We start from the raw sequence: 57,671 nt of genomic DNA on the forward strand, positions 1-57,671 counted from the left end.
GGCAGGGAGTCTGATGAAGAAATTACCTTCTTTAAATCAGTTGGAGTAGCATATTTTGATTTAGCTGTAGCCGCTGCTGCTTATGAAAAAGCAGTCAAGGCAGGAATCGGAACGGAAGTAGAGGTCTAAATATGAAAAAGGCTAGGGCTTGGACCCTTGCCTTTTTTGATTAGGGATATTTTGTTAGTGCTTTTAGCTTTTTGAAGGCTCTGTAAAACCTTTGATGATATGGGTATGACCGCCATTTTCCGTTGTACGGATTTCCGCGTAATGAGTATGGAAGCCGTTTGGAAGCTGAATAGGCGGACTTGTGTAGGCCTCATAAGAATGGATATGTCCATCATCGAAGGTGGTATACCCGTAAATTTTGTGTACATGGCCATTTTCTGTCTGGATGGGGGTGCCCGTTACGCCAGGATGTAGATGAGTATGTCCATCCACACATGTGGTTGCCCCGCCATGCCCATGTGTGTGCCCCATTTCCTGCTGATGCCCCATTGGAACGGATTGGTCAGTTCTTTTTAATGGATATATGCCATTCTTCTCCTGCCCTTGAATCGGGTAGCCCGTTTGATTGGCAGGCAGTTGAGCTTGCCCGAAATATTGATAATAAGGGTGCCTAAATTGCATGATTACATCTCCTTTTACAATCTTCCATACTAGGGTATGTGACACTCGCCTTTATGGGTGCGTAGGCTAAAGTCTTATTTACTTTTTTGCAGAAAGGATGTTAAATTAACCGCTTAGTTGATTGGAACGGAAGGCACGTAGACTCCTGGAGGCTCACAAAACGCTCCCCGGTAAGCGAAGTGCCTCTCGCTGCAATCAACGGCCAAATATAATAGAGCCCATAGAAAAAAGACAGGGCTTGTATACCCTGTCTTAGTGAATTCCCTTCATAAAACCTTGAATTTTCGGCGCTAAAACAAAAAGGATGATGGACAGAACGATGGAAGCTCCGCCGATAACGCCAAAGTAGGTCATTTCCGTTGCCGGTGAATAGAACTTAACAAGCTGTGCGTTAATCGCTTGTGCAGCTGCATTGGATAAAAACCATAAGCTCATTGTCTGTGCTGCGAAAGCCTCAGGGGCTAATTTTGTTGTTGCGGAAAGTCCGACAGGTGATAGACATAACTCACCAAGCACGACAATTAAATAGCTTAGAACAAGCCATAAAGGATTAACTAATGAATCTGCTCCGCCAAAATAAGCCGGCAGAAGAATAACAAGAAAAGACAGTCCAGCAAAAAGCAATCCTAAAGAGAACTTCTGCGGAATAGTTGGCTGTCGCTTGCCAAGTTTAACCCAAAGCCATGCGAAAACAGGTGCTAAAATGATAATGAATAATGGATTTAATGACTGGAACCAAGCCGGTGAGATTTCAAAACCGGCAAAATTCAATTGCGTCCGCTTATCTGCATAGTTAGCCAGGATTGTTGACCCTTGCTCCTGAATCGACCAGAACATCACGGCAGCAATAAACAGCGGGATGTAAGCGATAAGACGGGAACGCTCCACTTCATTCGTTTTCGGGCTTCTGTACATGACAACAAAATAAACAGTAGGAATTAAAAGTCCAAGAATACCAATTAGTGCTATAAAGCTGTCAAAAGTTAATAAGCCAGCAGGAATAGCAATCGCAACAATTACCGCAAGCACGATGGCAACAACGGCAAAAATGGTAAATGTTTTTTTCTTTTCCTCAGATGACAGCGGATTGTGGACAATGGTACCTGCTAAACCAAGATTCTTTTTCTTTGTCACCATAAATAAAACTAATCCAAAGAACATTCCGACAGCGGCGATTCCAAATCCTAAATGGAAGCTGGTATCCATAACGGAACCCACAATGATTGGCGCTAAAAATCCGCCAAGGTTAATTCCCATATAGAAAATACTGAAACCTGCATCACGGCGGTCATCATCCTCGCTATAGATTTCCCCGACGACACTAGACACGTTCGGCTTTAGTAAGCCTGTACCAAGAACGATTAGAACCATGGATACAAAAAATAGGGCAACGTTTCCTGGGATGGCTAAGGCGATATGGCCAAACATGATTAATATACCGCCATAAAATACTGCTTTAGAAGTACCGAATACGCGGTCAGCCAGCCAGCCTCCAATAATCCCTGACATATAAACAAGTGAACCATATATCGACATGATTGAAAGCGCTAACGTTTCATCTAACCCTAAACCTCCCTTGGTTACTTCGTAATACATATAGTAAACAAGGATGGCACGCATTCCATAGTAGGAGAACCGCTCCCAAAATTCGGTGAAGAAAAGTGTGAATAACCCTTTTGGATGTCCAAAAAAGCCCTTTTGAGGTACACTATTCACAATTTTCTGCTTGTCTATATTAGACATAAAACAACCTCCTTTGTTATACTATAATACTTTTGATGGTTTTTAATTGTCAAAACTGTTTTTTAAGGAAGGATTGCGAGATAATTCTAAAACCTTGATTTAATAGGGTTTAATGGTTTTTTCTAAATAAAAGTAAATTATTTGAGAATAATAATATAATTATGATTAGAGTAAAATTTCCATTAATAAGGAGTTTTTAAGTCTCCATTTAACATTCCATCCAAAAGCCAAAAATATCCTTAAAAAATTTTGTTGATAAAGGGATAAAAATCATGTACTCTTTAACATGCTGTGACAAAAAAATAATTGAATCTTCTTATCAAGAGAGATGGAGGGACTGGCCCTATGAGATCTCGGCAGCGGAACTTAGTGATTAAGTGCTGTGCCAAATCCAGCAAGCAAACGGCTTGATAGATAAGGGAGTGTTTTATAGATATAAGGCCTCTTCTTGTTTATTCAAGATGAGGTCTTTTTTGTGGCAATTTAGGGACAAGAGATTGTCCGTTTAGTTTTTATGGAGGTGGAATGATGAATAAAGGGAATCCATGGGCGCTGATCCCATTTGTTGTTTTTTTAATTCTATTTATTGGTTCTGGGGTCATTACGGGTGACTTTTACTCATTTCCTGTGATTGTCGCGATTGCAATATCTGGTGCGGTCGCCCTGGCGATGAATCGAAAGGAATCGTTTGGTCGAAAGGTTGATATTTTTTGCCAAGGGGCAGGAAATTTAAATGTTATGCTGATGGTTGTTATTTTCCTCCTGGCAGGAGCTTTTTCAGAGACAGCAAAGGGCATGGGGGCAGTGGACTCTACCGTAAACTTCGCTTTATCGGTTGTTCCAGCAAACCTGCTTGTCGTTGGTCTGTTTATCATTGGGTGCTTTATTTCTCTGTCGATGGGGACATCGATGGGAACGATTGTAGCCTTAGCACCGGTTGGGGTCGGCATAAGTGAGCAGACTGATCTTTCCATGGCCTTGGTAATGGCGGCCATTATTGGCGGCGCGATGTTTGGCGATAATCTATCGTTTATTTCTGACACGACCATTACTGCCGTGCGTTCACAGGGTGCACAAATGAAGGATAAGTTTAAGGTTAATTTTTGGATTGTTTTGCCGGCAGCAGTTGTAACAGGGATTATTTTGGGTGCTATTACCATGGGAGAATCGGCGGATGTAGCACATTTATCTTATAATTGGATAAAAATTATCCCTTATGTATTAGTTATTATTTTTGCGCTGGCGGGAATGAATGTCTTCCTTGTTCTAGCCTTAGGCATTGTTCTGGCAGGAGCCGTTGGACTAGCTGACGGAAGCTATAGTTTAATGGAACTTTTGCAGAAGACTGGCGAAGGCATGGCTGGTATGTACGAAATTGCCTTCCTGGCGATCTTAATTGCCGGAATGGTGGAGGTCATTAAGTTTAATGGAGGGATTGACTTTCTGCTCCATCTTGCGACACGCAGGATGAAGACAAAAAAAGGCGCGGAATTTGGTATTGCCGGACTAGTTGGCTTAACGGATTTATCAACAGCCAACAATACAATCGCAATCTTAATTGCCGGACCGCTTGCGAAAAATATTGCCGATCAGTATGGAATTGAACCGCGCAAGGCCGCAAGCATCTTAGACATCTTTTCCTGTACCATCCAAGGCCTCCTGCCATACGGAGCACAGCTTCTGGCAGCGGCCAGCGTTGCGGGCATCTCGCCAGTAAGCATCCTGCAATACTCCTACTATCCTATCCTCATAGGAATCTGCGGAATCATCGCTATCCTAATCGGATACCCAGCAAAAAAAGGGGCCTGAACTTCATCGCTGTAAAGCGATGGGGGTCAGGCCCCCAGTTGTTTAAAGTGATAAAGCGTCAGGGATGAAAACGCTTACCCATACGTTAGGTTTTGATGTTATAATATTTAGAAAAAGGGGGATGAGCGGTTGGAAGAGAGAGTTGATTTAGCGGTTCAGGATTTTTATAAGGATGAGGGTGCATGGTGCTATGGATGCGGGCGTTTAAATACGAAGGGGCATCAATTTCGGACAGGCTGGTATGATAATGGGGAGCAAACATTGACGATCTATAAGCCGCTTGAAGAACATACGGCAGCACCCGGGTTTGTTTACGGAGGCTTGATTGCTTCATTAATTGATTGCCACGGGACAGGGTCAGCTTCGTTAGCCGTTCATCGGAAAAATGGCCATGAACTTGGTGATGGGGCAGAGCTGCCACGGTTTGTTACAGCATCTATAAAGGTTGATTTTAAAAAGCCGACTCCCCATGGCGCAACATTAAAGGCTGTCGGAACGATTGAGGAGATCCATCCGAAAAAATGGAAGGTATCCGTAGATGTATATGCCGATGAAGTCGTTTGTGTACAAGGGGAAGTTATCGCGGTGGCCATGCCGAGCACTTTTACGAGGGGCAATTAACGATATAAGCGCAGAAAAGGTCTGACTTAAGGTTTTATCCTAAGTCAGACCTTATTTAGTTTTCAGGGATTTTCTTAAAAAGGCAAGATGATTTCTATGCTTGTGCCCTTAGGGGAACTGTCAATGGTTAAAGATCCGTTATGCTCTTCAATAATTTTCTTGCAAATCATTAAACCTAAGCCTGTTCCTTCTTCTTTCGTAGTGAAAAAGGGTTCGCTTATGCGCTGAAGCAGATGCTCGGGAATCCCTGAGCCCTGGTCGGCTATGGAAATCACAATGGAATCTGAATTTTGCTGCTGAGCTGATATATGAATGGTCCCGCCTTTTGGCATAGCCTCGATAGAATTTTTAAGGATGTTAATAAAGACCTGCTTTAGTTGGTTTTCATCACAGTTTATCAGCGGCAAATCTGGCTGTATCTCCTTGAAAATGATGATGCCGTTTAAATTAGTCAGCGTTTCCAGCAGTGTTATCACGTGATTTAAGATTTGTTCAAGGCTATTTCGTTCAAATTTTGCCTGCTGCGGCTTTGCAAGAAGCAGCAGTTCATTGAGAATCGTTTCGATTCGGTTAATTTCAGAGCCGATCACATTAAAATAAACCTCGTAGTCATTTATTTCCTTTTCCATCATCTGAAAAAAGCCCTTTATGGCTGTCAGCGGATTTCGTACCTCGTGGGCAATCCCTGCAGCCAGCTGGCCGGCAATAGAAAGCTTCTCAGAATTGATAATCAGTTCCTGCGCCTTTTTTCTATCGCTAATATCTCTAACTATCATGTGGACGGCAGGCTCATCCTGATAGATGGTTGGAATTGTTTTCAGTTCAACATTAATAATTTTTCCATTCATTTGTAAAAATCTTTTTTCAAATGGTCCGGAAGACTCCCTTGAGATATCGCGCTTTTTAAATTTCTTATGATCCATTATATGTATAAAATCATAGATGGGTCTGCCAACAATATCATCCTTATCCTTAAACCCTAATAAGGCAACACCTGTATCATTAATAAAAAGGCACTTTTCTTCCTTAAGGATAATAACTCCATCAGGTGATTCCTCGACTAGTCTATGATATCTTTGTTCCCCTTCACGAAGCTTTTCCACGGATCTCTTTCGGTCAGTGATGTCCTGGATTTGGCTAATGTAATACAAAGGTTTTCCAGAGTCGTCCCTGACTAAAGAAACGCTCATGATTGCCCAAATCTCCCGTCCATCCTTATGCAGGTAGCGCCGTTCTATATGATAAGAATCTCTTTTGCCTTCTTTTAATAATTTAATAATATGGGCATCCATTTGAGCATCATCTGGGGGAAGCAGGTCTCTAATGGTCAGGTTTAGTAGTTCCTGTTCATCATAGCCAAGGCTTTTACAAAGAGATTGATTAACCTTTATCAGATTACCGCCAACAGCTATGAGGGCCATACCAATGGCGGCGTGTTCAAAGGCATAAATAAACAATTGCGGATTTTCCAGATTGATCTTATCCATCACTCGCGTTTACCCCTCGTTTATTTGAAGTAATCCCTATGTGTTTAATAGGAAAAATATTTTTAAGAAACAAAAAGGTTATACTATTTAGATATATAATAACACTTTTCTAACAATAGAGGATTATAATTTTAAATTTTTGTTTCGATATTTAATGGCATAAAAATGTTCGGAAACGGGTATATGGAATTGAATACCTATCACAGAAAAAGGTGAAACGTACATGAGAAGGACATGGTGGAAAGAAGCGGTTTGCTATCAAATATACCCGCGCAGTTTTCAGGACTCCAACGGGGATGGGATTGGCGATATTCAGGGCATTATTCAACGGCTTGATTACCTGAAGGATTTAGGCATCGATGTCATATGGGTTTGTCCGATGTTTCAATCGCCGAATGCAGATAATGGCTATGATATATCAGACTATCAGGAGATTATGGAGGACTTTGGAAACATGGCTGACTTTGATCAGCTTTTAAAAGAGGTGCATAGACGAGGAATGAAAATCATCATTGACCTCGTTTTAAATCATACAAGTGATGAACATCCATGGTTTATTGAGTCGCGTTCCTCCAAAAAGAATTCAAAACGGGCATGGTACATTTGGCGGGAAGGAAGAAGGGGAAAAGAGCCTAATAATTGGGAAAGCATTTTTGGCGGGTCTGCTTGGGCGTTTGATGGAAAAACCAAAGAGTATTATCTTCACCTTTTTTCCATCAAACAGCCTGATCTCAATTGGGAGAATCAAAAGGTGCGCAAGGCCTTATATGAGATGGTAAATTGGTGGCTTGAAAAGGGTGTTGATGGATTTAGAATCGATGCCATCAGCCATGTAAAAAAACGCCCTGGGCTCCCGGATATGCCTAACCCGGAAAGGAAAAAATATGTTTCTTCTTTTCCAATGCACACCAATCAGGAGGGGATCCACACCTACTTGAGCGAGCTGAAAGAGCAAACCTATGGGAAATACGATGTGATGACCGTAGGAGAGGCAAATGGTGTCGATGTTGAGGGAGCAAAGCTGTGGGTTGGCCCAAAGGATGGAAAGATGGATATGATTTTTCAATTCGAACATCTTGGGCTGTGGGATTATAGTCATCCTGCGCTTGATATTGTTCAATTAAAGAAGGTTTTGACCAGGTGGCAAAAGGGCTTGGAGAATCAGGGATGGAATGCTTTATTTATAGAAAATCATGATAAGGCAAGGGTGGTTTCTACTTGGGGAAATGACCGGGAGCTTTGGCGTGAAAGTGCGACTGCATTTGCCGGGGTGTATTTTTTAATGCAAGGCACTCCATTCATTTATCAGGGCCAGGAAATCGGCATGACAAATGTAAAATTCCCTTCGATTGATGATTACAATGACATCGCTGCAAAAAATCTTTACCAGGAAAAGAAGAATGAGGGGATGGAGCACGAGGAAATTATGGAAATCATCTGGGCTTCCTCAAGGGATAACAGCCGAACGCCCATGCAATGGTCTAATCAGAAACATGCAGGTTTTACAGCAGGGACCCCGTGGATGAAGGTGAATCCTAATTATCAGTCGGTTAATGTAGAAACGCAGCTTGCCCAAAGGAATTCAATCCTATCATTTTACAAAAGTCTCATTCGTTTGCGGAAAGAGAATGCAATTTTCACCTATGGCCAGTATGATTTGCTCCTTGAGGAGGATCAGCAGCTGTTTGTGTACACACGTACTTTGGAAAAAGAGCAGGTAATGGTGATGGCTAATTTATCAGCTGAAGAGGCAGCTTTTTCATGCGAAAGTTTTACTTTTGGCTCCCTGCTATTAAGCAATTATTCTGCTGATGCCCCTTTGCCAGCTAAGAGCCTTGTTTTAAAGCCCTATGAAATTCGTGTTTATCGAATGGGAAAAGACTAAAGGAAATGGCTCATGCTAAAATAAAAGGAAAAAGCTGTTAGTGAGGAGTTTGAACATGGCTCAGGGAAAAACAAATGCAATGCGTATTCTTGATGCAAAAAAGGTGGAATACGAGATCATCACCTATGATAGTCTTGATGGAAAAATTGATGGGATATCTGTAGCAGGGAAAATAAACAAGGATCCAGAGATGGTTTATAAGACATTGGTCGCACAGGGAAACAGCAAGCAGATTTATGTATTTATCATCCCTGTAGCCGAGGAGCTTGACTTGAAAAAGGCAGCAAAGGCCGCTGGAGAAAAGAAAATAGACATGGTGCCGGTAAAAGATATTCAAAAGCTGACGGGATATATCCGCGGTGGTTGCTCGCCTGTAGGCATGAAAAAGCAATACCCAACCTTTCTTGATGAGAGAGCCTCTGAACTTGAAACCCTCATCGTCAGCGGCGGAAAAATCGGCATGCAGCTGGAAATTAGCACAGGTACCCTGCAAACTATCATCGGTGCAAAGCTCGCTGAAATATGCAAGTAAACCTGCTTTACCACTTTAAACCGGTGGGGGCCTGACCCCCAATGCAGTGATGCGTTAAAGCACTGGGGGCCTGACCCCCATTGCTGTAATGCGGTAAAGCGGCTGTATCCCTAAAGTTCTGTTTACGCATTAGGCAATCACCTATTGTTTCCTTTTTGCATATGGTAGAGATGAACACAAGATTGCATTGAACGGAAAGGGTGTGTAACAGTGGCCGGAAAAATTTTAAATTACTATGGTGGCGGAAATACAGCTCGTGGTTTTTATAGTTTGTTTGATTCGAATTTACAGGGACTTGATCGGCTATTCATTCTTAAAGGGGGCCCTGGCACAGGTAAATCCTCATTGATGAAGGCCATTGGCGCTGAATGGTCAGATAAAGGCTATGATCTTGAATATATTCACTGCTCATCTGACAATGATTCGATTGATGGTGTGATTATCCCAGCACTTAAAGTGGGAATTGTTGACGGAACAAATCCGCATGTCATAGAACCTCAGGCTCCAGGAGCTTTAGATGAATACGTAAATCTTGGTATTGCCTGGGATTCACAGGCGCTGGCAAAGAGGAAAAAGGAAATTCTGCAGCTGAATAAGCTCATCAGCGGCTCATTCTCAAAAGCTTACAGCACTTTCGCCGAGGCATTGAAAGTTCATGATCGGTGGGAAAAGATTTATATCGACAATATGGATTTCACAAAAGCTGACCGGGTGGCAGAAAAGTTGATGCAGCAATTCTTTGGCAACATGAAACTAAACAAACCATCCGAAATTAAGCATCGTTTTTTGGGTGCTGCCACACCGAAGGGGGCAGTCGACTTTGTGCCGAATCTTACAGAAGATATCCAAAAACGATATTTTGTGAAAGGCCGTGCTGGAACCGGAAAATCCTCTATGCTGAAAAAAATCGCAGCTGAAGGGGAAAAGCGCGGACTTGATATCGAAGTTTATCATTGCGGCTTTGATCCGCATAGCCTGGATATGGTTATATTCCGTGAGCTTGGCATTGCTATTTTCGACAGTACCGCTCCGCATGAGTATTTTCCTGACAGGGCTGGGGACGAAATCATAGATATGTATGATTTAGCTGTCTCACCAGGAACAGATGAAATCTTTGCTGAGCAAATCAAGGAGATTAGCCAGCAGTATAAGGGGAAAATGAAGGAAGCGGTCTCGTATCTTGCTCAGGCTAAGGTTCTAAGAGATCAATTAGAGGCCATTTATATTGAAGCAATGGATTTCAGTACAGTCGATCGCTTAAAAAATGAAATCAGAGAGGAAATTTCACAGATGGCCAGCAAAATGGAAAAAGTACTGGAATAATTGAAAAGAAGGCAAACACCTAATGGGGACCTATGAATACATTAAAGGGAATAGATTTTGAAAGGGGCTATCAGTTTAATGGCTTTTATGAATTTTCCAAATCTAAATCCCTTTGATTATGACAATGGGCAAATGCATGACAATAATGAATACTTTGGAGGGGACGATCGCGTTAGTCCGCCAGGGTTTCCATCAGGCGGAGGCCCATCCGGACCGCCATTCTCCGGCCAGCAAGGGTTTCCTCCAGGTCTAGGAGGCTTTCCTGGATTCCCAGGCCAGCAACCGGGATTCCCAGGCCAGCAGCCAGGATTCCCAGGCCAGCAGCCAGGATTCCCAGGGCAACAGCCAGGATTCCCAGGGCAACAGCCGGGATTCCCAGGGCAACAGCCGGGATTTCCACCAGGGCAACAGCCAGGAGGATTTCCTTCGGGAGGGGGACAGCAGGAAGGACCGCCAAGCTCGCCTCCTCCTAGCTTTACACCGCAAATGCAGCAGCAACAGGGAGGAGTTACGGCCTTTGCTGTTGATCCGGGAGCCATTAGAGGCTGCTTGCACCGCTTTACTTACATCTGGCTTACTAATGGGCGAGGCTTCTGGTTCTACCCAACCTTTGTAGGCAGAAACTCTGTTGCCGGCTGGCGGTGGAGAAACTTCCGCTGGACATATTACGGAACAGATCTGCGCAGAATCCGCTCCTTCCGGTGTGTGTAAAAAAAGACGGACCGCTTTTTCGGTCCGTCTTTTCTATTAAAAAATAATATGTGCAATCAATACAATAATCGGCAAGGTAATTAAGGTTCTTTCTAGGAAGATAATAAATAATTCTTTTAAGGAAACAGGGATTTTTGAACCAAGCAAAAGTCCGCCTACCTCAGACATATAAATTAATTGTGTAACAGATACACAGGCAACGATGAAGCGGGTCATGCTGCTTTCAATTGATGCGCCGATGACAGAAGGGAGGAACATATCCGCAAATCCGACAATCAGTGTCTCCGAAGCGGCCTTCGCTTCAGGAACCTGCATTAATTCAAGCAATGGAATAAATGGCAGACCCAAGAATTTAAAAATCGGTGTATACTCAGCAATAATTAAGGCAAGTGTTCCAAGCGCCATGACAATGGGGGCAACGCCCATCCACATATCAAGAATATTTTTTGCACCGCTCTCAAAGAATTTCTTCACACTTCTATTCGTCTGTGCCTTTTCTACGGCTTGGACATACCCCCAGCTCAACGATGTATGGCCTTTTGGAATGGATTCATCCAGTTCCTGTGTTTGTTCAAGGAAGTAAGTGTTCGGCTTTCTTGAAAGCGGCGGGATTCTTGGGCAAATAATCGCTGCAACAAGTCCGGAAAAAGTAACGGTTGCATAAAAAGGGACAAACATGCTTCCAAGGTTGACTTGTGAAATGACCACTAAACAAAAAGTAATAGAAACGACAGAGAAGGTTGTCCCAATAATTGCAGCTTCTCTTTTTGTATAGTAGCCGTCTTCATACTGCTTGCTTGTCAGCAGCACCCCGATGGTTCCATCTCCAAGCCATGAAGCGACACAGTCAATAGAGGAGCGGCCAGGCAGCTTAAAAATTGGACGCATGATTTTTGTAAACATCGTACCGAAGAATTCAAGCAAGCCAAAATCTAAAAGCAGCGGCAGGAACAATCCGGCAAATAAAAATACTGAAAATAGGACAGGCAGAAGATCATGTAATAAGAGCCCTCCTGTGTTTTCAGACCAGATGGCTTCTGGGCCAATTTCAAAAAGGGTACAAATAGCAAAGATTCCGCCAAGAACTCTGGCTGCTGTCCAAACGCCTGAGACATTAAATAGATTATTAAAAAATGGGCTATTCATAATAGCCTTTGGCTGAAATATCTTTGTTATGAGAGTGCCTATCAGTGTGATTAAGATAATAAATGCCATAATGCCTGGAAGATAGGCTCCCAGCAGGTCCTGTATCCAGTTGGATAGGATCGCAATTGGTATGGTAAATTCCCCATTGACCTTAATGGGAACCATGAAAAGGGCAATTCCAATCAGGGAGGGGATAATAAATTTAACGATGTCTAATGGAGCAAATTTTCCTGTTGCGTCGTTCAAAGTAATCACCTTTACTATTTATATTTATAAGCCAAAGGTTATTTTAATGCACATTTACAGAAAAGCCAATGGGTTTATCCGATTTAAAAAAAGTGACAAATTTCTAACTACGGATAATTTCAGCTTATACTATTTCTTAGCTTCCACAGACTTTCGTTGAAATAAACGTATTTTTTAACCAGTTCCTTTCCTTTTAAATTCAATCCTTAGAGTGTGCACCACCCTTGATTTATCAGAGAGTAGGCAGATTAGTCCCGAAAAAGTGTGCTGTGGTGGATTTCAGGCACAAAAACAGCAAGTTAGTTCCCGAAAAGGTGTGCTGGGTAAAATTTCGGGCACAAAAACAGCAGGTTAGTTCCCGGAAAAGTATGCTGGATAAAATTTCGGGCACTAAGACAGTATCTTAGTGCCCGAAAGCTACTCCCGGTCAAATTTGCGTCACTAACATCGAATCTTAGTTCCCGTTTGAACTAACACTATGATTTTTCGGGAACTAATTAATTAGGCTCATAGGCAATTTTCACCGCAGATTAAAAGAATACCAGTCCAATAGAGATGATAACCCCAGTTACCACAAGGGTTAGGACGCAAAAGCCCATAATATCCCTTGCTTTCAGACCAGCGATGGCAAGTGCCGGCAGGGCCCAGAATGGCTGGATGAGATTCGTCCAGGCATCTCCCCACGCCACAGCCATGGCTGTTTTTGGAATAGACGCATTGAGAGCCTCGGCTGCTTCAAGCATAACCGGCCCCTGAACGGCCCATTGCCCGCCGCCTGATGGAACAAAGAAGTTTACAACCCCTGCGCTGATAAAGGTGAAAAATGGGAAAGTAAAATCATTGGAAATCGACACGAAAGCATTAGACATGACAACAGCCAGCCCTGAGGCAGTCATCATTCCCATAATCCCGGCATAAAACGGGAATTGTACAATAATGCCGCTCGCTCCTTTTACGGCATTAAGAACCGCCTCAAGGAACCGTTTAGGTGTTCCATGAAAAAGAATCCCAAGGATTAAAAATAGGAAATTAACAATATCAAGATTTAGCTTAAATCCATTCGAGGCAAAGTAATAGAATAAGAACACAAGACCGAAAATGCCAATGATCAAAGAGATAACCTTACTATTCTCAAGCCGTTCAGCAGGTGTCATGGCTGATTTTTCTTTTGATTCTTCCATGCTTTCCTCGAGAATGGCTGGATCAACGGTGACGGTGTCTTTTTGAGCTGGCATTAATAGGCGATTAACAATAGGTAAAATTAATACCATGGCGATGATAATGATGATATTGAAAGAAGCAAAGATAGTTTGATCAGTTGAGATAATGCCAATGATGTCCTGGGCAAAATGGCCTTCAGTAGCAATTGTTAAAGGTATGGATCCTGATATTCCTCCGTGCCAGACTACAAATCCAGAGTAAGCGCTTGCAATTAACAGCCGGTAATCCACACCTTGTACCTTTTTCGCCAGTTCTTTGGCAAACAGTGCTCCAATGACAAGGCCAAATCCCCAGTTAATTAAACTGGCTGCCAGTGAAACTAAGGTAACAATAATAATTGCCTGACCTGGTGATTTTGCCGTGCTCGCGAGCGCACCTAACCCTCTTTTAAAAATCTGGCTGCTCGCCAGGACATGCCCTGTAACCAGCACCAGCACCATTTGCATGGAGAAGGTCAGCAATCCCCAGAAGCCTGTGCCCCAATGCTGAATCATTTGGTAGGGGCCGCTGTCGGTGAAAATTAATCCTAATCCAAAGACAACAAAAGTAAGAATGATGACAAACAAAAACGGATCAGGCAAATACCGCTGCATAATGCGGTTAAAAAAAGAAACTAACACTTTCATTCTTATTACCTCCTTTATTGCAATATATTCCATGTGCGAGGAAAATATTTTTAATATTCCGAAGGATGGACGCCTTCTTAGCTTTTGCTGCTATCCGTAAAATGGTAAAATGAAGGAGAGGAGTGAAATAGATGAATCTAATGTGGTTTCTCCTTATTATTTGTGTGGGCTTAATTGGGCTTGGGGTTTTCATCGACTGGCGGAACAAAAGGAATGGCCTTGAACATTCAGACCCAGAGGAAAATCAAAAGCATGTTTCAGAATCAGAAAGAGCGTATGTAGAGTCATATATGCATAATATGAAAAATGACCATAATAATGGGCCGTTTTAAATAAAGGGGCATTACTGCTTAGCCGGTAATGCTCTTTTTTCATAATGGTGCAGGATAAAAAGATAAATTTGCGGAAACAAAAGTACTAGAATAAGCTCGTTGAAAAAAGGAGGTTTGAAATGAGATTTCTGTTCAGCATATTGCTGGTGACTGTAATCATTATGGGGGGATGTTCGACCACCCCTGAAAAAAAGGAATATGAGGATCAGGAAGCAAATCTGCAGCTTACAGAGCCAGAAATTGTTGCATCTAATCTGCAAATTCCTTGGTCAATTGATCAAATAGACGATACGTTTTACCTATCGGAAAGGCCAGGGCATATAGTCAAGGTTGAAAATGAAAGGGCAGAACGTCAGCAGGTGCAGCTGGAAAAGCCATTGGCAACTGTGGCAGAGGCCGGACTGCTAGGTTTTGTGCTGGCACCCGACTTCTCAGCAACAAAGGAAGCGTTCGCCTATTATACATACAAGGATAGTACCGGCCAGTATAATCGGATTGTTGTTCTTCGGCTCGACGGTAATACTTGGAGGGAAGAGCGGGTTCTTCTAGATAGGCTTCCAAGCGGAAGAGTCCATCACGGAGGCAGGCTTGAGATTGGCCCGGATGGCAAGCTCTATGCAACAACAGGCGATGCTGCAGAAAACCCAAACATTGCCCAGGAGCTGGATTCATTGGGTGGAAAAATAATAAGGATGAATTTGGACGGTACTGTTCCAAACGATAATCCATTTCCTAATTCTTACGTATATAGTTACGGGCACCGCAATCCGCAAGGCTTAGCGTGGGGAAGTGATGGAACCCTGTATGAAAGTGAGCATGGCCCATCAGCAAATGACGAAATTAACCGCATACAGCCGAGGCATAACTATGGCTGGCCGGAGATAACGGGAACTGAAAAACGAGAGGGAATGGAAACGCCGCTGTTTACCTCCGGAAATGATACTACATGGGCTCCTTCTGGCATGGAATTTTATGATGACAAGCTATATGTGGCCACATTAAGAGGGAACGCTGTTAGGGAATTTGATCTGCAAACAGGGGGCAGTAAAGAGGTCATTACGGGTCTCGGGCGCATCAGAGACGTTTATATTAAAGATCATTATTTGTATTTTATCAGCAATAATACGGATGGCCGCGGGATTCCGCTTGAAGGGGACGATAAGCTTTATAGAATTCCTTTAGCCAAAATATAGGAAAGGCCTGCTCCCGTCAGGCCCTAATGGCTATTCGGGGGACAGACCTTTTATTAAAAATTGAATGGTTTGTTCAATTTCTTCCTCATCATTCCAATCCAATTCCGGAAATAGCAGATACCTTGCAAAGAAGTACCCGGCGATTGTCGTTATGGTCATGCGGATGACCCTCTGCGGGGGTATGGTGATGACCTGCCCCTTTTCCTGGTAATGCTCCGTCAGCTTTATATATCGATCAAACACTTTGCTGGCAATGTGTTCCTTAAATTGCTCCTTCAGCTCAGGGTGAAAGGGGATCTCTTGAATAAGAATTTTAAAAACCGGCAGATTGTCTTTCAGAAATGCCTTGCGGTTTTCAATCATCGCTCTTAGAAAGTCTTCGAAGTGATCGTACTTTGTGTCTAGGACTTTATATAAATCTTTGATGACAAAAGGTGCCAGCAATTTGGCCATCATGGGTGCGACAATTCCAAGGAGCAACTCCTTTTTTGTTTTATAATGCCTAAAAATCGTCCCTTCTGCGACGCCGGCCTTTTTGGCAATCTCGCTGGTGGATGTCGCAGCATAGCCCTTTTCCGAAAAGGACTCGATAGCGGCAACAAGAATCTTTTTCTGTTTCTCTGTAAGTTCCTCTTCATTAAAAATTTCGGTTATCCACGTATCGTGCTCTTCCATTTTTAACTCCTTTAATGGCTTGTGATACCTCTATTATAGTAAAAAGCAAATAGAATATAAAAATTAGATCTTGCGGTATTTTCTTAGCGCCAAAATATTCAGAAGCATGAATAAGGCAGAAAATGCGGCAAGGATCAATAAATCCTGATCAATCATATCCCAGCCATATCCTCTTATCATGACATTCCTTAATGCTTCAGTGGCATAATACAGCGGCATGAATGGGCCAATCCAGCTGAGCCAGTCTGAGATCGTATCAAGATTGAACAGTCCGGAAAAAAACAGCTGCGGAACAATAACAAGCGGGATAAACTGGATCATTTGCAGCTCATTGTTGGCATAGGCTGAGAGCAGCGTGCCTAAAGTCAATGCGGTTAATGATACGAGCAGGGTAATCAGCAGTACAAAGCCAAATGACCCTTCCATAACCATGTCGAGCACATAGATGGAATACCATGTGATGATAGCGGCCTGAATCATAATAAAGATCCCAAAGCCAATGACATATCCCATAACAATTTCCCATTTTCTTAAAGGGCTTGATAGCAGTCTTTCAAGCGTGCCTGTTGTCCGTTCCCGTAAAAATGAAACACCGGCAATGAGAAATACAAAGAAGAAGACGAAATAGCCAAGCAGAGCAGGGCCATAATAATCAAACTGTCCTAATTCATCGGAGCCGAATACATAATCGATGTCTAATTCCTGCTGCAGAGAAGATTTTTGCAGTGGCTTCATAGCCTCCTGTATCCACTTCATGACTGAAGCATTTACACTGGGATCACTGCCTTCAAGGACCACAGATGGAACCTGGTTTTCAAATAGCAAGTAGCCATCAAGCTTGCCTGCAGATAAAGCCTTCTTGGCAGCTTTTTCAGTTTCATAGTATTCGATATTGCTATTCTCTAGATCTAGCTGGCTTTGAACAGGATCGGGTACAGCAACCAGCCCAACATTGGGGATATAATCTTCACCGTCAAATACCAGGTACAGCATGGACAGAACAAGAATAGGAGCAAAAATTAATAAAGCCAATGTCCTTTTATCCCGGACAATTTGCCGAAGGATGCGGATGAATAGTGCAGTTACCCTCATGATTGGGCACCTCCATACACTAGAAAAGCTTCTTCAATGCTTTCTGAGTGTGTTTTTTTCTGTAATTCTGCAGGGGTCCCGACGGCAATAAGCTCGCCATCGCGAATCATGCCAAGGCGGTCACACTTTTCTGCTTCGTCCATGACATGGGTAGTAACAATAATGGTTGCCCCTTTTTCTTTTAGCTCGTTAAAAGCCTGCCAAATACTTCTTCTTAATACAGGATCAATTCCTACTGTCGGTTCATCGAGGATCAAAAGACTTGGCTCATGGAGCAGGGCAATCGCTAAAGAAAGCCTCCGCTTCATCCCGCCGGAATAATTGGCTACGGGCTTATTTATGTGTTCAGACAAGGAGACGGTGGCCATGACATCGCTGATGCGCTGTTTCTTTCTTGCTCCTTTAAGCCCATAAAGGGAGGAGAAAAAGTCTAGGTTCTCTCTGGCTGTGAGCTCTGTATAAAGGGCATCGGATTGAGCCATATACCCAATTCTTTCAATAATCTTCAGCTTTGGCATCTTTTCTTCAAAAATATAGCACTCACCTTCAGAGGGGGTATCCAGGCCAACAAGCTGTTTGACAAGTGTGGTTTTACCAGCGCCTGATGGCCCAAGCAAACCAAAGATTTCTCCGGCAGCAATGTCAAGACTGAGTTTCTTTAATACCGGCTGTTTTCCAAATGACTTTGAAACATTCCTAATCGAAACGATTTGCTTTTCCAAACACAGCACCTCATCTTTGTTGTGAGTAATCACTCATTTTACTCATTGTAAAACGAACACAGACTTTTGTAAAGTGAGTAATCACTCACTCCCTCCGAAAAAAATCCCCTTCAGCTAATCAGAAGGGGGCGGGGGTCACATAGGATTACAAAATTTCAATATCTAATGAATGGACCTGAGATACGAGAAGATCCTCATATTGTTTTTTCGCCAGGTAGAGCACCTCTTGTTCATTCACATCCGGATTTTCCTTTTTTACTTTGGCAATTAAGTCTGCCTGGACTTTTTGGGTCAGGATAATGAGCTCGTATTGAGCTTTTTCCTTGTTCCAAAACTTGTCTTCACCAAATTCGCTGATCATTTTTTTGGCGATCTTAAATTGATCATACTGTCCCCGGACCATGTTCAATTCCTTTTCAATTTCTTTTTTCTCCGCTTGATATCCTTTTTCTGAACCAAGCATCGCGACAGCGCGAAGGCGGATGATCTGTGTCAAAAGTGTATTTTGGTCCTGAATGGATTCTTTTTCACTCTCTAATCCTGTCAAAACATCTTCAAGCTCGTCTCCTTGATATTTCTCACCGGCTTCCTCAGCCTTTATCGCAAGGTGAAGCTCATTGATAAAACGGTAGAATTCAAGATCTTCATTTGTTATCCATTCTCCATTGATCATAGCGGCTCCAGCAGGCTCTTTTACCTCATATTCCATGACCTTTTCGGATGCCTTCCCATCTTTTTCGAGGGTATAGATCATTTCCCATTTGCCAGCCATAGGGAGCTCAGCTTCACCTGTATAAATGCCATCGCCCTTTTCTTTAAAAGAAACCTCATATGTGCCATGGTCCATGTCAGTCATATTTAATTCCGCACTGATATCCAATCCTTCTGCGGGCTGATCTTTATCAGTGACCTTAATTTCAAATGCGCTTGTTTTGTCCTTTTGAAAATATAAATCCCTTTCCATGGAAACCTCATAGCTGCTATCGGTACCGCACGCAGATAAAAGGAATATCAGGATAAATCCAGCTGCTAGCTTTTTCATTTTCCATTCTCTCCTAGCTTTTGAGATTGAAGGAATGCTTCAACCGTGTATTTTGTCATTTTTCCCTCTTCTAAAAATGCCACATGTGTACAAAGCTGTTTGATTTCATCCATATGGTGGGAAGAAAGGAGGATGGTCTTATTCTTGAGGCTCTTCAACGCATCGAGTATTTCCTTCCTCCCTATGGGATCGAGACCGCTCGTTGGCTCATCGAGGACTAAAATATTAGAATCCTGATAAAGTGTAATCGCCAGACCTAATCTTTGCAGCATTCCTTTTGAATAATTTTTAATGGCTGCATGCCTGTCTTCCCAAAGGTTTACCGCCTTTAATGCTATTTCCATCCGATTCTCATCAGGCTGCTGCGCCAACGCCCGGGCAAAGAAGATCATATTTTCCATACCGGTCAATAATGGATATAACATAAATTTTTCTGGAAGATAGCTTATTTCATTGTTTGATCGTCTTGGTTTCTGTGAGGCATTCCTGCCATTAATAAGGATCGATCCTTTTTTTACGGGAAGGATGCCTAGGAGGCTAAGAATAAAGGTTGATTTGCCGGCGCCATTTCTTCCAACTAAGGCGCAAATTTCATTTTTCTCAATAGATAGATTTACATGGTTCAATACGGTTTTCTTTCCATAGGCTTGATAAAGATTCTCTACCTGTATCATTCCGTGCCCTCCTTACGGTGAAAGATGACAGCCAGGATATAGGATGTAAATAATAAAAGTACAGCATTTGCCATTAAAAATAGTCCCGGCTTCATCCACATGAACGATTGCAAAAGCTTTGACATATGATCAAACGAGTAAACTCCTAATGATGATTCAAGGAACATCCTGGCAGCCTGCAGCGGATTGATGAAATAGGCGGCAGAAAATCCTTTAACATTTTCGTATGTCACGTCTGAAAGGAAAGACAAAAGGATAAAGTCATGCAGAAAGAAAAAGTAAAACCAGACAGCAACAGTAAAACCGACAATTTGCATCCTTGATCTGCTGATGCTTCCAATCAAAAGTCCCAGCTGTGTATAAATTAAGAATAAGCATAAAAGGGACAGCAAAAAGGCCAGATAGGCTTTTAAATCAGGCTGAAAGAAAAACTTTATGATGATCAGATAAGCAAAGAACCAGAGAAGGACAGGGCCAAGCAAAACTGAGTGTACAGCGATGCTCTTTTGCAGCAAGAAGCTTTTATAATCATCGCGCCGTGTCAGCAGCATAATCAGTGTTTTCTGTTCCTTTTCTTGAAAGATGGCAAAGGCCCCTAAAAATAAGCAGATGATCGGGATAAAATAGATGACTGCATCAAATAGATTAATCAGCAGCACATAAAATCCCTGGTCAAAGGAAAGATTGGAAGACTTATATAATAGGCCAATCGAAACGAGAACAATGATACCGAAAGATAACCATAATCCCTTTCCTTTTATGTTTTCCTTCCATTCCTTCCAAATATAATGCATAACTGATGTCTCCCTTTAATAAAAATGATGGCAATGATTGCGGCTGCTGCCAGCACAAACAACATTTTGCGGGCATGGGATCCGCCGTTTTTGACGATTGGGGACGGGTCTTTGAACATGGTTTTATCATGATTGAACATTTGATTCATTTTTTCATAGATGGAAATGGCCGGGCTTTTCAGAAATAGATAGGTTAATTCCTGGTCTTCAATCAGCTCATACAGAGAGGATTGATAGGAGACAGGCTGATCGCCAATTCCATCCTGATTTAAATCAAGTACGGGAAAAGTTTTCCCCCAATAGTTTCCTTTTCCTTGGTCGCTCCATTGATTGCTTGATCCCTGTCCGCCAAGCGTTACAACTGGGATGGTGTTTTCCTCTATTTCATTCAAAGTGAATAGCTGATTATTGGAGCTGGCCCACAGCTCAATCCCAATTTGGTTTTTTAGAATCCGATTGTTTTTAATGATGGTGTCTGTTGCCTGATCTATATACAATCCGCGCTGATTTAAGAAAAATGTATTCTCCTCAATCAGGGTATCGCTTGCCGAGAGAAGCAAGAGTCCAAAGGATTTATGTCCGTAGTTAAAAATAAACTCATTGTTTTCGAGCTGAATGCCCCTTGAATGCATGATGGCAGCTCCGCCGGTATTAAAGGTAAAGGTATTACCTTCAAAGTAATTGTTATCGGAATACATATAATGCAGTCCGTATCTTGTTTCGCTTATTTGGTTATTAATGATTTGATTGCCGTTTGCGTAGTCAAAAAACATCCCATCTCTGGTGCCTTCAACCATATTATTTTTCAAAATATTATCGTTAGAATAGTAAATGTGCAGCCCGTTTCCTTGCTTGGCAATAATTCCTTTTCCTTGGCCCGTTATATGGGCATTTGCGATTGTGTTATGGTGGGCCTGGCTTAGGTAGATACCATGGAAAAAGTGTTTAATGGTCACAGAATCAATGATATTATGGTCGGTGTATACCTTAATGGCTGCGAATTCCTCCGGACTGTTTCGATTTAAGCTGCTATGTGTGACTGTCAAGTTTTTGATTGTAACGTGAGGGGCACGAATGGATATGACATTGCCCGTTCCGTCTCCCTTGATCACAGTTCCTTTTTTTCCAATAATGTCGATCGTTTTATCAATGACGATATTTCCTTCATAGGTCTTATTTTCGAGATGGATTACACCGCCCTCCTTCGTGCCATCAATCAAGGATTGCAGGTTCCCAGCGGCATAGCTGTGTTTGGGAAGTGCAATGACGATCAATGGTAACAGAAGAAGCAAAAGCATACGCTTTTTCATTTTTTCCGATCCTTCCATACAGGTATGAGAATAAGGATGAAGGCTGCTACCACAAGATAAGACCCCATTCCAAGATAGCTATGGGTAATAAAGTTAGCCAGCGTGTTCTCTCCAATAATTGGAGGAATGAATGGATCGACCTTGATAGGAGCCATCGGGTCAAGATTGGTGCCAAATGATTCTAGCCAGCGTCTTAAATCCCAAATCCCTAATGTACCGCCGATGCAGAACAGGGCAATGACAGTATATAAAAATCCTTTTTTTCTTATTAGGGCTGCCGCTAAGACAATCATAGCGAGACCGCCAATCAAATAAGTAAGATACTGCAGCTCTGGAAAGTTTTCCTCGCTGAAATTCTCCATTCCGATATAATGGTTCAAACCATTAACAATATCAATCTCACCATCAAGCTTGTCGGGATACACAATAATATTCAATCCTTCAGGGTACTGCGGAGCAAAAAACTCCATCCTCCACCATGGGAAGAAAAGCGAAGCAATAATCAGCAGCCCAGCAATCCCAAGCATAATAGAAGAACCAAAAGAAAGCCGTCCTCCATTCAAAGTAACCATTTCCTTCCTTTAGCAAATTAACGCACCGGGGGACAGGCCCCCAGCGGTTTAAAGCATTAACGCAATGGGGGACAGGCCCCCATTGGTTTAAAGTGCTGCAGGGTTAAAGCGCTTGCGCCTTACTTTTTCGGTTTGACTAGGAAGTAGCCAGTCATTTCCTGGTGCAAGGCTGAGCAGAAGTTTGTGCAGTAGAGCGGGTAGGTACCGGCTTTATCTGCAGTAAATTCCAATGTGTTGGTTTGGCCAGGCTGCACTTCCATGTTCAGGTTATAGCTGTTGATGGCAAAGCCATGGGTGATGTCCTGGTCAAAGTCAATATTAGTAAGGTGGATGAATACTTTATCGCCTTGGTTAACTTCAATGACATCCGGACGCTCGGCTTTTGCATCAAAGATAAACTTAGAGCGCATGGCGATACCGTACACGTGGACTTCATTGCCTTTGCGGACAATTTTTGTATCCTCTTGTTTATACACAGCGTTAGGATTCTTCTCGTCTTTTTCGTAGACGGTTATCGGATCAAGCTTATCGGCCTTAATCATCTGTGCGTAGTGCGGTTCAGGGTTAACAGGTGCAGACTGAATGACTTCCATCTTTTTGCCTGTTAAATCAATAAGCTGCATGGATTCTGGGTGAGAAGGTCCCACAGATAAATATGAATCCTTTGCAATCTTGTTTAGAGCGATGATATACTTGCCATCTGGAGAAACAGTGTCACCTTCTGCTGCAACAGAGTGACCCGGAGAGTACTGAACAGGTACCCGGTCTAATGTTTCGCCAGTCCTTGGATCCCATTTAACAATTTCAGAAGAGATGAACATGGTTGTGTAAGCCATTCCTTTGTCATCAAACTGAGTGTGAAGAGGTCCAAGGGCATTTTCTGGATCAACTTCTCTTTCCATAACAGATTCATAATTTATGATTGGAATCCCATTTCGTTCTCCGGCAAAGTCTTGTTTTTCAATGGCTTCAAATGCCTTTTCGAATGAAAAGACGGTCATAGCAGGCGCTAATTTTCCTGATGCGATAAAGTATTTGCCATCAGGTGTGACATCCACGCCATGCGGTGATTTGGCTACAGGAACAAGATAAATACCGCCTTTATGCTTTTCAGGGAAAATCATTTTTTGCCCTGTTACCTCGTCGTACTCACCGTCAGCAATCTTTTTCTCAAGCTCTTTCCAGTTGAATAAAACAATAAAATCACGATCTGCCTGTGAAGCATTGATTTCGAGATTTGTTGTTGCCTCTTCTGTGTTATAAGTTGTCATAACCGCCCAGTCTTTTGAGACCTTTTTTCCAGCATCAGATAAATCATAGGACCAAGGTGGAAGAGCAACCTGGTAGGCAATGTTTAATTTTTGATTCTTTTCATCAAATGTCACTGCTGACATGACCCCGCGGTATTTTTCGCTGTATTCATCAAGATCGGCATACTCTCGGCCAATCGGCACAGCAAAGCGTGTTGGCAGGAACATGTACTCTGTATTTTCCGTAACAAAGGCTGCACAGTGAGGGCCGCTTGTGTTAGGAACATCAATGATGTCTTTGGTTGTGAATGTTTTTAAATCCATAACCGCTGCACGGCTGTTGCCGACATCTGTAGCAAACAGGAATTTGCCATCATAATCGCCATCTGTTTCTGAGAGGGCAGGGTGGTGAAGATCTCCCCAAGTATAGTCGCCCATCAATTCTTTTGTGTGTTTGTCAAAGCCATATCCTGTAGCTGAATCAGGTGAAAAAACAGGAACTGTCCGTATGTGACGCATAGATGGGACACCGTAAATGAACATTTGTCCTGAGTGGCCGCCTGATGCGAACAGATAGTATTCATCTTTTTCTCCAAATGGTACATACACTTTTTCAGCGTTGGTTTTATTGACTGATTCGTTTGCAGCCTGACCGCTAGGGCCGCTTGAAAAATCGGCAAAGAATACGGTCGATGCTAAAACACCGGCCAGCAGTCCGGAAGCAGCTGGAATCCACTTTTTCATCATTCAAATGACACCGCCTTTTTATTAATAGATAAGAGTGATAATTTTTCAGCCTTGAAAAATGAAGAATATGCATTTCTTATTTTTCGGAAGCTTCTTTCAGGGTTTCAATAATTTGACTAATCTCATCATCTGTCAGCGGATTTCCGCCAATGACTGTTGACATAACTGCGGAGGTAGGCTCTTTTAGGAACTCATTGAGCGGCTTTCCGTGTTTTCCTTCTACATTTGTATAAGCTTGGGAAAGATCTGGTCCCGTTGCTCCGCCTTGAAGACCAAGTTTTGAAACAGCATGGCAGCCTAAGCAGCCTTTTTGATTCAAGATGTTATCTCCTGCATCGGCTGTTGGCTCTGCTGCATTGGCAGCTGTTTCCTTCGCGGCATCAGAAGGCTTCTGAGTTTGCTCTGAATTAGCAGCGATTTCAGGTTCTGCTGATTTAGCCGGAGATATAACATCAAATACTAAATATCCCAGGCCAAGACCAATCAGTGCACTTATGATGAAGGTAATTATTGGCTTTTTCACTTTACTCCCTCCTTGAAATGGTTTACATATATCCTACCTTTAACTGGAAGTTGTTATTGTGATATTTTCCGCATTTTTGCAGTGGTGCTGTGAATGATCTGTGAATGGACCGTGAAGGAATTGTGACAGGCAAAAGCGGCTGGGTTGCTGTCTATTTTTAAGTTATTCATGGTTAAACGAAAGAATGGGCTTGGAAATGTGAAATTAATCACACTCAGGAGAAGAAACCTTCGATAGAATGAATGTAAATGAACTTTGGGAGGGGGGATTAATAGATGAATAGCCAGCCAATATCACAGCAGACGGACATACAGGAGTTTTTAGGGAAAATTGAAATTTTTAAAAACCTTCCAGCAGAATCAGTTCAGTTAATTGATAAAAGGATTATAAAAAAGGGGTACAAAAAAGGGGAACAGGTCATATCGGAGTACGAAACAGCTCAAGGGGTATTTTTTGTTCATTCCGGCATTGTGAAGTTAACAAAACAGGATGAGCAGGGAAATGAAATTATTACTTGCATTAAGAAAAAGGGAGAAATTTTTGCTGAGGCAAGCTTGTTTAACTCAGAAGGAACATGCTACCCGGCAACAGCTACGATGATCCAAGAAGGGGAAGTGTATTTCTTAAATACTGATTCATTGGAGCAGGAGCTAATGGTAACGCCGGAAATGGCCGTGCAGATGATTCGCTATATGAGTGAACAGCTCCGCGATTTAACATCCATCTTAAGAGATGTAGCGCTTTTGGACGTCTATATGAAAACTATCCGCACCTTAGAACGCCTAGCGGAAAAATTCGGCGCCAATCACAGCAATCGAATGTTTATTGAACTTCCTATTACTGTACAGGAATTTTCAACTTTAGTCGGGACATCAAGAGAAAGTGTCAGCAGGGTGTTTTCAAAGCTGAGAAAAGATGGGATTATCGAAATTAAGGGGAAAACTATTGTAATCACAGACTGGTGCAGATTTTGTTCGCATTATCATCACAGACTGTAGAGACAAAGGAAGGGGCAGGATTCCTAAGGGGGGAATTCTGTTTTTTTTTTTTATTAAGGCTCTGTTAAATTTGGCCGTTGATTGCAGCGAGGGGCGCTTCGCTTTCCGGGGGGCATTTTGTGAGCCTTCTCGTCACATACGTTCCTGCGCACGTCTCACTTCAATGCTGATTCCCCAGGAGTCTACGCGCCTTCCACTCCAATCAACTAAGCGGTTAAAGTCAAGATTTAGCTTTTACACAGCCTATATTATAATAAATGAAAACGAGGTGATAATGAATGGCGGATTTTCGATCGAGTGCAATCATAGATAAACCTGTTCATGAGGTCTTCCAATATGTAGCAAGCATGGAGCATATGCCAGAAATCATGCCTAATGTCGTCAAGGTGGAAAAATTGACAGAGGGTGACATAGGCAAGGGCACTCTGTTTAAAGAAACCAGACAGGTCAGAGGAACCACAATTAGCGCCGATATCGAGGTGCTGGAGTTTGAACAGGATAAACTGTTTAAAACAAGTACCGATTCAAACGGCTTAATCACAGAATATGTGTATACGTTTCACGAGATTGCAGAAGGCACACAAGTAGAACTTGACGCTTTTATCAAAACGACAGGCCTGCGAATGAAACTGACAAAGGGCCTTATTGTTAAAATGATTAAGCGTGAAGATGGTTTCCAGCTTGAATATTTAAAGGAAGTGCTTGAAAAATAGGGACGGTTCTCAAAATAAGAACCGTCCCGTATTTTTATAGCTTATATGTCCAAAAACGTTCATTATGAATGCGCGCCATGGCTGCAGGGTCTTGATTTTCAAGATTATAGGCAAGCTCATTAATCATAAGCTGGGTTTGGGAAACATGAGCGCGAATGGTGTTCATTTTGATGTCCACCACTTCACTGACAACATTGACAATATCCGCTTGGCCAATTTCCTCTTCACAGTTATTGGAGAACGCGACACAGTGCAGTTTTGGACGTTCGCCTTCTGGAAGTTTCTCGACCGCACGCACAACCGCTGCGCCGGTTGCATCATGGTCAGGGTGAACGGCATATCCAGGATAAAAGGTGATAATTAAAGACGGGTTGACATCCTTAATAATGGACCCAATATGAGAGGCTAATACTTCTTCGTCAACAAACTCGATAGTTTTGTCGCGATAGCCAAGCATTCTTAAATCTTTAATCCCAAGAGTATCAGCAGCGTTCTGCAATTCTTTTTTCCGGATTTGCGGAAGTGACTCCCTTGTAGCAAAAGGAGGATTTCCTAAGTTTCTTCCCATTTCTCCCAATGTCAGACAAGCATATGTAACGGGTGTTCCGTTTTTGATATGCAAGGCAATGGTGCCTGATACGCCGAATGCTTCATCATCGGGATGGGGGAAAACGACAAGAACATGTCTTTCTTTTTCCATTTGTTCTCTCCTTTCTGCGCCTTAGAACGGTGTCTCGCTGATTTCGAGTGCAACGGCAAGCTTTCCATTATTATCATGTCCGGCCATCAGCAGGCGTCCTTTGTCATCTACTTCAAAATGAGTAATTCCTTCTGCATACACCCAGCCAAAGTCCAGCTTCAGCCCGATTCGGTATGGGCCGTCTCCTTTAATCTTTCCATATTCATATTGAAGGCGTGCATTTCTGATATAGGCTCCAGCGGAGAAAAAGGATTCATTAAAGTGGGTAGCATATGCGCCATTGGTTGTTTCTAAATGTATATAGACATCTTTCTTTTCCAGGCGATCTATTTCCTTTTGTATCTGTTCTTTAATTGCTGGCTTCATTGTGGCCCTCCTCTCATTTTAGAGATTTAAATAATTCGTTGAATGTCCTTTAATATTTTACTAAAAAAAGAAAGGAAATGCGAAATTGGCGCTTGAAATAAAAAAAACAGAGCGCTTTAGGCTCTGCTGTTAGTTCATTTGTTCAGCTTCCAAATTTCCAGCGCCGAATTTGCGGTAGGCACAGTGCATGGTTGGCCCAACATGTTCATTTAGCTTAAATCCGTGATGGATGGCTGCTGAGATGAAGTTCTTTGCAGCCTCAACCGCTTCATTCACTGACTTTCCTTTGGCAAGCTCAGCAGTCACTGCTGCAGAGTATGTGCAGCCGGCCCCGTGCGTGCAGGTTGTATCATAGCGGTCATTTTCAAATATCTTGAAGTCTTGTCCATCATAAAGAAGGTCAATGGCTTTTTCGTGCTGAAGCTTTGCTCCGCCTTTAATTAATACATATTTGGCACCGCGCTCATGAATTTTTACAGCGGCTTCTTTCATATCGTCAACCGTTTTGATTGGTCCTGTCTGCGCCATCTGCCATGCCTCAAAAAGGTTTGGTGTTATGACCGTTGCCCTTGGTACAAGTAACTCCCTTAAGGCATCTGCTGTTTCCGGGTGAAGAACTTCATCTTCTCCTTTACAAACAAGGACAGGGTCAATTACCACTTTGTCAAACTTGTTTTCATCGATGGTTTTTGCCACAAGCTCAATGATTTCAACGGAACCGAGCATTCCTGTCTTCATGGCATCAATATCTGTTGATAAAACAGTTTCTAATTGTGCTTTAAGCGTATCGATAGAAATGGGATGAACACGGTGGCTCCATGTTTTTGGATCCATCGTTACGATGGTCGTGATGGCTGACATTCCATATACACCAAGCTCTTGGAACGTTTTTAAATCAGCTTGTAATCCAGCGCCTCCGCTAGTGTCTGAACCAGCAATGGTTAAAGCTTTTTTCAAAGACATAAGAGAACTCCTCCTTAAAGTTTGCCTAATAATAAGTTTGGTTTATCTGTTCGTAATTATAACAATAATCATTTTCCGCTGATACTCAAAAGTTCGTTAACTGTAATTTTCATTTCTGTAAAAACTCCTCTATTATAATCTTAGGTGATAAAGATGGAAAGAAAGTTAATGGAAGATCAGGCGACTGGAATAATTATGGCAGGCGGAAAGTCAACCAGGATGGGGAAAAATAAGGCCCTGCTGAAGATAGGCGGTCAGACCGTGATTGAAAGAATCGCTAACGAGCTGAGAAAGGCCGTGAGTGAATTAATACTTGTCACGAATACTCCTGAGGATTATCAGTTCCTAGGTTTGCCGATGATAGAGGATCAGTGGAAGGGAATGGGTCCGTTAGCTGGGATCCATGCTGGGTTAGAGGCTTCAAAGACAGAGAAAAATTTAGTCGTTGCGTGCGATATGCCTTTTGTGTCATCTGAAATTGGAGGATATTTACTTCAGTTTTTGGATCATTATCAAGGGGCTGTCCCAATGATTTCAGGCCAGCTGCATCCTCTGTTTGCCGCCTATCGAAAGGATGCGCTCCCGGAAATAAGCAAAGCACTGGAAAAACAAGAGTTGAAAATAAGGCTGTTTTTTGATCGGATTCAGCTAAAATATGTAACGGAAGAGGATCTAAAAAAGCTCGGTTTGCCATTGGAGAATCATTTTTTTAATATGAACGATCCGAAGGAATTCAGCTTGGCCGTCAAAATGGCTTTGCGTAATCAGCATGATTGACTCTTCTATTTGCCAAAAGCCTAACAGCTTGGTATAACTGCAGTAAGGATATCATATGAACAATAATAGTACGGATTAAGAGAGGGGGCAAAGCCCGTGAAATTCTACGAGATTTCAAAGGAGCCAATTGTCATCCAGGATGTGATTGATAAGGTTGTGCAGAGGGAAGCCGGAGCCATTACAACGTTTATTGGGACGGTTCGCGAGATTACCCATGGAAAAAGAACGCTATATTTAATATATGAATCTTATGAGCCAATGGCTGTGAAAAAAATGGAACAGATAGGCAATGAAATCAAAGAGCGCTGGAAAGGCGCCGAGGTTGCCATTACACATCGGGTCGGAAAGCTTGATATTACAGATATTGCCGTCGTGATTGCAGTCTCCACTCCGCATCGGGCGGATGCCTATGAAGCAAACCGGTATGCCATTGAACGTATTAAGGAAATCGTTCCTATTTGGAAAAAGGAACATTGGGAAGACGGGGAAGAGTGGATTGGAAACCAGCAGGAAACAGTAGCCTATCCAAAAGGAAAACCGGAGGAGAAGGATTTACATGAATAAAATTCTATTTTTTGCTCATTTGCGGGATGTTGTTGGTGAAGAATCGCTTTCGTTTGATGCAACCGGCAAGACGGTCGCACAGCTCAAAGGGCTGTTAACCAAAAAATATGATTCCATGAATCTGGATCATGTGATGACGGCAATAAATGAGGAATTTGCTTCAGATGAAGATGTAGTTCAGGAAGGGGATCTTATTGCTTTTATTCCTCCGGTCAGCGGCGGTTAATAAGCTTCCAGCAAGCTGACCAAAGCCATGCAGATCAAAGGGGGATAAAAAATGGATGATAGATATTCCCGGCAAGCCCTGTTTCCTCCTATCGGCAAAGAGGGCCTTGAAAAAATACGTGCTAAACATGTGTTAATGATTGGAGCCGGCGCACTTGGATCAGGAAATGCAGAAATCCTGACAAGGGCGGGTATTGGCAGGCTGACGATTGTCGACCGTGACTATGTCGAAGCAAGCAATCTTCAGCGCCAGCAGCTTTATTCAGAGAAAGATGTGGAAGAAAAACTTCCAAAAGCCGCAGCTGCTGCAAAAAGGCTTCGCATGATTAATTCACAGGTGGAGATCCAGCCGGTAATTACGGATGCAACCCCTGAAAGGCTTGAGGAACTCATTGCTGGAGTAGATCTGATTATTGATGCCACAGATAACTTTGAAACAAGAATGGCGATTAATGACATTTCCCAAAAACATCAAATTCCTTGGATCTATGGGGCATGCGTCGGCAGCTTTGGCATGAGTCTAACGATTATCCCGGGGAAAACACCATGCTTAAACTGCCTGTTGAAAAAAATTCCGATCCAGGGGATGACCTGTGATACCGGGGGAATTATTGCACCAGCCGTCCAGATGGCCGTTTCGCATCAATCAGCAGAAGCGCTGAAAATACTTGTTGAGGATTGGGAGGCCATCCGCACCACCTTAGTCAGCTTTGATCTTTGGAGAAATCAATATACGAGCATGAAGATTACTAAGGCAAAAGATGAGGGCTGCTTATCCTGCGGAAACGAGCGGACATACCCGTACCTCGATAGTGAAAACATGGTGAAATCAACCGTTCTTTGCGGTAGGGATACCGTTCAGATCAGACCGCCAAAGCAAGGAGAAATCCAATTAAGCGAATTAGCTGCTCAATTGAAAACACTGGGCTATAAAGTATCAGGGAATCCGTATTTGATTTCAGTAGAAATAGAGGAACAGCGGCTTGTCATTTTTAGCGACGGACGGGCGCTTATACATGGAACAAAGGATGTTACACAGGCAAAAACGATTTATCAGCGCTTGCTTGGATGAAATATAATCTCAACAGTTCACTTTTATTAGGTGGACTGTTTTTGTTTTAAGTCTGTGATAATGGTTGCTGCTGATTTGTTGATTTAATGACACAGCTGAGAATGGGGAGGGCGGCCCGTCCGAAATGTGCAGGTAAAAGAGCTGGCATTGCAAGGCTGCCTGCGTAAAACAGCAATATTCGCCATGTTTCACGTGAAACATACAAATTGCGTCAAAAAGGTCCTGAAGAAGGCTGTCTAATCGAATTTTTAGGATGGTTCATGTATAATAAATAGGGCAAGTTTGAGTATGGGGTGATCATGTTGAATATATCTATTGGGCAGCTGTTAAGTAAAATGGAAAAGGAATTGCATGAGGCTAGAACTTCGGCGGAGACCGCAAGAATGAGGGAAAGAGTACATGCGATAAAAATGCTCTGTGAGCTTATTCTTGAAGAACCTGAAAGCGAACGGAAACCATCAGCACCCATGATCAAGACATTTGCTGCTCAAAATGTACAGCAGCACCAGCCGATAAACATCCAGCAGACAAAGCCTTTAAAAATGGATGATGATGATGCAAATGGAGAATCATTATTTGATTTTTAAACTATGTGGATTGAAAAAAGGATTTTGGAACAAACACTCAAATAGAACAAAGCTAGTCTTATAAAAGAGAGAGGGAACTTCATGAAGCTGTTTATTATTTTAGGCGCAATAAATGCATTCCTGTCAGTTGCTTTAGGTGCATTCGGGGCGCACGGATTAGAAAAAATGGTTGAACCAAAGTATTTGGAGATTTGGAAAACAGGTGTGCAGTACCAAATGTATCATGCACTAGGTTTATTGGCTGTTGGCATCCTTCTGGGCAAAGTTCAGGAAAGCTCGCTATTAGCATGGTCAGGCTGGCTGATGCTGATTGGAATCATCATATTTGCTGGAAGCTTGTATGCAATAACTCTGACTAAAATAAGTGTCCTTGGGGCCATCACGCCAATTGGCGGCGTCGCCTTCCTTGTTGCTTGGATTTTATTAATCATTGCTGCAGTTAAATACCTATAAACAAAAAGGGGACAGACCCTTTATGATTTAACGCATTAACGCATTGGGGGTCAGTCCCCCAATGCGTTAATGCGTTTCTGTAGGTCTGCCCCTATGTTATCTTGGGCTGAATTGCGAAAGCATGCCAGCCTGTGCTCCAAATGGATATTCATATTCAATCTCTTCATTGAAAACTACGTAATCAACATAAACCATTGGAATTAAGTATCGCTGTCCGGTTTGCGGATCGCTTAAAATGAGATGGTCTCTTCCGGCGGCTTCAATAATGCCCTCAAATGTTTTTGCATTCCATTGGGAATTGCCCTCAAACGTAGCATAGACTGTTGCAAGCTTACCTTTGTTTAACCGCAGAATATTCTCTATATACGATTGCTCAATCGGCAGCATTCCCGGTACATTTCCTGCACCCTGCCCAGGAACCCCGGATGAAGGAGCTGGTGTCCCAGGTGGTGTTGGCGGCGGAAACATTGGCTGCTGCGGGGAATACACCGGCTTTTGTGCTGGCATGCCCGCATATGGCTGATATCCATAATAGGGTGCCGTTCCAGTATACTGATTAAAATTTGATTGACTCAATACTGTCCCCTCCTAAAATCTAATATCGAAAAAAAAGATCCTTGAAGCAGATCGTAAACATCATATGCCCAAGGTAAAAAGGATGTTAAAAAGAACGCTGTGATTTTTGGCGGAAATAGACTAGGAAAAAATGATCGCTCACTAATTCATAAGTATGTAGGGGCCTGTTTTTTTATGACATTTCAGATGAGCAAATTTGAATGAAGAAGGAAAGAAAAGAAAAAAGCCTGCCCTGATGGAAAGGGGCAGACCTGTAATGATTCTTAAATATAAAGGAACTTTTGAACCATATTAGGCTCTAAAATATTGCCAACGAAGAAGGATCCGAATTCGCCATAACGTGCACTTACTTCGTCAAAGCGCATTTCATAGACAAGCTTTTTAAATTGCAGGGCATCTTCGGCGAATAAAGTAACGCCCCATTCATAATCATCAAAACCTACAGAGCCGGTGATAATTTGTTTAACCTTGCCGGCATACTGGCGGCCGATCATACCATGGCTTTTCATCAGGTCGCGTCGCTCTTCCATGGAAAGCATATACCAGTTGTCATTGCCTTGGCGGCGCTTATCCATTGGATAGAAGCAGACATGCTTTGTTTTTGGAAGAATTGGATATAGACGAGCCCGGACATGCGGATTCTGATATGGATCTTCTTCACTATTAGAAGGCAGATAATTACTTAATTCAACGATAGAAACATATGAATAAGCAGGAATTGTATATTCAGCAAGCTTTGTTTTATTAAATTCATTTTCTGCTTCATTGATTTCTTCAAGTGTCGGACGCAGAATCATCATCATGAAGTCTGCCTTTTGGCCCACAACTGTGTATAGCGCATGGCTGCCTTTTTCCTCGCTTTGAATGGTGCTCCATTTATCAACAAGAGAAAGAAACTCATGGATCGCTGCTTGGCGCTCATCGCTTGATAATAACTTCCAGACAGCCCAATCAATTGTACGGAAGTCGTGTAGACAATACCAGCCCTCGAGCGTTTTTGCTGCTTCACTCATTTTTATCACTCCTATTATGTACTCAAACATTTCACCCACTACTATATCATAGTTTTTCCAATTAGCCTCGTAATAAACTTATAATAGAATGGGATATTGGTTTATTATGGCGATTTTGTGGATATTTTGTTATAAGGAGTTTATATTAATTTAGGAAAAGCGAGGAGGGGTATCATGGCTGAGTTATTTCAAGTGTTAAAGGCAAAAGTGAAGGATCACAATATAAAAATTGTATTCCCTGAAGGGCTGGATGAAAGAATCCTAACGGCAGCAGGGAGATTAGCAGCTGAAAAAATCCTTACACCGATTTTAGTCGGCGATATTGAAAAAGTGGAAGCAAAGGCAAAAGATCTAGGCGTTTCATTGGATGGAGCTGAGATTTATGATCCAGCTCATTACGTGATGATGGATGAATTAGCAGCAGCCTTTGTTGAAAGAAGGAACAAAAAGGCAACCGAGGAAGAAGCAAAAAACATTTTACAGGATGGCAACTATTTTGGAACCATGCTTGTATACGCTAAAAAAGCGGACGGTTTAGTCAGCGGGGCGGCTCATTCAACTGCCGATACGGTTCGGCCAGCACTGCAAATTATCAAAACAAAAGAAGGCGTTCGTAAAACATCAGGTGTTTTTATCATGGTCCGCGACGATGAAAAATACATATTTGCTGATTGTGCGATTAATATTGCCCCCAATAGTCAGGACTTAGCAGAAATCGCTATTGAAAGCGCAAAGACCGCAAGAATGTTTGATATAGAACCGCGTGTGGCCATGTTGAGCTTTTCGACAAAAGGATCAGCACACTCGCCGGAGACCGAAAAAGTAACTGCTGCTTTAGAAGAAGCAAAGAAACGTGATCCCCTTTTGCTGGTAGATGGGGAATTTCAATTTGATGCGGCATTTGTGCCATCAGTAGCTAAAAAGAAAGCCCCTGATTCGCCGCTGCAAGGTGATGCCAATGTATTTATATTCCCAAGCCTTGAGGCCGGAAATATCGGGTATAAGATTGCCCAGAGACTTGGAGGATTTGAAGCGGTCGGGCCAATATTGCAAGGTTTAAACAGCCCGGTCAATGATCTTTCCCGCGGCTGCAATGAAGAAGATGTCTATAAGCTGGCCATCATTACTGCGGCGCAGTCGATCAATCAATAGGAGCTGACTTTAAAAGTTAGCTCTCTTTTTAATTCAAGCAGCAGCTAGAAGGTCTGTGTTAAACATTGATCAGAAGGTGGTATAATGGACCTTGGCAAAAAGCCTTTTTTTAAAAGGAGAAATATATGATGGATTTATTACAGCAGGAACAGTGGAGAGTTATTGACCAATCGGTGCTGGGCATGCATTTAAATGCTTTATATTCATTTGGCATGGATGATACCTTATGTGCATCTGTGGGCTCAGGGAAGGCACCTTCAACAGCAAGGTCCTGGGTTCATCGAAATACAATTGTTTTGGGTACTCAGGATACAAGGCTTCCTTATCTAGACGAAGGGCTTCAATTTTTAACAGGCCAGGGCTATGAGGTCATTGTAAGAAATTCTGGCGGACTTGCAGTTGTTTTGGATGAAGGGGTGTTAAATCTGACACTTATCCTTTCCGAAAATGAAAAGGGAATTGATATTAACCGCGGATATGATGCAATGTGGGCCCTAATTAAGGACATGTTTGCTGATTTTGATAAGGAAATCGAAGCAAGGGAGATTGTCGGCTCTTATTGTCCTGGCAGCTATGATTTAAGTATTGGCGGGAAGAAGTTTGCTGGCATTTCGCAAAGACGGATCCGCAATGGCGCAGCGGTGCAGATTTATCTATGTGTCACTGGCAGCGGAAGTGACCGTGCTGAAATAATCAGACAGTTCTACAGCCTTTCAAGAAAGGGCGAAGAAACGAAGTACCAATACCCGGATGTTGTGCCATCGGTAATGGCTTCTTTGGCAGAACTTCTACAGGCAGACATCACGGTTCAGGATGTGATGCTTCGATTTCTGACCAGTTTAAAAAGAAAGTGCAAACACCTTTATTCAGGTGAGCTGACAGGAGAGGAAGCTGATCTGTTTGAAGCCTATTACAGCCGCGTAATTGATAGGAATGAAAAGGTATTAAATGAAAGATAATAAAAAGCCGTTACCAGATGGTTACGGCTTTTCTTAAATCGAGGGCTGCTGCCATTCTCCCAGTGCAAGCAAGGAGGTCTAAAGACCCCGCAGTAAGTCTGCATTTTCTATCTATCTTATTCCGCAAGTTTTTCCAGGTTCCCGTTTCTATCCATTTTAAATTTGGTCTGCGGTCTTTCTTCTTCTTCAAAGAGAACCAGCTTGCGTGCTCTGTTCATGATTTTCATCAATGTCTCGTAATCTTCCTGAATGGTTTCAGAGTTTTGCTCCAGATGATTAATCTTATCCTCAAGCTCATTATTGCGGCTCTTGAGCTGCGCATTTTCTCTTTTTAATCTTTCATTCTCATTTTTTAATATATCAAGCTGAATACTTGAAGTTTTTAAAGTTTGTAAATAGGAAATAACCTGTTCTATATTTAAGCTGCCCATATGGCTTGTGTGGATAGGTCCCTCCAAATAGACAGGCGAAGCTGCTGCTGTCACTGTGGTTTGTGGCTTGCTTTCCGGCGCTGAGCTTGCTAGCGGCTCACTAATTTCTTCTGATGCCTCCATTGTAACAGCCTCCATTTCAGTGAGCGTAGGAACTGGCGGACTATATAGAAGCTTCTTCTTTCCACCCTGTTCTTTGCCGAGCATTCTTTGTCTCTGTTTGCGCTGCTTTTTTGCTAGAGCCAATGCTTTTTCATATTGATGTCTAACCACTGCATTCCAGCGAAAACCGCAAGCAGCCGACGTGCGATCAAGCTTATCCCCAACCTCTTCAAAGGCGTTTAGCTGTGTGCTGCCTTCTCTGACATGCCTTAAAACAGTTTCAGCTAGCAATAAATCATTTTCTTCAGTCCATGCGTCTTGACGTACCTTCATTACCTCAACTCCCAATTTATTTACTTTTTTAATTCCTTAGTTAAAGGATTGACAGTTAAAAAGAAAAATATACAAATGGGATTAAAAGGATAGTAGATTTTTTATTTTTTAAATAGAAAGGTATTGTTTTTGGCTGAAATGAGTTTGAAAAAATGCCAGGCAGAATTAAAAGGCATCTCGAGGCGGCTTGCAATAACCGGTAAGAAGCAGTAAAATAGCCAAGGGCCTGCTGTATATGAAATTTGCCGGCTGGCCAGACTTTTAACAATATCTACTTTAAGCTAGACCGAGAAAGGGCTGTAATATATATGGCAAACGAATTCCGTGTTTGCGACGATTGTCAGGCAGTAAATTTAAAAACTTTGATTCCTCGTCTAAAGGAAATTGATCCGGATGCGAAGATTGAAATTGGCTGTCAATCTTATTGCGGGCCAGGACGAAAGAAGACATTTGCCTTTGTTAATAACCGTCCATTAGCCGCATTAACAGAAGAGGAATTGATGGAAAAAGTAAATAAAAAGCTTAATAAATAATTCGCTCCCATTCCATTGCAGGGGCGATTTTTTTTTATAATCTTAAGGCCCAGTGAAGTGCCTGCTAGCCTAAAATTTTGTCGACTGTAATAGAATTTTTGGATTTTATGTAGTGAATAGGGCACTGGAGAGGATATAATAGAGAGAAGATAGAAATCGGAGGTTAAACATGGCATATCCGGTTGAAAAATTACGAGAAGAAAAGGTATTTAAGGATCCTGTCCATCGATATGTTCACGTCAGGGATCGCGTCATTTGGGATCTAATCGGCACAAGTGAGTTTCAGCGTCTTAGACGAATTAAGCAGCTTGGTACAACCTACTTAACGTTTCATGGGGCTGAGCATAGCAGGTTCAATCACTCCCTTGGCGTATACGAAATTATCCGCAGAATAGCTGATGATGTGTTTGCAGAGAGACCCGAATGGAATGAAGATGACCGTCTTCTGTCACTTTGTGCAGCCTTGCTTCATGATCTGGGGCACGGGCCTTTTTCGCATTCCTTTGAAAAGGTTTTTGACCTGGATCATGAATTTTATACAAGGGCGATTATTTTAGGGGATACAGAAGTGAATAAGGTCCTTCTTAGAATCAGTGATGATTTTCCCAAGAAGGTAGCAGATGTCATTGCCAAGACATCTAAAAATAAATTGGTTGTCAGCCTGATTTCCAGCCAGATTGATGCAGACCGTATGGATTATCTGCAAAGAGATGCTTATTTTACAGGGGTAAGCTATGGCCATTTTGATATGGAGCGGATTTTGCGGGTGATGATGCCAGGAGAAGACCAGATTGTTATTAAGCAGACAGGCATGCATGCTGTAGAGGATTACATTATGAGCCGCTACCAAATGTATTGGCAGGTGTATTTCCATCCTGTGACGCGAAGTGCGGAAGTTATATTAACAAAAATTCTCCACAGAGCGAAACACTTGCATGAGCAAAATTATGCCTTTAAGTCATATCCGCAGCATTTCTATTCATTGTTTAACGGTGAAATTACGTTAGAAGACTATATTAAGCTGGATGAAGCAGTCATTCTTTACTATTTTCAGATGTGGCAGGAGGAAGAGGATGCCATTCTTCGTGACCTCTGCAGCCGCTTTATGAACCGTAATTTATTTAAATATGCGGAATTTGATCCTGCGAAAGAATATAAGAAGCTGGCCAGGCTTTCAGGATTGTTCGAGAAGGCAGGCATTGACCCGGAGTATTATCTTGTCGTCGATTCTTCTTCAGACCTCCCGTATGACTTTTACAGGCCTGGGGAGGAAGAGGAGAGACTGCCGATTCACTTATTGATGAAAAATGGGGAAATCCGTGAACTTTCCAGAGAATCAGAGATTGTTGATGCAATCTCCGGAAAAAGACGGACAGATCATAAATTATATTATCCTGCTGATTTTCTAAGAGATGATTCCATTGAGCCATCTGTTAAAAAGGAAATCCGCAAGCTATTAGATATCGATTTGCACTAAGTCGGAGTAGGAGTTGAAGATTCTTGTTAAAAGATCATGCCAAAATCATGCATGCGATCGCAGCTTCTGAAGAAATCATTGGCCGGAAAAAGCTGCAGAAAATGATTTATATCGCGAAAAAGATGGACTTTCCCTTTCAAGAAAGATTTCAATTTCATTTTTACGGACCTTATTCCGAGGAACTGACATTAAGAGTGGAAGAGCTCTGCAATATGGGGTTTTTAAATGAAATAAAAGAAAAGAAGGGCGGCTACTACCAATACCGCTACACGCTGACCGATAACGGGAAGGAATTCTTAGGCCTCAATGCCGTTGAGATGCCAAACCTAAACAGCTGCCTGGAGGATATGAACAATCAGAGTGCGCGATTCCTCGAGCTAGTTTCAACGGTTTTATATTTTGATAATCTTCCAAAAGACGAAGTAAAAGAGAAAGTATTCACGCTCAAAAGCAAGCAGAAATACACCGAAGAAGAAATTGACACCGCCTATGCATATATTGAAAGCTTACAAGAAAAAGCCAGACACTGAGTCTGGCTTTTTCGCGCTTTAAAGCAACGGGGGACAGGCCCCCGTTGCGTTGCTGTGCTAAAGCGGATTTATTTGTCGCTGTAGCGTTTGCCAGCAACGGCGTAGTGGTTTCTGGACATTTCTTCGATGAAGACAACAACGGCTTCTTTTGAAGCTCCTGTTGTTTCTACTACGGCGTCGGTTACTTTTTCAACAAGCGCCTTTTTCTGGTCCTCTGAACGGCCTTCAAGCATCTTAACAGTTACATATGGCATGGCGAAAGTCTCCTTTTATAGGGCTGTGTTAGACGGTAATGTTTAACACGCCATTTAAATTTTATTAATGTTAGTTTTCCACAAAATTTAGAATCTTGCAAGTTCTAAAGGATACTCTCTTTTTCACTTTCATGTTCTTTTCGTGTATACTTTATTATAATTTGAAAATAAACAGTTTATCACTTTATTAAAGGGGTTTTGATAGTTGGATCAATTTTTGGCCTTTTCACTGAGGGAAATCCCGTATGTTGTGATTACATTAATGGCTGCTTTTACCGTCCACGAGTTCGCTCATGCCTTTGTTGCGTATAAATTCGGCGATCCGACGGCAAAGAATCAGGGGAGACTAACATTAAATCCGATTCAGCATCTAGATCCTTTTGGAACCATCCTCATTTTTATAGCCGGCTTTGGCTGGGCCCGGCCTGTTCCGGTTAACAGATTTTTCTTTAAAAATCCTCGGCTTGCCGGGATTTGTGTCTCGATTGCAGGGCCGATTAGCAATCTGATTTTAGCTGCTCTGGGATATCTTGTTTGGTACCTATTGCTTGCGTTTGGCGCTGCGGCGAGCCTCCCTGCCTATGTGCCGGAATTTTTAAACCTATTTATTCATCTGAATCTAGTTTTATTCATTTTTAATTTGCTTCCGTTTCCGCCGCTGGACGGGTATCGCATTGTGGAAGATTTAGTTCCCAATGACATCAGGCCAAAGCTGACACAGTACGAAGCTTACGGATCTGTCATCTTTTTGATTCTTGTTATCACACCTCTGGACCGTTACACCATTCAACCCATCTTCAGTACTGTACTGCCTGTTGTATCGAACGGACTGAACGCTTTCTTTTCGGCAATATTTATGTAAGAATGACAGGAACATGGCCTTTTGAAAAAGGAGGAATTTGACTTTGGAAGAAAAGAAAAAGAAGAATATTGGCTTTAATATTATTAAAAATGACCCGACAGAGGGGCATGGCGGATTTGGTTCCGGTTCCCTAAGTCTTGATAATGTTTCACCAGTCATCATTGATGTGGAAGAAGGCGAAGCAGCCATTGAAATTGGGGCTATGCATGCCCGCAGCCCTGTTGAAAAAGGAATTAAATTTTTAACCAACGAAGAAGAGGTTCCAAATGGAAAGCCATATTGGCTCGTCTGGGTGACAATTGACAGGAAAGAGGAAGGCCCGTATTATGCCGGAGTAACCGCCTGTTACATGACAGTTGACCGGTCGATCCGCCGCGGATATAAAATCTTAGCGGACCATGTGAATAAAATGGATAAATCAATCAAAAGGCATATTATTGTTGATCATATGGACGATAAATCTAAAAAGATCCTTGCTGGGTTTTTGCAAAATCATAATGCTGGCATGTGGGAAAGATCTGAACAGAAGCTTAAAGATGATTTGCAAGTGAATTAGGAAAAAAAATCATATGTATGACGAATTTGTGACAGATTTACGACGAAAATTTCTAAATACTTGCCCAAACCTCATAAAAAAAGGTAAACTATTTAACAGTGTGAAGACACTAATGTAAAACTAGGACAGAAAAACCTCGGAGAAACACACTCCGAGGTTTTTCACTTTATATAGAACTTTTTACCACTTAGTTAATTGGAGCGCCTAAAAGAGGCATTTAACGGTCAGATCGTCCAGCCTCAGGCGCCTTTCGCTTTCCAATCAAAACCAATCAAACAGCTTCTTATACCAAGGCTTTTTCGTTTCTTTTGCCTTTTCTGCCGGCTTTTCTTCGTGCGAGATGTGCTCTGTACAGTATTCGGTTGGTTCAGTGCCCTCGGCAAAGTATGTGAATCGTTTGACTGGGCATTGTTCGGTGGCGAGCTTGCCGTTTTCCGGGTTCACATAGACGCCAACCGTACCTTTCACTGCCTTAAAGCCTTTTGCAGGGGTGTCTTTAAGAGCATCCTCCATAAAATGGACCCAAATATTTTTTGCGTACAGTTTATCGGCTGTTAAATGAATGGTTTTTCCTTTATCGTAACCTGTCCAGACAGCAGAGACGAGCTGCGGGGAATAGCCGATCATCCAGCTGTCTGTATCTGTGGATCCTGATTTGCCCGCATAGGTCCTTGTGATATCATCGATGATCGAACTGCCAGTCACGCTCGTATAGCCATTAAGCTTCCGGTCAAACACACCCGTCATCATATGGGTCATCACATAGGCGAGGTCAGATCGAAGAACAGCGGTATCGGAATTTTTCCGTTCATAGATCACTTCGCCATTATAGCTTTCTACTTTCTTGATAAATACAGGTTCGGTTTGCTTGCCGCCGTTGGCTAACATGCTATACGCGTTCGCCATTTCAATCACTTTGACCCCGGATGTGCCAAGAGCAAGAGAGGGAACCTCTTTCATGGCTGACTTGATGCCAAACTTTTTGGCTGTTTTCACAAGTGTATCTTCTCCAAGGAATAAATGTGTTTTAATTGCATAGATGTTGTCAGATACAGCAAGCGCTTGGGCCATCGTAATATCGCCTTTTGCATATTGGCTATTAAAATTGCTTGGAGAATAGTCAGGCCTGTCCTCAAAGCGGAAGGTTGTTTCTTCGCTTCGCATCAGTGTAGAAGGAGTAAACCCATGCTCCAGAGCTGCATAGTAAAGCAGCGGCTTAATGGTAGATCCAGGCTGGCGGACGGCCTGCACAGCCCGGTTAAATGGACTTTCCTCATAGCTTCTCCCGCCAACCATTGCCTTCACATGTCCGTTTTTTGGATTCATCGAAACAAGAGCAGCCTGTATGTCGGACTCATCAGGGATGATTCGGGCCACTGTCTTTTCGGCAATCTCCTGCTGCTTTAAATCAAGGGTTGTATATACCCTTAATCCCCCAAGTTCAATGACCCGGTCGTCTAACTTCAATTCCTTTTTAAGGGCCTGCCGAACGGCATCCTGGAAGTAGGGGGCAACAACTTCAGCTTTTGTATATAAATGTTTACCCACAACAGTTAAAGATTCATTATATGCGGCCTCTGCAGATTTTTTATCAATATAGCTGTTCTCAACCATTGAGTTTAGAATGATTTTTTGCCGTGCTTTGGCATTTTCTTTTGACACCAATGGGGAGTAGAGGCCTGCTCCTTTTGGAATGCCTGCCAGAAGGGAGGCTTCTGCCAATGACAGGTCGCTAGCGCTTTTTCCAAAATAGAACTGGCTTGCTGCTTCAGCACCATAAGCGCCATTCCCGTAATAAATCGTATTTAGATAGCCCTCAAGGATTTCCTCTTTTGAATAACTCATCTCCAGCCTGATTGTATAAAAGGCCTCTTTGATTTTCCTTTTCCATGTCTTATCATGTTCTAGAAAAAGGTTTCGCGCATACTGCTGGGTAATCGTACTTGCACCCTGAACCTTTGCCATTGCTTTTATATCCGCAAAAACAGCACCTGCTATTCTTATATAATCAAATCCATGGTGGGTATAGAATTTTCTGTCTTCAATTGAGACAGTCGCATCGACTAAATGGGGGCTTATATCCTCAAGCTCCATCCAGTAGCGCTTTTGCCCGTTATGGCTTTCCCCGATAACAGTTCCATCATCGGAATAAAATAAAGTCGACTGCGGCACAGCAAGCGGCGGGGGACCGAGAATCTTCGCATAAAGAAGAACACCAGCAAGGCATAAAGCAGTAAAGACACATCCAATTAAGCTAATAAAAAATAAACCTCGAAAATACTTGCCTGCCCTCTTCATATGTTTGCCCGTTATAAGTTCGATAGTAATCACCCCATTTCTTGTCCAGTGCTAGCGTCCTGCTCAGTTTACGGCTACATACCCTAAGGCCTGTGCAAAGGCATATACGCTTTTCCTGCCAAATCAATTCATTCTTAGTATTGAAAAAATATTGGGGTTTTAAACATTTTTATCTAGCAAATGCAATTTTTTCTTGCATTTTTACTAGATTCATCTATACTTTTTCTGGTTAGATATGAAAAACGCAAGGTGCCCGTTTAGCAAGCCTTGGGCTGGGCAGTTCTCGCAGAAGAAAAATTAACACTATCTGACCAAAAATAAAGCTTAATTCGTATTTCCTGATAGGAAGCAGCAAATTTGGAAAATATAAATAAGAATTCGTTATGAAAGGAATGATCCATAAAATGGGCGGACTTTGGTTTACTGAAAAACAGACTGATAACTTTGGAATTACTATGAAGGTAAAAAGAACTTTACATACAGAACAAACAGATTTTCAAATGCTTGAAATGGTTGAAACCCAAGAGTGGGGGAACATGCTATTGCTGGACGGCATGGTGATGACCTCTGTGAAAGACGAATTTGTCTATCATGAAATGGTTGCACATGTGCCGCTATTTACTCATCCAAATCCGGAAAATATTCTTGTTGTCGGCGGTGGAGACGGCGGGGTTATCCGTGAGGTTCTTAAACATCCAAGTGTAAAGAAGGCGACGCTTGTTGATATCGACGGAAAGGTAATCGAGTATTCGAAAAAATATCTTCCGGAAATTGCTGGCATGCTAGACGACCCTCGTGTAGACGTGAAGGTTGGAGACGGCTTTATGCATATCGCTGAAAGCGAAAATGAATATGATGTGATCATGGTTGACTCCACTGAGCCAGTTGGACCGGCAGTAAACCTGTTCACAAAAGGCTTCTATGCTGGAATCTCCAAAGCTTTGAAAGAAGATGGCATCTTTGTTGCACAATCTGACAATCCATGGTTTAAAGCGGATCTAATCAGAAATGTTCAAAGAGATGTAAGAGAGATTTTTCCAATCACTCGCTTATATGTAGCCAATATTCCTACGTATCCAAGCGGCATGTGGGCGTTCACACTTGGTTCTAAGAAGTATGATCCTTTAGAGGTAAGCGAAGACAGCTTCCATGAAATTGAAACAAAGTATTATACAAAAGAGCTGCATCACGCGGCTTTCGTGCTTCCTAAATTTGTCCAGGACTTAACAAAATAAGGGAGGTTGACGGCTGTGCGATTTGATGAAGCTTATTCAGGAAATGTATTTATTAAAAGTCATCCGAATTATGAAGAAAGCCAGGCAGTCATTTACGGCATGCCGATGGACTGGACAGTAAGCTATCGTCCAGGGTCACGCTTCGGCCCTGCCCGCATCCGAGAGGTATCGATCGGACTTGAAGAATACAGCCCTTATTTAGATCGTGAATTAGAGGAGGTAAAATATTTCGATGCCGGCGATATTCCTCTGCCTTTTGGAAACCCACAGAAAAGCATTGATTTAATTGAGGAATATGTGGATAAACTGATGTCGGAAAATAAATTTCCGATTGGCCTAGGCGGAGAGCATTTAGTTTCATGGCCAGTTATTAAAGCAGTCTATAAAAAGTATCCGGATCTTGCTGTAATCCATATGGATGCCCATACAGATCTGCGGGAAAATTATGAGGGAGAGCCGCTGTCTCACTCCACGCCGATTCGAAAGGCATGCGGGTTAATGGGGGCTGAAAATATTTACTCATTTGGAATCCGCTCCGGGATGAAGGAAGAATTTCAATGGGCAAAAGAAGCAGGTATGCATATCTCAAAATTTGAGGTGCTTGAACCATTAAAGCAGATACTTCCAAAGCTTGCCGGACGTCCAGTTTATGTTACAATTGACATTGATGTTTTAGACCCTGCGCATGCACCTGGGACAGGAACAGTTGATGCAGGCGGAATTACCTCCAAGGAGCTATTGGCATCGATTCATGAAATTGCCCGCTCTGATGTGAAGGTCGTCGGCTGTGACCTTGTAGAGGTAGCGCCAATCTATGATCCATCTGAGCAAACAGCCAACACGGCAAGCAAGCTCATTCGCGAAATGATTCTAGGCTGGGTATGAGAAAGGCGTAAGGCGCCCGCTTATCGGTGCCTAGAGCAAGACATTTCTCGAAGTTGAAAAGTGATACTTACTTTTTCTCAAATAACAATAGCAAACGGAGACTCGATGTCTCCGTTTTTTCCATTAGCTGACTAGAACCCTTCGCCGCTTTCTACTATAATAAAAAGGATGTGGTGCTGATGTCTGCAGGACGTGCGGATCAGGTGCCTGTTAAAATAAAGGTAAAAACAGATATCTATGACGGAAACGAGAAAAATACTTTTGAATTAACCGCCTTTGGCCGATACTATTTGAAGGAAAATGCACGATATCTTCAGTATGATGAAGCGATGGAGCAAGGAATGGCGAACACCATCATCAAAATGACTGAAGAAGAGGGCATGATTATGCGGAGCGGAGCTGTCAAAATGAAGCTTCCCTTTAAAATGAATAAAAGATTGACAGGTAATTACCATACCCCATATGGTGTGCTTGAAATGGGCACTGTGACGAAAAGACTTGAACATCTTTTTGATCAACAGAAGGGCCACGGGTCCATTGACATCTTATATGACTTGAACATGCAAGGTGCGAATACAGGTACATATCATTTATCAATTACTTTTGAAAAGGAGGAAGAAAAACATTGAATAGTGTGGAGCAGATGCAAAATAAACTGAAAGAAGAAATTAAAGATGCCGTTCTTAAGGCAAATCTGGCTTCTGAAGAGCAAATACCGGCTGTCATTTTAGAAATTCCAAAAGAAAAGGCCCATGGTGATTATTCTACTAATATGGCCATGCAGCTGGCGCGGGTGGCAAAAAAGGCGCCAAAAATGATTGCTGAGGAACTGATTGCTCATTTTGACAAGACGAAAGCGTCTATTCAAAAAATTGAAATAGCTGGACCCGGATTTATCAATTTTCACATGGATAACAGCTATTTAACTAATCTTATTCCGGCCGTTTTAGAAGCAGGGGACAAATACGGCGAAACTGCCATCGGGAACAATCAAAAGGTTCAGGTGGAGTTTGTCTCTGCCAACCCGACCGGCGATCTGCATCTTGGCCATGCCCGCGGTGCGGCCGTGGGTGATTCCCTATGCAATATTCTGGATAAAGCAGGCTTCGATGTAAGCCGGGAATATTATATTAATGATGCAGGAAATCAGATTAATAATCTGGCTTTGTCCGTTGAAGCCCGCTATTTTCAAGCATTAGGCATGGATAAGGAAATGCCGGCAGATGGCTATCATGGCGAGGATATTATTGGCATTGGGAAGAAGCTGGCAGATGAGTTTGGCGACAAGTATGTCAATACCGATGAACAGGAACGTTTCCAGTTTTTTAGAGAATACGGCCTCAAATATGAGATGGCAAAGCTGAAAGCTGATCTTGAGGAATTCCGCGTTCCATTTGATGTGTGGTATTCGGAGACTTCTTTATATAACAACGGAAAAATTGACAAAGCGTTACAAGCGCTTAAAGATAATGGCCATATCTACGAGGAAGACGGTGCCACTTGGTTCCGTTCAACCACTTTTGGCGATGATAAGGACCGTGTGCTAATTAAAAACGATGGTTCTTATACGTACTTAACACCGGATATTGCCTATCATAAGGACAAGCTTGAACGCGGCTTTGAAAAGCTGATTAATATTTGGGGGGCAGACCATCATGGCTACATTCCGCGCATGAAGGCGGCTATTGAAGCCTTAGGCTATGACCGTGAAGCTCTTGAGGTAGAGATCATTCAGCTTGTTCACCTGTATAAAAACGGTGAAAAAATGAAAATGAGCAAACGTACAGGGAAAGCCGTGACTATGCGTGACCTTGTTGAAGAGGTAGGCTTAGATGCTACGCGCTATTTCTTTGCGATGAGAAGTGCAGATACTCATTTGGATTTTGACTTGGATTTAGCTGTGTCTCAATCCAATGAAAACCCTGTTTATTACGCTCAATATGCTCATGCACGGATTTGCAGCATCCTGCGCCAGGCAGAAGAACAGGGCATTACAGCAGAAGGCAATGCTGATTTTTCACTGATCTCGGCTGAGAAGGAAATGGATGTATTGAAAAAGCTTGGTGAATTCCCGCAAGCTGTAGGCGAGGCAGCAATTAAGCGCCTTCCACATCGAATTACCAACTATATCTTTGATCTGGCATCTGCTTTCCATAGCTTTTATAATGCAGAAAAAGTGCTTGACTCTGATAATCCAGAACGTTCAAAAGCAAGAGTAGCACTTATTAAAGCAGTGCAAATTACCTTGAAAAACGCCTTATCCTTAATCGGCGTATCTGCACCTGAGAAAATGTAAATATAAAGGCTGGCAATTATGCCAGCCTTTTTTTATAGCTTTTAAAATAAGCCGTTGATTTCTGCTCCGGGCGCTACGCTCCAATCAACTAAGTGGTAAAAATCTACGGCTTGATATAAAAGACCCTTTTTTATAAAAAGTCCTCAACCAGCTTTGCAATGAATTCCTTAAACGTCCGGCTAACATCCGGCTTGGTCAGTTCGTTTAAGGTTAATGTTTTGGAGTGGCTGATATCTTTTTCAATAATGCTCATCAATTTGCTGATAAACTCCCGGTCATAAATATAACAATTGATTTCCTCGTTTAAAAAAAGGCTGCGCCTGTCAAAATTGGCTGTGCCAATATCGCAAACCTCCTGATCAAAAATAGCCGTTTTCGCATGATAAAAACCGTTTTGATATTCGTAGACTAGAGCGCCGTTTTTTAATAATTTCCGCAGGTAGGGGAAGGCGGCTTCTTTTACAAGAATATGATCAGCTGTCAGCGGAATAAGAATAGAAATGGAAACGCCTCTTTTTAAAGCAGCCAGGAGGTCATTTAAAAGCCTATGGCTGGGAATAAAATAAGGGGTCCCAATAATAATCTGATGCTGTGCCTTGCAGATAAAGGCTGAAAAGGTCTCCTCCAAAATGGTGCCTTTTGATGGAATCAGCTGATGCAGCGAGCCTTTTTTAGGCTGAGCGGGAAAATAAGACGGCTCATCCAATAGATGTACATTTGTCTCTGAAGACCAATCCTGCAAAAATTCCCTTTGCAGGTCTGTCACTCCTTCACCTGTTAATTTCAAATGATAATCACGCCAAGGAGATAATTTTTGATCCTGATTAATATACTCCTTGCCAATGTTAAAGCCACCCACGTAGCCAATCTTTGCATCAATAACAGTAATTTTTCGGTGGTTTCTGGTTTGCAGTGTGTAGAAAAGAAATGGAAACTTCGGCTTTTGGGCAAAGGAAAATTGAACGCCTGATTCTCTCAAAGAATGAATCGTCTTTTTCTTGATCTTAATACTGCCTATCCGGTCAAGGAGTAGACGGACTTCAAGCCCTTCTTGGGCCTTGTTTTTAAGAATTTGCAAAAACTCCTGGCTGAAATCATCATTTTTTACAATATAAAACATGATGTGGATATGCCTTTTGGCCTGTTTTAATTCTAAAAAATAATCCTCAAATAATTCTGGACCGCTCGTAAATACTTTGAACTCGCTGTTTCTGAAGGGGTAATTCTTTCTTTTTGGCTTTTCAATCTGCTTTTTTTTGCCGAAATGGAAATCTAATGATAGCCAAACGATAGGTAAAAGTAATATAATTATTACAAGAATCAAAATATTCAATACTATTGGCTCCTTGAAAAAAAGGTTTCCTACATAGTTTTGCCGCAGTTAGCCATTCTTATAATATTTTTAATGGATAAAAAGTGGTTGACTGAGTGCTCATTCATTATATAATAGGGATAAGCAGTGATTTCTGAAAATTCAACCGTGTTCCAAACTTCAAATTTATTGCAAAGGGATCACTTTTTCAAAAAATCAGTGGAAGGAGTGCAACAAAGAATGAATGGACTGTTATGGGTCAACTTAATCGGATTTCTCCTTGTAACCGCTTACGGTATCAGCTTATTTGTGTACGTGGTGAAAACGAGAATTGAATATATCAAACTCGGAAAAAAGACGGAATTCGATAACAATGTAAAAGAGCGTCTGAACAAGATTTGGATCATGGTTTTTGGCCAGAAGAAGCTATTAAAAGATAAGAAAAGCGGTGCGATTCATGTCATGTTTTTCTATGGCTTTCTTCTCGTTCAGTTTGGCGCAATCGATTTTATTATTAAGGGGATAAAACCTGGTGCACACCTGCCATTTGGCCCGCTGTACCCGGCATTTACCTTTTTTCAAGAAATAGTTACTTTAACCATTCTGGTTGCTGTTATTTGGGCTTACTATCGCCGTTATATTGAAAAGCTTGTCCGCTTAAAAAGAGGGTGGAAATCAGGTCTTGTCCTTATTTTTATCGGCGGATTAATGGTTTCCGTTTTATTAGGGAATGGAGCAAGCATGATCTGGCATGGACATGAAGCTGCATGGTCAGAGCCTGTCGCTTCTCTCATTGCAGGAGCATTAGGATGGATGGGTGAAACAGCCTCCATTGTTGTATTTTATGTTGCCTGGTGGATTCATTTAATATTCTTATTATCATTCCTAGTATACGTGCCTCAGGGCAAGCATGCGCACTTAATTGCTGGACCGGCTAACGTTTACTTGAACCGTCTGGATAACCCTGGTAAATTATCAAAAATTGATTTTGAAGATGAGTCACAGGAATCTTTCGGTGTTGGTAAGATTGAAGACTTTACCCAGCTGCAAATGGTTGACTTCTATGCTTGTGTGGAATGTGGACGCTGTACAAATATGTGTCCGGCAACAGGTACAGGTAAAATGCTGTCACCAATGGATTTAATTGTGAAGCTTCGTGATCACTTAACGAACTATGGTGCTGCTGTTACTTCTAAGCAGCCATGGGTTCCGACATTTGCTTTTTCCAATACTCAGGGAAATCAGCTTGCTTTAGCTTCTGCCGGAAAAGGGGCAGAGGAGGCGGCTGCCAGTCTTGCCTATAGCCCGAGTCTTATTGGCGATGTCATTACTGAAGAGGAAATCTGGGCATGTACTACTTGCCGTAACTGTGAAGATCAATGTCCAGTTATGAACGAGCATGTAGAGAAAATTATCGACCTTCGCCGCTATCTGGTTTTAACAGAAGGAAAAATGAATCCAGATGCACAGCGTGCGATGACAAACATCGAACGTCAAGGAAACCCTTGGGGGTTGAACCGCAAAGAGAAAGAAAACTGGCGCGAAGTCCGCGAGGATGTATATGTACCAACAGTCAAGGAAGCGAAAAAGGCTGGAGAGGAATTTGAATACCTATTCTGGGTTGGTTCCATGGGTTCATTTGACAACCGCAGCCAGAAGATCGCTCTTTCATTTGCAAAATTAATGAATGAAGCTGGCGTCAAATTTGCCATTCTCGGAAATAAAGAAAAGAACTCCGGCGATACGCCAAGACGTCTTGGAAACGAGTTCTTATTCCAAGAGCTTGCAACAAAGAACATTGAAGAATTTGAAAAGAATGAAGTGAAGAAGATTGTTACAATCGATCCTCACGCCTACAATATTTTCAAAAATGAGTATCCGGATTTTGGCTTGCAGGCAGAGGTCTATCACCATACAGAAATTCTTTACGATCTAGTGAAAGAAGGGCGACTGAAACCGCAGTTTGAGGTCAATGAAACGATCACGTTCCATGATTCCTGTTACTTAGGCCGCTATAACGATGTATATGATCCGCCTCGTGAGATTCTAAAATCTATTCCGGGTGTTAAGCTTGTGGAAATGGAAAGAAACCGCGACACCGCGATGTGCTGCGGAGCCGGCGGAGGCCTCATGTGGATGGAAGAAGAAACAGGAAACCGCATCAACGTATCAAGGACAGAACAAGCGCTTGCGACAAATTCGTCTATTATCAGCTCAGGCTGTCCATACTGCTTAACCATGCTTTCAGACGGAACAAAAGCAAAAGAAGTAGAGGACAAAATCTCCACCTACGATGTGGCAGAAATCCTAGAAAAGGCCGTCTGCGGCGTAGCATAAACCGGACACGGGGACAGGCACCTTGTCCATCTTTCCCGGATAGGTTCCTTCCCAGTCCTGACATGTAAATATCAGAGTTTGCAAAAATTGAAACGCAGCAAAATTTTATTGATAAATTATGAATTTTGCATAAAGTGTTTCAATTTTTGCTATTTTTGGAGTAAAATAGAATTAAGAATAAAGCGCTTTCAAAACAGCTGGAGGATAGAATCTGTCCTCCTATTTATCAGGCTGTTAGCCGAGCGAGCGTTCAGTCATCATCTTGTCCACAGCTCAGAAGATGAACCAAAGTATATGATCAGCCATGTTTTTTAGCCAAATAAAATCAAAGGAGCGATTTTGATGGGAAAAACCGTAATTTTAGCTGGTGCCAGAACACCTTTTGGGAAGTTTGCCGGGGGATTAAGCAGTCTTTCAGCTTCTGATCTTGGAGGAATAGCAGTTAAAGAAGCGCTAAATCGAGCAGGCGTTAATCCAGAGGATGTCGGCGAAGTTATTTTGGGCACAGTTCTTCAAGGAGGACAGGGGCAAATTCCATCCCGCCAGGCTGCCAGAAAGGCCGGGCTTCCATGGAACGTCAAGACAGAAACTGTAAATAAAGTCTGTGCATCCGGCATGAGAAGTGTCACATTAGGTGACCAGATTATTCGCCTTGGCGATGAAGAGGTCATTGTTGCCGGCGGCATGGAGTCCATGAGCAATGCGCCATACATTCTGCCGAAAGCACGCTGGGGTTTAAGAATGGGTGATGCCTCAGTACAGGATTTAATGATTCACGATGGCTTAAGCTGCAGCTTTACCGGTGTACATATGGGGACATATGGAAATGGGGCTGCGGAAGAATTGGAGATTACTAGAGAAGAACAGGATGCCTTCGCTTTAAGAAGCCATCAGCTGGCTATTGCGGCGATGGAAGCAGGAAAGTTCGCAGAGGAAATTGTTCCGGTAGAAGTGCCGCAAAGAAAAGGTGCTCCTATTGTAGTATCAGAGGATGAATCACCAAGAAAAGATACTTCATTGGAAAAATTGACTAAGCTTGGCTCTGCATTTGGAGCTGGCGGAACGATTACAGCTGGAAATGCGCCAGGCGTTAATGACGGTGCAGCTGCGTTAGTGCTTATGAGCGAAGAAAGAGCGGCAAAAGAAGGAAGACAGCCTGCCGCTGTGATTTTAGGTCATACAGCGGTTGCTGTGGAGGCAAAGGACTTCCCGAAAACCCCGGGGATTGTCATCAATGAATTGCTTGAAAAAACAGGGAAAACGGTTAATGACATTGATTTATTTGAAATTAATGAAGCATTTGCTGCAGTTGCTTTAACAAGCGGAAAAATTGCAGGCCTTGATCTTGATAAGGTCAATGTAAACGGCGGTGCAGTTGCTCTCGGACATCCAATTGGGGCAAGCGGAGCAAGAATTATTTTAACGTTAATGCATGAACTGAAGCGCCGCGGCGGAGGAATTGGCATTGCAGCCATCTGCAGCGGAGGCGGTCAAGGGGATGCAATCATGATAGAGGTACCAAAAAACTAAACTTATTGCAGTGGGGGAATGGAAATGAATATACAAAAAATCATGGTCATTGGCGCAGGACAAATGGGTTCAGGGATTGCTCAAGTTTGTGCACAAGCAGGATACAGCGTGCTTCTAAATGATTTGAAGCCAGAATTCGTTGAGCGCGGCCTTGGGGTAATCAAAAAGAACCTGTCCCGCCAGGTTGAAAAAGAACGGATGACGGCTGAACAAATGGAGGGAGTCCTAGGCAACCTGACTCCTTCGACAGATTTGAATGATGCAAAAGATGCTGACCTGATTATTGAGGCTGCTGTTGAGAATATGGAAATAAAAACAAAGATCTTTGGCCAGCTGGATGAAATTGCTCCTGAACATGCCATTTTAGCAAGCAATACATCCTCGCTGCCAATCACTGAAATTGCCGCAGCAACCAAGCGCCCGGAAAAAGTAATCGGTATGCATTTTATGAACCCGGTTCCCGTCATGAAGCTTGTAGAAATTATCCGCGGCCTGGCAACAGCTGATGAAGTCTATCAAACGATTGAGGATACAACAAAGGCGCTGAAAAAGGTTCCGGTAGAAGTCAATGACTTTCCAGGTTTTGTTTCAAATAGAGTGCTGATGCCGATGATCAATGAAGCCATTTTCACGCTTTATGAAGGAGTCGCTTCAAAGGAAGCGATTGATGAAGTCATGAAGCTTGGCATGAATCATCCGATGGGACCATTAACATTAGCTGATTTTATCGGCCTTGATACATGCCTATATATTATGGAAACCCTGCATGAAGGATTCGGTGATGATAAATATCGCCCATGTCCGCTTTTAAGAAAATATGTAAAAGCCGGCTGGCTCGGCAAGAAAACGGGCAGAGGCTTCTATACGTACGAATAACTTGCCGCTGATTTGACCCGTGATTGAACATATGACAGCCACCGGAGGAGATAACATGAACCTTAGATTTACTGAAGAGCAGGAAATGATGAGGAAAATGGTCCGCGATTTTGCCGAAAAGGAAATAGCTCCATTTGTTGAAAGTATGGAGCAGGGAGAGTTCCCGCGTGAAATTTTAAAAAAGATGGGTCAACTAGGTCTGATGGGGATTCCTGTTCCTGTTAAATATGGCGGAGCGGAAATGGACTTTGTCTCTTATATTATTGCCATCAATGAGCTGTCAAAAGTAAGTGCAACTATTGGGGTCATCCTATCCGTTCATACGTCTGTCGGGACCAATCCCATTCTTTATTTTGGAACGGAGGAGCAAAAGCAAAAGTATATTCCAAAGCTTGCAGCAGGGGAATATCTTGGCGCCTTTTGCCTGACCGAGCCTAGCGCTGGGTCTGATGCGGCCAGCCTGAAATCGAAGGCCATCAAAGACGGCGATCATTATGTTATCAATGGCTCAAAGGTATTCATCACAAATGGCGGAGAAGCAGATGTGTATATTGTCTTTGCTTCAACAGACCCTTCACAAGGTAGCAAGGGGATTTCCGCCTTTATTGTTGAAAAAGAGACTCCGGGCCTAGTCATTGGCAAAGATGAGAAAAAAATGGGCCTCCACGGGTCAAGAACGGTTCAGCTTAGTTTTGAGGATATGCGTGTGCCTGCAGAAAATCTTCTGGGCAAGGAAGGCGAAGGGTTTAAGATTGCTATGGCAAACCTTGATGTGGGCCGTATTGGGATTGCGGCCCAGGCATTAGGAATTGCAGAGGCAGCTCTCGAGGCAGCGGTGGATTATGCCAAAGAACGGGTGCAGTTTGGCAAGCCAATCGCCAAGCAGCAGGGCGTCGGCTTCAAGCTTGCTGATATGGCAACGGCCGTTGAAGCAGCAAAGCTATTAATCTATTGTGCAGCCGACCTTCGCCAAAAAGGACTGAAATGCAGCAAGGAGGCTTCTATTGCCAAGCTGTTCGCCTCAAGAACGGCGGTGGAAGTTACAACGGAAGCCATTCAAGTGTTCGGGGGCTACGGCTACACGGAAGAATACCCGGTGGAACGCTACTTCCGCGACGCGAAAATAACCGAAATCTATGAGGGCACAAGCGAAATTCAGCGGATTGTTATAAGCAAGCAATTGTAGATAGTGGATGGAGGCCAAAGTCCACTGAAAATAAAGGGGTAAAAGACCTTCATAAAACCCATGAAGGTCATTTCCAACCCGAAATTAAGAAAAATGACCTTCACACAAAGAAAAAATGACAAAAGTCCGAATAAATAGGGGGACCAAGAGATGAACTTTCAGTTATCTGAAGAACATGAAATGATCAGAAAAATGGTGCGCGATTTTGCGAAAAACGAAGTGGCTCCAACGGCAGCAGAGCGCGATGAACAGGAGCGCTTTGACCGTGAGATCTTTGATAAAATGGCTGAACTCGGTTTGACAGGCATTCCATGGCCAGAAGAATACGGCGGCATTGGCAGTGACTACCTAGCCTACTGTATTGCTGTCGAAGAACTTTCAAGAGTATGTGCATCAACAGGCGTTACTTTATCAGCCCATACTTCATTGGCAGGCTGGCCAATTTACAAGTTCGGCAATGAAGAGCAAAAGCAAAAGTATCTAAAGCCAATGGCACAGGGAAAGAAAATTGGCGGATACGGATTAACGGAGCCTGGAAGCGGATCAGATGCAGGCGGAATGAAAACGACAGCCCGCTTAGAAGGCGATCACTATGTGATAAATGGTTCGAAAATTTTCATTACCAATGGCGGCGTGGCAGACATTTATGTTGTATTTGCCTTAACAGACCCGGCTGAAAAGCATCGCGGAACAACTGCTTTTATTGTAGAAGCAGGATTTGAAGGCTTCTCAGTAGGCAAGAAGGAGAAAAAACTAGGGATCCGTTCATCACCAACAACGGAAATTATTTTCGAAAATTGCAAAGTGCCTGTGGAGAATGTGCTAGGTGAAGTGGGAGAAGGCTTTAAAATTGCGATGATGACGCTTGATGGCGGACGCAATGGAATTGCTGCCCAGGCAGTGGGTATTGCTCAAGGTGCCTTGGATGCGGCAACAGAATATGCAAAAGAGCGTGTGCAATTCGGCAAGCCAATTGCTGCCCAGCAGGGAGTCGGCTTCAAGCTTGCCGATATGGCAACTAGCGTTGAAGCAGCAAGACTATTAACCTATCAAGCAGCATGGCTTGAATCGGAAGGACTTCCATACGGAAAAGAGTCCGCCATGTCTAAGCTCTTCGCGGGAGATACGGCGATGAAAGTGACAACAGACGCGGTGCAAGTCTTTGGCGGATATGGCTACACGAAAGACTACCCAGTAGAGCGCTTCATGCGTGATGCCAAAATCACGCAAATCTACGAAGGCACCCAGGAAATTCAGCGCCTCGTTATTTCACGAATGCTAACAAAATAAAAGGGTAACACACCCTGCCAATGTAAAGCATTACCGCACTGGGGGCCTGACCCCCGCTGGTTTAAAGCGTTAACGCATTGGGGGTCAGGCCCCCTTCGCGTTGATGCGATAAAGCGAGGTCCAGAATCCATTTTTGATTAAAGGGGTAGGTGAAATGAAGAAACGTGAGGTTCAGGCGTCGGTGAAGGATGAGCGGCTGGTGAAGAAGCGCCGGGATCAGATGATTAAGGGGGCTGTGACTCTTTTTATAGAGAAGGGGTTTCACCGGACGACCACAAGGGAAATCGCCAAGGCGGCGGGATTTAGTATCGGAACTTTGTATGAATATATCCGCACAAAGGAAGATGTTCTTTATCTTGTCTGTGACAGCATCTACGACCAGGTTAGCAGCCGGCTGCAGAAGGCCCTTGATACAAACAGGGGCACGCTTGAAAGCTTAAAGACGGGGATTTCGGATTACTTTAAAGTGGTTGATGAGTTGCAGGATGAGGTTCTCGTCATGTATCAGGAGGTCAAGGCGCTGTCCAAGGATGCCCTTCCATATGTGCTGAAAAAAGAAATCCAGATGGTTGAAATGTTTGAACGAATTATTCGCGGCTGTGTGGAAAATAAGGAACTGGAACTGACAGAAAACCAGATTCAAATGATTGCCCATAATATTTTTGTCCAAGGGCAGATGTGGGCGTTCCGCCGCTGGTCCCTTAGAAAAATGTACACGCTGGATGAGTATATAGAACTTCAGACGGAACTGCTTATCCATGGCATCCATGTCAACGACGAAGCAGTATCCAAGCTAAACATATAAGGGGAAACAATATTGAGAACAGGAGGAGTAAAATGGGGAATCCAGAAGTATATAGACCGAAAAATCATGTTCGATTTGTAACGGCCTCAAGCCTGTTTGATGGCCATGATGCTTCCATCAACATCATGAGAAGAATCATTCAGGCAAGCGGAGCCGAGGTGATTCATCTAGGACACAACCGATCTGTGGAAGAAGTGGTGAATGCAGCGATTCAGGAGGACGTTCAGGGGATTGCAATTTCTTCTTACCAGGGAGGGCATGTCGAATACTTCAAATACATGTATGACTTGCTTAAAGAGCGAGGCGCTTCCCATATCCGTATTTATGGCGGAGGGGGAGGGGTTATCATCCCGAAGGAAATAAAAGAGCTCCATGATTATGGGATTGCTAGAATCTTTTCGCCGGAAGATGGCCGTCAAAATGGCCTTCAGGGCATGATCAATGTGATGCTGGAGGAATGTGACTTCCCAACCTTCTCTGCAGAGGTAAGTGAGCAAATCGAGGACCTTCAAAATGGAA

Annotated in this window: 59 protein-coding genes and 1 riboswitch (2 of these 60 running past the window's edge); of the genes, 35 read left to right on the forward strand and 24 right to left on the reverse strand. The window is 42.7% G+C overall.

Going from position 1 to position 57,671, the window contains the following annotated elements:
- Nucleotides 1–129: the final stretch of an ornithine cyclodeaminase family protein gene (locus tag AC1Q59_RS14295; RefSeq protein WP_492366520.1), read on the forward strand. It extends 861 nt beyond the left edge of the window; the window shows 129 of its 990 coding nt (coding positions 862–990); its start codon lies off the left edge, out of view; its stop codon occupies nt 127–129.
- Between the two features lie 63 nt (nt 130–192).
- Here the strand turns inward: AC1Q59_RS14295 and AC1Q59_RS14300 are convergent, their stop codons facing one another.
- Both AC1Q59_RS14300 and AC1Q59_RS14305 read right to left on the reverse strand, forming a co-directional pair.
- A complete protein-coding gene (locus AC1Q59_RS14300) occupies nt 193–630 on the reverse strand; it encodes a YmaF family protein (protein WP_492366521.1) in 438 nt (145 codons plus the stop codon).
- Between the two features lie 252 nt (nt 631–882).
- Nucleotides 883–2,373, reverse strand: a complete 1,491-nt coding sequence (locus AC1Q59_RS14305; protein ID WP_492366522.1) for a peptide MFS transporter — start codon at nt 2,371–2,373, stop codon at nt 883–885.
- Nucleotides 2,374–2,686: 313 nt separating this feature from the next.
- Nucleotides 2,687–2,794: riboswitch (SAM riboswitch) on the forward strand.
- A 104-nt stretch (nt 2,795–2,898) separates the two neighbouring features.
- Between AC1Q59_RS14305 and AC1Q59_RS14310 the strand changes: the two genes are divergently transcribed.
- Together AC1Q59_RS14310 and AC1Q59_RS14315 are read left to right on the forward strand one after the other, a co-directional pair.
- Nucleotides 2,899–4,182, forward strand: a complete 1,284-nt coding sequence (locus AC1Q59_RS14310; RefSeq protein ID WP_492366523.1) for a Na+/H+ antiporter NhaC family protein — start codon at nt 2,899–2,901, stop codon at nt 4,180–4,182.
- A 129-nt stretch (nt 4,183–4,311) separates the two neighbouring features.
- Nucleotides 4,312–4,803, forward strand: coding sequence for a PaaI family thioesterase (locus AC1Q59_RS14315; RefSeq protein WP_492366524.1), 492 nt, complete (start codon nt 4,312–4,314; stop codon nt 4,801–4,803).
- A 74-nt stretch (nt 4,804–4,877) separates the two neighbouring features.
- Here the strand turns inward: AC1Q59_RS14315 and AC1Q59_RS14320 are convergent, their stop codons facing one another.
- On the reverse strand, nt 4,878–6,290 hold the full coding sequence (locus AC1Q59_RS14320) for a PAS domain-containing sensor histidine kinase (protein ID WP_492366658.1): 1,413 nt from the start codon (nt 6,288–6,290) through the stop codon (nt 4,878–4,880).
- Between the two features lie 223 nt (nt 6,291–6,513).
- On the opposite strand from AC1Q59_RS14320, the gene AC1Q59_RS14325 reads away from it, so the two are divergent.
- The 4 genes from AC1Q59_RS14325 to AC1Q59_RS14340 all read left to right on the forward strand — a co-directional run bounded on the left by AC1Q59_RS14325 (nt 6,514) and on the right by AC1Q59_RS14340 (nt 10,741).
- Nucleotides 6,514–8,175: a glycoside hydrolase family 13 protein gene (locus tag AC1Q59_RS14325; RefSeq protein ID WP_492366525.1), complete on the forward strand. Its 1,662-nt coding sequence runs from the start codon at nt 6,514–6,516 to the stop codon at nt 8,173–8,175.
- Between the two features lie 55 nt (nt 8,176–8,230).
- A complete protein-coding gene (ybaK, locus tag AC1Q59_RS14330) occupies nt 8,231–8,707 on the forward strand; it encodes a Cys-tRNA(Pro) deacylase (RefSeq protein ID WP_492366526.1) in 477 nt (158 codons plus the stop codon).
- A gap of 210 nt (nt 8,708–8,917) precedes the next feature.
- Nucleotides 8,918–10,030, forward strand: a complete 1,113-nt coding sequence (locus tag AC1Q59_RS14335) for a PRK06851 family protein (protein ID WP_492366527.1) — start codon at nt 8,918–8,920, stop codon at nt 10,028–10,030.
- Between the two features lie 78 nt (nt 10,031–10,108).
- Nucleotides 10,109–10,741 (forward strand): hypothetical protein, encoded by a 633-nt coding sequence (locus AC1Q59_RS14340; protein WP_492366528.1) that lies wholly within the window; start codon nt 10,109–10,111, stop codon nt 10,739–10,741.
- A gap of 36 nt (nt 10,742–10,777) precedes the next feature.
- Here the strand turns inward: AC1Q59_RS14340 and AC1Q59_RS14345 are convergent, their stop codons facing one another.
- Both AC1Q59_RS14345 and AC1Q59_RS14350 read right to left on the reverse strand, forming a co-directional pair.
- The gene (locus tag AC1Q59_RS14345) at nt 10,778–12,133 is read right to left on the reverse strand and encodes a YjiH family protein (RefSeq protein WP_492366529.1); all 1,356 of its coding nucleotides are present in this window, start codon (nt 12,131–12,133) and stop codon (nt 10,778–10,780) included.
- Between the two features lie 530 nt (nt 12,134–12,663).
- The gene (locus AC1Q59_RS14350) at nt 12,664–13,980 is read right to left on the reverse strand and encodes a short-chain fatty acid transporter (protein WP_492366530.1); all 1,317 of its coding nucleotides are present in this window, start codon (nt 13,978–13,980) and stop codon (nt 12,664–12,666) included.
- A gap of 131 nt (nt 13,981–14,111) precedes the next feature.
- On the opposite strand from AC1Q59_RS14350, the gene AC1Q59_RS14355 reads away from it, so the two are divergent.
- Together AC1Q59_RS14355 and AC1Q59_RS14360 are read left to right on the forward strand one after the other, a co-directional pair.
- A complete protein-coding gene (locus AC1Q59_RS14355) occupies nt 14,112–14,312 on the forward strand; it encodes a hypothetical protein (protein ID WP_492366531.1) in 201 nt (66 codons plus the stop codon).
- A 119-nt stretch (nt 14,313–14,431) separates the two neighbouring features.
- Complete coding sequence (locus AC1Q59_RS14360) at nt 14,432–15,505, forward strand: PQQ-dependent sugar dehydrogenase (RefSeq protein ID WP_492366532.1); 1,074 nt, start codon at nt 14,432–14,434, stop codon at nt 15,503–15,505.
- 30 nt (nt 15,506–15,535) lie between these two features.
- Here the strand turns inward: AC1Q59_RS14360 and AC1Q59_RS14365 are convergent, their stop codons facing one another.
- From AC1Q59_RS14365 to AC1Q59_RS14410, 10 genes are all read right to left on the reverse strand, one after another.
- Entirely contained in the window at nt 15,536–16,180 is a 645-nt protein-coding gene (locus AC1Q59_RS14365; protein ID WP_492366533.1) for a TetR/AcrR family transcriptional regulator, read from the reverse strand.
- 63 nt (nt 16,181–16,243) lie between these two features.
- Nucleotides 16,244–17,272: an ABC transporter permease gene (locus tag AC1Q59_RS14370; protein WP_492366534.1), complete on the reverse strand. Its 1,029-nt coding sequence runs from the start codon at nt 17,270–17,272 to the stop codon at nt 16,244–16,246.
- Complete coding sequence (locus AC1Q59_RS14375; protein WP_492366535.1) at nt 17,269–17,994, reverse strand: ABC transporter ATP-binding protein; 726 nt, start codon at nt 17,992–17,994, stop codon at nt 17,269–17,271. The genes AC1Q59_RS14370 and AC1Q59_RS14375 overlap by 4 nt, the downstream gene beginning before the upstream one ends.
- 145 nt (nt 17,995–18,139) lie before the next feature.
- A complete protein-coding gene (locus tag AC1Q59_RS14380; protein ID WP_492366536.1) occupies nt 18,140–19,036 on the reverse strand; it encodes a FixH family protein in 897 nt (298 codons plus the stop codon).
- Nucleotides 19,033–19,710: an ABC transporter ATP-binding protein gene (locus AC1Q59_RS14385; RefSeq protein WP_492366537.1), complete on the reverse strand. Its 678-nt coding sequence runs from the start codon at nt 19,708–19,710 to the stop codon at nt 19,033–19,035. Before AC1Q59_RS14385 ends, AC1Q59_RS14380 begins: the two co-directional genes overlap by 4 nt.
- Nucleotides 19,707–20,504 (reverse strand): ABC transporter permease, encoded by a 798-nt coding sequence (locus AC1Q59_RS14390; RefSeq protein WP_492366538.1) that lies wholly within the window; start codon nt 20,502–20,504, stop codon nt 19,707–19,709. The genes AC1Q59_RS14385 and AC1Q59_RS14390 overlap by 4 nt, the downstream gene beginning before the upstream one ends.
- Nucleotides 20,468–21,814, reverse strand: a complete 1,347-nt coding sequence (gene nosD, locus AC1Q59_RS14395; RefSeq protein ID WP_492366539.1) for a nitrous oxide reductase family maturation protein NosD — start codon at nt 21,812–21,814, stop codon at nt 20,468–20,470. Before nosD ends, AC1Q59_RS14390 begins: the two co-directional genes overlap by 37 nt.
- Entirely contained in the window at nt 21,811–22,386 is a 576-nt protein-coding gene (locus AC1Q59_RS14400) for a hypothetical protein (RefSeq protein ID WP_492366540.1), read from the reverse strand. The genes nosD and AC1Q59_RS14400 overlap by 4 nt, the downstream gene beginning before the upstream one ends.
- A 119-nt stretch (nt 22,387–22,505) precedes the next feature.
- Nucleotides 22,506–24,383: a Sec-dependent nitrous-oxide reductase gene (gene nosZ / locus AC1Q59_RS14405; protein WP_492366541.1), complete on the reverse strand. Its 1,878-nt coding sequence runs from the start codon at nt 24,381–24,383 to the stop codon at nt 22,506–22,508.
- Nucleotides 24,384–24,459: 76 nt separating this feature from the next.
- Nucleotides 24,460–24,906 carry a c-type cytochrome gene (locus AC1Q59_RS14410; protein ID WP_492366542.1) on the reverse strand — a complete coding sequence of 149 codons (447 nt, stop codon included), beginning with the start codon at nt 24,904–24,906 and terminating at the stop codon, nt 24,460–24,462.
- A gap of 275 nt (nt 24,907–25,181) precedes the next feature.
- On the opposite strand from AC1Q59_RS14410, the gene AC1Q59_RS14415 reads away from it, so the two are divergent.
- Together AC1Q59_RS14415 and AC1Q59_RS14420 are read left to right on the forward strand one after the other, a co-directional pair.
- Entirely contained in the window at nt 25,182–25,904 is a 723-nt protein-coding gene (locus tag AC1Q59_RS14415; protein ID WP_492366543.1) for a Crp/Fnr family transcriptional regulator, read from the forward strand.
- A 278-nt stretch (nt 25,905–26,182) separates the two neighbouring features.
- A complete protein-coding gene (locus tag AC1Q59_RS14420) occupies nt 26,183–26,617 on the forward strand; it encodes an SRPBCC family protein (protein ID WP_492366544.1) in 435 nt (144 codons plus the stop codon).
- A 34-nt stretch (nt 26,618–26,651) separates the two neighbouring features.
- Here AC1Q59_RS14420 and bshB2 read toward each other — a convergent pair whose 3' ends face one another.
- The 3 genes from bshB2 to pdxK all read right to left on the reverse strand — a co-directional run bounded on the left by bshB2 (nt 26,652) and on the right by pdxK (nt 28,646).
- Entirely contained in the window at nt 26,652–27,317 is a 666-nt protein-coding gene (gene bshB2, locus AC1Q59_RS14425) for a bacillithiol biosynthesis deacetylase BshB2 (protein ID WP_492366545.1), read from the reverse strand.
- A gap of 21 nt (nt 27,318–27,338) precedes the next feature.
- Nucleotides 27,339–27,683 carry a YojF family protein gene (locus AC1Q59_RS14430; protein ID WP_492366546.1) on the reverse strand — a complete coding sequence of 115 codons (345 nt, stop codon included), beginning with the start codon at nt 27,681–27,683 and terminating at the stop codon, nt 27,339–27,341.
- A 129-nt stretch (nt 27,684–27,812) separates the two neighbouring features.
- Entirely contained in the window at nt 27,813–28,646 is an 834-nt protein-coding gene (gene pdxK / locus AC1Q59_RS14435) for a pyridoxine/pyridoxal/pyridoxamine kinase (RefSeq protein WP_492366547.1), read from the reverse strand.
- A 153-nt stretch (nt 28,647–28,799) separates the two neighbouring features.
- Between pdxK and mobA the strand changes: the two genes are divergently transcribed.
- The 6 genes from mobA (at nt 28,800) to AC1Q59_RS14465 (ending at nt 32,324) form a co-directional block, all read left to right on the forward strand.
- Nucleotides 28,800–29,423, forward strand: coding sequence for a molybdenum cofactor guanylyltransferase (gene mobA / locus AC1Q59_RS14440; RefSeq protein ID WP_492366548.1), 624 nt, complete (start codon nt 28,800–28,802; stop codon nt 29,421–29,423).
- A 96-nt stretch (nt 29,424–29,519) separates the two neighbouring features.
- A complete protein-coding gene (locus AC1Q59_RS14445; RefSeq protein WP_492366549.1) occupies nt 29,520–29,987 on the forward strand; it encodes a molybdenum cofactor biosynthesis protein MoaE in 468 nt (155 codons plus the stop codon).
- Nucleotides 29,980–30,213: a molybdopterin converting factor subunit 1 gene (moaD, locus tag AC1Q59_RS14450; RefSeq protein WP_492366550.1), complete on the forward strand. Its 234-nt coding sequence runs from the start codon at nt 29,980–29,982 to the stop codon at nt 30,211–30,213. Before AC1Q59_RS14445 ends, moaD begins: the two co-directional genes overlap by 8 nt.
- A 51-nt stretch (nt 30,214–30,264) precedes the next feature.
- A complete protein-coding gene (locus tag AC1Q59_RS14455) occupies nt 30,265–31,284 on the forward strand; it encodes a MoeB/ThiF family adenylyltransferase (protein ID WP_492366551.1) in 1,020 nt (339 codons plus the stop codon).
- A gap of 299 nt (nt 31,285–31,583) precedes the next feature.
- Complete coding sequence (locus AC1Q59_RS14460; RefSeq protein WP_492366552.1) at nt 31,584–31,871, forward strand: YwdI family protein; 288 nt, start codon at nt 31,584–31,586, stop codon at nt 31,869–31,871.
- A gap of 81 nt (nt 31,872–31,952) precedes the next feature.
- Nucleotides 31,953–32,324, forward strand: a complete 372-nt coding sequence (locus AC1Q59_RS14465; protein ID WP_492366553.1) for a DUF423 domain-containing protein — start codon at nt 31,953–31,955, stop codon at nt 32,322–32,324.
- A gap of 96 nt (nt 32,325–32,420) precedes the next feature.
- On the opposite strand, the gene gerQ is transcribed toward AC1Q59_RS14465, so the two are convergent.
- On the reverse strand, nt 32,421–32,900 hold the full coding sequence (gene gerQ / locus AC1Q59_RS14470; RefSeq protein WP_492366554.1) for a spore coat protein GerQ: 480 nt from the start codon (nt 32,898–32,900) through the stop codon (nt 32,421–32,423).
- A 263-nt stretch (nt 32,901–33,163) separates the two neighbouring features.
- Nucleotides 33,164–33,913, reverse strand: a complete 750-nt coding sequence (gene hemQ / locus AC1Q59_RS14475; protein ID WP_492366555.1) for a hydrogen peroxide-dependent heme synthase — start codon at nt 33,911–33,913, stop codon at nt 33,164–33,166.
- A gap of 174 nt (nt 33,914–34,087) precedes the next feature.
- Here hemQ and pta point away from each other — a divergent pair, with 174 nt between their 5' ends.
- Both pta and lipL read left to right on the forward strand, forming a co-directional pair.
- Nucleotides 34,088–35,065, forward strand: coding sequence for a phosphate acetyltransferase (pta, locus tag AC1Q59_RS14480; protein ID WP_492366556.1), 978 nt, complete (start codon nt 34,088–34,090; stop codon nt 35,063–35,065).
- A 125-nt stretch (nt 35,066–35,190) separates the two neighbouring features.
- Complete coding sequence (gene lipL / locus AC1Q59_RS14485) at nt 35,191–36,024, forward strand: octanoyl-[GcvH]:protein N-octanoyltransferase (protein WP_492366557.1); 834 nt, start codon at nt 35,191–35,193, stop codon at nt 36,022–36,024.
- Nucleotides 36,025–36,140: 116 nt separating this feature from the next.
- Here lipL and AC1Q59_RS14490 read toward each other — a convergent pair whose 3' ends face one another.
- Nucleotides 36,141–36,890, reverse strand: coding sequence for an RsfA family transcriptional regulator (locus AC1Q59_RS14490; protein WP_492366558.1), 750 nt, complete (start codon nt 36,888–36,890; stop codon nt 36,141–36,143).
- Nucleotides 36,891–37,198: 308 nt separating this feature from the next.
- On the opposite strand from AC1Q59_RS14490, the gene AC1Q59_RS14495 reads away from it, so the two are divergent.
- The 3 genes from AC1Q59_RS14495 to AC1Q59_RS14505 all read left to right on the forward strand — a co-directional run bounded on the left by AC1Q59_RS14495 (nt 37,199) and on the right by AC1Q59_RS14505 (nt 39,430).
- Nucleotides 37,199–37,423, forward strand: a complete 225-nt coding sequence (locus AC1Q59_RS14495; protein ID WP_492366559.1) for a YuzB family protein — start codon at nt 37,199–37,201, stop codon at nt 37,421–37,423.
- Between the two features lie 169 nt (nt 37,424–37,592).
- Nucleotides 37,593–38,900: an HD domain-containing protein gene (locus AC1Q59_RS14500; RefSeq protein ID WP_492366560.1), complete on the forward strand. Its 1,308-nt coding sequence runs from the start codon at nt 37,593–37,595 to the stop codon at nt 38,898–38,900.
- Nucleotides 38,901–38,923: 23 nt separating this feature from the next.
- Entirely contained in the window at nt 38,924–39,430 is a 507-nt protein-coding gene (locus AC1Q59_RS14505) for a YwgA family protein (protein WP_492366561.1), read from the forward strand.
- Between the two features lie 68 nt (nt 39,431–39,498).
- Here the strand turns inward: AC1Q59_RS14505 and thmT are convergent, their stop codons facing one another.
- A complete protein-coding gene (thmT, locus tag AC1Q59_RS14510; protein ID WP_492366562.1) occupies nt 39,499–39,684 on the reverse strand; it encodes a 2-hydroxymuconate tautomerase in 186 nt (61 codons plus the stop codon).
- Between the two features lie 205 nt (nt 39,685–39,889).
- Here thmT and AC1Q59_RS14515 point away from each other — a divergent pair, with 205 nt between their 5' ends.
- Both AC1Q59_RS14515 and AC1Q59_RS14520 read left to right on the forward strand, forming a co-directional pair.
- Nucleotides 39,890–40,546 carry a site-2 protease family protein gene (locus AC1Q59_RS14515; protein WP_492366563.1) on the forward strand — a complete coding sequence of 219 codons (657 nt, stop codon included), beginning with the start codon at nt 39,890–39,892 and terminating at the stop codon, nt 40,544–40,546.
- A gap of 43 nt (nt 40,547–40,589) precedes the next feature.
- The gene (locus AC1Q59_RS14520) at nt 40,590–41,102 is read left to right on the forward strand and encodes a YwhD family protein (protein ID WP_492366564.1); all 513 of its coding nucleotides are present in this window, start codon (nt 40,590–40,592) and stop codon (nt 41,100–41,102) included.
- 261 nt (nt 41,103–41,363) lie between these two features.
- Here AC1Q59_RS14520 and AC1Q59_RS14525 read toward each other — a convergent pair whose 3' ends face one another.
- On the reverse strand, nt 41,364–43,400 hold the full coding sequence (locus tag AC1Q59_RS14525; RefSeq protein ID WP_492366565.1) for a transglycosylase domain-containing protein: 2,037 nt from the start codon (nt 43,398–43,400) through the stop codon (nt 41,364–41,366).
- A 404-nt stretch (nt 43,401–43,804) separates the two neighbouring features.
- Here AC1Q59_RS14525 and speE point away from each other — a divergent pair, with 404 nt between their 5' ends.
- The 4 genes from speE (at nt 43,805) to argS (ending at nt 47,816) form a co-directional block, all read left to right on the forward strand.
- Complete coding sequence (gene speE / locus AC1Q59_RS14530; RefSeq protein WP_492366659.1) at nt 43,805–44,635, forward strand: spermidine synthase; 831 nt, start codon at nt 43,805–43,807, stop codon at nt 44,633–44,635.
- Between the two features lie 15 nt (nt 44,636–44,650).
- On the forward strand, nt 44,651–45,520 hold the full coding sequence (gene speB / locus AC1Q59_RS14535; protein WP_492366566.1) for an agmatinase: 870 nt from the start codon (nt 44,651–44,653) through the stop codon (nt 45,518–45,520).
- Between the two features lie 179 nt (nt 45,521–45,699).
- Nucleotides 45,700–46,149, forward strand: coding sequence for a YwiB family protein (locus AC1Q59_RS14540; protein ID WP_492366567.1), 450 nt, complete (start codon nt 45,700–45,702; stop codon nt 46,147–46,149).
- Nucleotides 46,146–47,816 (forward strand): arginine--tRNA ligase, encoded by a 1,671-nt coding sequence (argS, locus tag AC1Q59_RS14545; protein ID WP_492366568.1) that lies wholly within the window; start codon nt 46,146–46,148, stop codon nt 47,814–47,816. The genes AC1Q59_RS14540 and argS overlap by 4 nt, the downstream gene beginning before the upstream one ends.
- A 130-nt stretch (nt 47,817–47,946) precedes the next feature.
- On the opposite strand, the gene cls is transcribed toward argS, so the two are convergent.
- On the reverse strand, nt 47,947–49,149 hold the full coding sequence (gene cls / locus AC1Q59_RS14550; protein WP_492366569.1) for a cardiolipin synthase: 1,203 nt from the start codon (nt 49,147–49,149) through the stop codon (nt 47,947–47,949).
- Nucleotides 49,150–49,368: 219 nt separating this feature from the next.
- Between cls and AC1Q59_RS14555 the strand changes: the two genes are divergently transcribed.
- The 7 genes from AC1Q59_RS14555 to icmF form a co-directional block, all read left to right on the forward strand.
- A complete protein-coding gene (locus tag AC1Q59_RS14555) occupies nt 49,369–51,465 on the forward strand; it encodes a (Fe-S)-binding protein (protein WP_492366570.1) in 2,097 nt (698 codons plus the stop codon).
- A 342-nt stretch (nt 51,466–51,807) separates the two neighbouring features.
- Nucleotides 51,808–52,995: an acetyl-CoA C-acetyltransferase gene (locus AC1Q59_RS14560; protein ID WP_492366571.1), complete on the forward strand. Its 1,188-nt coding sequence runs from the start codon at nt 51,808–51,810 to the stop codon at nt 52,993–52,995.
- 24 nt (nt 52,996–53,019) lie between these two features.
- Complete coding sequence (locus tag AC1Q59_RS14565; protein WP_492366572.1) at nt 53,020–53,871, forward strand: 3-hydroxybutyryl-CoA dehydrogenase; 852 nt, start codon at nt 53,020–53,022, stop codon at nt 53,869–53,871.
- A gap of 55 nt (nt 53,872–53,926) precedes the next feature.
- Nucleotides 53,927–55,057, forward strand: coding sequence for an acyl-CoA dehydrogenase (locus AC1Q59_RS14570; RefSeq protein ID WP_492366573.1), 1,131 nt, complete (start codon nt 53,927–53,929; stop codon nt 55,055–55,057).
- Between the two features lie 150 nt (nt 55,058–55,207).
- Nucleotides 55,208–56,347, forward strand: a complete 1,140-nt coding sequence (locus tag AC1Q59_RS14575) for an acyl-CoA dehydrogenase (protein WP_492366574.1) — start codon at nt 55,208–55,210, stop codon at nt 56,345–56,347.
- 154 nt (nt 56,348–56,501) lie between these two features.
- Nucleotides 56,502–57,152: a TetR/AcrR family transcriptional regulator gene (locus AC1Q59_RS14580; RefSeq protein WP_492366575.1), complete on the forward strand. Its 651-nt coding sequence runs from the start codon at nt 56,502–56,504 to the stop codon at nt 57,150–57,152.
- Between the two features lie 32 nt (nt 57,153–57,184).
- On the forward strand, nt 57,185–57,671 hold the start of the coding sequence (gene icmF / locus AC1Q59_RS14585; protein ID WP_492366576.1) for a fused isobutyryl-CoA mutase/GTPase IcmF. 2,780 nt of this gene lie beyond the right edge of the window; the window shows 487 of its 3,267 coding nt (coding positions 1–487); it begins with the start codon at nt 57,185–57,187; the stop codon falls past the right edge of the window.

The sequence above is a fragment of the Cytobacillus sp. MT66 genome (genome assembly GCF_058792595.1).

Bases quoted from the DNA above. Each gene is read 5' to 3' on its own strand.
- nosD (WP_492366539.1), bottom strand. From the start codon at position 21,814: ATGAAAAAGCGTATGCTTTTGCTTCTTCTGTTACCATTGATCGTCATT.
- AC1Q59_RS14400 (WP_492366540.1), bottom strand. From the start codon at position 22,386: ATGGTTACTTTGAATGGAGGACGGCTTTCTTTTGGTTCTTCTATTATG.
- AC1Q59_RS14455 (WP_492366551.1), top strand. From the start codon at position 30,265: ATGGATGATAGATATTCCCGGCAAGCCCTGTTTCCTCCTATCGGCAAA.
- AC1Q59_RS14370 (WP_492366534.1), bottom strand. From the start codon at position 17,272: ATGAGGGTAACTGCACTATTCATCCGCATCCTTCGGCAAATTGTCCGG.
- pdxK (WP_492366547.1), bottom strand. From the start codon at position 28,646: ATGTCTTTGAAAAAAGCTTTAACCATTGCTGGTTCAGACACTAGCGGA.
- AC1Q59_RS14565 (WP_492366572.1), top strand. From the start codon at position 53,020: ATGAATATACAAAAAATCATGGTCATTGGCGCAGGACAAATGGGTTCA.
- AC1Q59_RS14350 (WP_492366530.1), bottom strand. From the start codon at position 13,980: ATGAAAGTGTTAGTTTCTTTTTTTAACCGCATTATGCAGCGGTATTTG.
- moaD (WP_492366550.1), top strand. From the start codon at position 29,980: ATGAATAAAATTCTATTTTTTGCTCATTTGCGGGATGTTGTTGGTGAA.
- thmT (WP_492366562.1), bottom strand. From the start codon at position 39,684: ATGCCATATGTAACTGTTAAGATGCTTGAAGGCCGTTCAGAGGACCAG.
- AC1Q59_RS14305 (WP_492366522.1), bottom strand. From the start codon at position 2,373: ATGTCTAATATAGACAAGCAGAAAATTGTGAATAGTGTACCTCAAAAG.
- bshB2 (WP_492366545.1), bottom strand. From the start codon at position 27,317: ATGGAAAAAGAAAGACATGTTCTTGTCGTTTTCCCCCATCCCGATGAT.
- AC1Q59_RS14385 (WP_492366537.1), bottom strand. From the start codon at position 19,710: ATGATACAGGTAGAGAATCTTTATCAAGCCTATGGAAAGAAAACCGTA.
- AC1Q59_RS14310 (WP_492366523.1), top strand. From the start codon at position 2,899: ATGATGAATAAAGGGAATCCATGGGCGCTGATCCCATTTGTTGTTTTT.
- AC1Q59_RS14500 (WP_492366560.1), top strand. From the start codon at position 37,593: ATGGCATATCCGGTTGAAAAATTACGAGAAGAAAAGGTATTTAAGGAT.
- mobA (WP_492366548.1), top strand. From the start codon at position 28,800: ATGGAAAGAAAGTTAATGGAAGATCAGGCGACTGGAATAATTATGGCA.
- AC1Q59_RS14415 (WP_492366543.1), top strand. From the start codon at position 25,182: ATGAATAGCCAGCCAATATCACAGCAGACGGACATACAGGAGTTTTTA.
- nosZ (WP_492366541.1), bottom strand. From the start codon at position 24,383: ATGATGAAAAAGTGGATTCCAGCTGCTTCCGGACTGCTGGCCGGTGTT.
- AC1Q59_RS14380 (WP_492366536.1), bottom strand. From the start codon at position 19,036: ATGAAAAAGCTAGCAGCTGGATTTATCCTGATATTCCTTTTATCTGCG.
- AC1Q59_RS14560 (WP_492366571.1), top strand. From the start codon at position 51,808: ATGGGAAAAACCGTAATTTTAGCTGGTGCCAGAACACCTTTTGGGAAG.
- AC1Q59_RS14355 (WP_492366531.1), top strand. From the start codon at position 14,112: ATGAATCTAATGTGGTTTCTCCTTATTATTTGTGTGGGCTTAATTGGG.
- ybaK (WP_492366526.1), top strand. From the start codon at position 8,231: ATGGCTCAGGGAAAAACAAATGCAATGCGTATTCTTGATGCAAAAAAG.
- AC1Q59_RS14300 (WP_492366521.1), bottom strand. From the start codon at position 630: ATGCAATTTAGGCACCCTTATTATCAATATTTCGGGCAAGCTCAACTG.
- AC1Q59_RS14525 (WP_492366565.1), bottom strand. From the start codon at position 43,400: ATGAAGAGGGCAGGCAAGTATTTTCGAGGTTTATTTTTTATTAGCTTA.
- AC1Q59_RS14460 (WP_492366552.1), top strand. From the start codon at position 31,584: ATGTTGAATATATCTATTGGGCAGCTGTTAAGTAAAATGGAAAAGGAA.
- AC1Q59_RS14360 (WP_492366532.1), top strand. From the start codon at position 14,432: ATGAGATTTCTGTTCAGCATATTGCTGGTGACTGTAATCATTATGGGG.
- AC1Q59_RS14340 (WP_492366528.1), top strand. From the start codon at position 10,109: ATGGCTTTTATGAATTTTCCAAATCTAAATCCCTTTGATTATGACAAT.
- AC1Q59_RS14570 (WP_492366573.1), top strand. From the start codon at position 53,927: ATGAACCTTAGATTTACTGAAGAGCAGGAAATGATGAGGAAAATGGTC.
- AC1Q59_RS14430 (WP_492366546.1), bottom strand. From the start codon at position 27,683: ATGAAGCCAGCAATTAAAGAACAGATACAAAAGGAAATAGATCGCCTG.
- speE (WP_492366659.1), top strand. From the start codon at position 43,805: ATGGGCGGACTTTGGTTTACTGAAAAACAGACTGATAACTTTGGAATT.
- AC1Q59_RS14365 (WP_492366533.1), bottom strand. From the start codon at position 16,180: ATGGAAGAGCACGATACGTGGATAACCGAAATTTTTAATGAAGAGGAA.
- AC1Q59_RS14490 (WP_492366558.1), bottom strand. From the start codon at position 36,890: ATGAAGGTACGTCAAGACGCATGGACTGAAGAAAATGATTTATTGCTA.
- pta (WP_492366556.1), top strand. From the start codon at position 34,088: ATGGCTGAGTTATTTCAAGTGTTAAAGGCAAAAGTGAAGGATCACAAT.
- AC1Q59_RS14465 (WP_492366553.1), top strand. From the start codon at position 31,953: ATGAAGCTGTTTATTATTTTAGGCGCAATAAATGCATTCCTGTCAGTT.
- AC1Q59_RS14575 (WP_492366574.1), top strand. From the start codon at position 55,208: ATGAACTTTCAGTTATCTGAAGAACATGAAATGATCAGAAAAATGGTG.
- AC1Q59_RS14540 (WP_492366567.1), top strand. From the start codon at position 45,700: ATGTCTGCAGGACGTGCGGATCAGGTGCCTGTTAAAATAAAGGTAAAA.
- hemQ (WP_492366555.1), bottom strand. From the start codon at position 33,913: ATGAGTGAAGCAGCAAAAACGCTCGAGGGCTGGTATTGTCTACACGAC.
- AC1Q59_RS14420 (WP_492366544.1), top strand. From the start codon at position 26,183: ATGGCGGATTTTCGATCGAGTGCAATCATAGATAAACCTGTTCATGAG.
- AC1Q59_RS14495 (WP_492366559.1), top strand. From the start codon at position 37,199: ATGGCAAACGAATTCCGTGTTTGCGACGATTGTCAGGCAGTAAATTTA.
- AC1Q59_RS14325 (WP_492366525.1), top strand. From the start codon at position 6,514: ATGAGAAGGACATGGTGGAAAGAAGCGGTTTGCTATCAAATATACCCG.
- lipL (WP_492366557.1), top strand. From the start codon at position 35,191: ATGATGGATTTATTACAGCAGGAACAGTGGAGAGTTATTGACCAATCG.
- AC1Q59_RS14555 (WP_492366570.1), top strand. From the start codon at position 49,369: ATGAATGGACTGTTATGGGTCAACTTAATCGGATTTCTCCTTGTAACC.
- AC1Q59_RS14580 (WP_492366575.1), top strand. From the start codon at position 56,502: ATGAAGAAACGTGAGGTTCAGGCGTCGGTGAAGGATGAGCGGCTGGTG.
- AC1Q59_RS14390 (WP_492366538.1), bottom strand. From the start codon at position 20,504: ATGCATTATATTTGGAAGGAATGGAAGGAAAACATAAAAGGAAAGGGA.
- AC1Q59_RS14320 (WP_492366658.1), bottom strand. From the start codon at position 6,290: ATGGATAAGATCAATCTGGAAAATCCGCAATTGTTTATTTATGCCTTT.